The sequence below is a fragment of the Kineococcus endophyticus genome (assembly GCF_040796495.1).
Taxonomy (GTDB): Bacteria; Actinomycetota; Actinomycetes; order Actinomycetales; family Kineococcaceae; genus Kineococcus; species Kineococcus endophyticus.
In genome coordinates this window covers 229,252-286,922 of sequence record NZ_JBFNQN010000007.1, presented here as the reverse complement: position 1 = coordinate 286,922, position 57,671 = coordinate 229,252, and the positions used below count along the sequence as shown (strand labels likewise).

General features: G+C 75.0%; 50 protein-coding genes (1 of these 50 running past the window's edge). 20 read left to right on the top strand and 30 right to left on the bottom strand.

Annotated features, from left to right (window positions below; genetic code table 11):
* Positions 1–565, bottom strand: the start of a protein-coding gene (locus tag AB1207_RS12220; RefSeq protein WP_367638614.1) for a CpaE/TadZ family protein. Its footprint begins 701 nt before the window's first position; only the first 565 of its 1,266 coding nucleotides appear in the window; it begins with the start codon at positions 563–565; its stop codon lies beyond the left edge, outside the window.
* Entirely contained in the window at positions 562–1,227 is a 666-nt protein-coding gene (locus tag AB1207_RS12215) for a hypothetical protein (RefSeq protein ID WP_367638612.1), read from the bottom strand. Before AB1207_RS12215 ends, AB1207_RS12220 begins: the two co-directional genes overlap by 4 nt.
* A gap of 263 nt (positions 1,228–1,490) precedes the next feature.
* Here AB1207_RS12215 and AB1207_RS12210 point away from each other — a divergent pair, with 263 nt between their 5' ends.
* Complete coding sequence (locus AB1207_RS12210; RefSeq protein WP_367638610.1) at positions 1,491–1,712, top strand: helix-turn-helix transcriptional regulator; 222 nt, start codon at positions 1,491–1,493, stop codon at positions 1,710–1,712.
* A 15-nt stretch (positions 1,713–1,727) separates the two neighbouring features.
* Here the strand turns inward: AB1207_RS12210 and AB1207_RS12205 are convergent, their stop codons facing one another.
* Positions 1,728–2,279, bottom strand: coding sequence for a hypothetical protein (locus AB1207_RS12205; RefSeq protein WP_367638609.1), 552 nt, complete (start codon positions 2,277–2,279; stop codon positions 1,728–1,730).
* 203 nt (positions 2,280–2,482) lie between these two features.
* Between AB1207_RS12205 and AB1207_RS12200 the strand changes: the two genes are divergently transcribed.
* Positions 2,483–3,055, top strand: coding sequence for a LysM peptidoglycan-binding domain-containing protein (locus tag AB1207_RS12200; RefSeq protein WP_367638607.1), 573 nt, complete (start codon positions 2,483–2,485; stop codon positions 3,053–3,055).
* A 46-nt stretch (positions 3,056–3,101) separates the two neighbouring features.
* Positions 3,102–3,614, top strand: a complete 513-nt coding sequence (locus AB1207_RS12195) for an Rv3235 family protein (RefSeq protein ID WP_367638605.1) — start codon at positions 3,102–3,104, stop codon at positions 3,612–3,614.
* A gap of 19 nt (positions 3,615–3,633) precedes the next feature.
* On the opposite strand, the gene secA is transcribed toward AB1207_RS12195, so the two are convergent.
* The 9 genes from secA to mtrA form a co-directional block, all read right to left on the bottom strand.
* Positions 3,634–6,321, bottom strand: coding sequence for a preprotein translocase subunit SecA (gene secA, locus AB1207_RS12190; protein WP_367638604.1), 2,688 nt, complete (start codon positions 6,319–6,321; stop codon positions 3,634–3,636).
* 69 nt (positions 6,322–6,390) lie between these two features.
* Positions 6,391–8,967 carry a putative bifunctional diguanylate cyclase/phosphodiesterase gene (locus tag AB1207_RS12185; RefSeq protein ID WP_367638603.1) on the bottom strand — a complete coding sequence of 859 codons (2,577 nt, stop codon included), beginning with the start codon at positions 8,965–8,967 and terminating at the stop codon, positions 6,391–6,393.
* A 52-nt stretch (positions 8,968–9,019) separates the two neighbouring features.
* Positions 9,020–10,279 (bottom strand): winged helix-turn-helix domain-containing protein, encoded by a 1,260-nt coding sequence (locus tag AB1207_RS12180; RefSeq protein ID WP_367638602.1) that lies wholly within the window; start codon positions 10,277–10,279, stop codon positions 9,020–9,022.
* The gene (locus tag AB1207_RS12175; protein WP_437178921.1) at positions 10,276–11,016 is read right to left on the bottom strand and encodes a response regulator; all 741 of its coding nucleotides are present in this window, start codon (positions 11,014–11,016) and stop codon (positions 10,276–10,278) included. Before AB1207_RS12175 ends, AB1207_RS12180 begins: the two co-directional genes overlap by 4 nt.
* A gap of 62 nt (positions 11,017–11,078) precedes the next feature.
* Positions 11,079–11,855 (bottom strand): ribosome hibernation-promoting factor, HPF/YfiA family, encoded by a 777-nt coding sequence (gene hpf, locus AB1207_RS12170; protein ID WP_367638601.1) that lies wholly within the window; start codon positions 11,853–11,855, stop codon positions 11,079–11,081.
* 285 nt (positions 11,856–12,140) lie between these two features.
* A complete protein-coding gene (locus AB1207_RS12165) occupies positions 12,141–12,818 on the bottom strand; it encodes a ComF family protein (RefSeq protein ID WP_367638600.1) in 678 nt (225 codons plus the stop codon).
* A 63-nt stretch (positions 12,819–12,881) separates the two neighbouring features.
* On the bottom strand, positions 12,882–14,612 hold the full coding sequence (locus tag AB1207_RS12160) for an LpqB family beta-propeller domain-containing protein (protein WP_367638599.1): 1,731 nt from the start codon (positions 14,610–14,612) through the stop codon (positions 12,882–12,884).
* On the bottom strand, positions 14,609–16,210 hold the full coding sequence (gene mtrB, locus AB1207_RS12155) for an MtrAB system histidine kinase MtrB (protein WP_367638597.1): 1,602 nt from the start codon (positions 16,208–16,210) through the stop codon (positions 14,609–14,611). The genes AB1207_RS12160 and mtrB overlap by 4 nt, the downstream gene beginning before the upstream one ends.
* 31 nt (positions 16,211–16,241) lie before the next feature.
* Entirely contained in the window at positions 16,242–16,919 is a 678-nt protein-coding gene (mtrA, locus tag AB1207_RS12150) for an MtrAB system response regulator MtrA (protein ID WP_367638596.1), read from the bottom strand.
* A gap of 328 nt (positions 16,920–17,247) precedes the next feature.
* Here mtrA and AB1207_RS12145 point away from each other — a divergent pair, with 328 nt between their 5' ends.
* The 7 genes from AB1207_RS12145 (at position 17,248) to AB1207_RS12115 (ending at position 26,452) form a co-directional block, all read left to right on the top strand.
* Entirely contained in the window at positions 17,248–18,183 is a 936-nt protein-coding gene (locus AB1207_RS12145) for a hypothetical protein (protein ID WP_367638595.1), read from the top strand.
* A complete protein-coding gene (locus AB1207_RS12140) occupies positions 18,180–18,848 on the top strand; it encodes a DUF4129 domain-containing protein (protein ID WP_367638594.1) in 669 nt (222 codons plus the stop codon). The genes AB1207_RS12145 and AB1207_RS12140 overlap by 4 nt, the downstream gene beginning before the upstream one ends.
* A complete protein-coding gene (locus tag AB1207_RS12135; protein ID WP_367638593.1) occupies positions 18,845–20,131 on the top strand; it encodes a DUF4350 domain-containing protein in 1,287 nt (428 codons plus the stop codon). The genes AB1207_RS12140 and AB1207_RS12135 overlap by 4 nt, the downstream gene beginning before the upstream one ends.
* Entirely contained in the window at positions 20,128–21,105 is a 978-nt protein-coding gene (locus AB1207_RS12130; protein ID WP_367638592.1) for an AAA family ATPase, read from the top strand. The genes AB1207_RS12135 and AB1207_RS12130 overlap by 4 nt, the downstream gene beginning before the upstream one ends.
* A 1-nt stretch (position 21,106) precedes the next feature.
* Positions 21,107–22,408: a DUF58 domain-containing protein gene (locus AB1207_RS12125; protein WP_367638591.1), complete on the top strand. Its 1,302-nt coding sequence runs from the start codon at positions 21,107–21,109 to the stop codon at positions 22,406–22,408.
* A 505-nt stretch (positions 22,409–22,913) separates the two neighbouring features.
* Positions 22,914–24,638, top strand: coding sequence for an ABC transporter ATP-binding protein (locus tag AB1207_RS12120; protein WP_367638590.1), 1,725 nt, complete (start codon positions 22,914–22,916; stop codon positions 24,636–24,638).
* Between the two features lie 17 nt (positions 24,639–24,655).
* A complete protein-coding gene (locus AB1207_RS12115) occupies positions 24,656–26,452 on the top strand; it encodes an ABC transporter ATP-binding protein (RefSeq protein ID WP_367638637.1) in 1,797 nt (598 codons plus the stop codon).
* Between the two features lie 12 nt (positions 26,453–26,464).
* Here the strand turns inward: AB1207_RS12115 and AB1207_RS12110 are convergent, their stop codons facing one another.
* Positions 26,465–26,833 carry a hypothetical protein gene (locus AB1207_RS12110; protein ID WP_367638589.1) on the bottom strand — a complete coding sequence of 123 codons (369 nt, stop codon included), beginning with the start codon at positions 26,831–26,833 and terminating at the stop codon, positions 26,465–26,467.
* A 223-nt stretch (positions 26,834–27,056) separates the two neighbouring features.
* Here AB1207_RS12110 and AB1207_RS12105 point away from each other — a divergent pair, with 223 nt between their 5' ends.
* The 6 genes from AB1207_RS12105 (at position 27,057) to AB1207_RS12080 (ending at position 37,907) form a co-directional block, all read left to right on the top strand.
* On the top strand, positions 27,057–28,583 hold the full coding sequence (locus AB1207_RS12105; protein WP_367638587.1) for an ABC transporter transmembrane domain-containing protein: 1,527 nt from the start codon (positions 27,057–27,059) through the stop codon (positions 28,581–28,583).
* Entirely contained in the window at positions 28,580–30,397 is a 1,818-nt protein-coding gene (locus tag AB1207_RS12100) for an ABC transporter ATP-binding protein (protein WP_367638586.1), read from the top strand. The genes AB1207_RS12105 and AB1207_RS12100 overlap by 4 nt, the downstream gene beginning before the upstream one ends.
* 3 nt (positions 30,398–30,400) lie before the next feature.
* Positions 30,401–33,883 (top strand): bifunctional diguanylate cyclase/phosphodiesterase, encoded by a 3,483-nt coding sequence (locus AB1207_RS12095; protein WP_367638585.1) that lies wholly within the window; start codon positions 30,401–30,403, stop codon positions 33,881–33,883.
* 228 nt (positions 33,884–34,111) lie between these two features.
* Positions 34,112–35,542, top strand: a complete 1,431-nt coding sequence (locus AB1207_RS12090; protein ID WP_367638584.1) for an HNH endonuclease signature motif containing protein — start codon at positions 34,112–34,114, stop codon at positions 35,540–35,542.
* Between the two features lie 9 nt (positions 35,543–35,551).
* A complete protein-coding gene (locus tag AB1207_RS12085; protein ID WP_367638583.1) occupies positions 35,552–36,496 on the top strand; it encodes a serine hydrolase domain-containing protein in 945 nt (314 codons plus the stop codon).
* Between the two features lie 7 nt (positions 36,497–36,503).
* Positions 36,504–37,907 (top strand): AAA family ATPase, encoded by a 1,404-nt coding sequence (locus AB1207_RS12080; RefSeq protein WP_367638582.1) that lies wholly within the window; start codon positions 36,504–36,506, stop codon positions 37,905–37,907.
* On the opposite strand, the gene AB1207_RS12075 is transcribed toward AB1207_RS12080, so the two are convergent.
* Positions 37,874–38,872: a stage II sporulation protein M gene (locus AB1207_RS12075; protein WP_367638581.1), complete on the bottom strand. Its 999-nt coding sequence runs from the start codon at positions 38,870–38,872 to the stop codon at positions 37,874–37,876. The two genes, AB1207_RS12080 and AB1207_RS12075, sit on opposite strands and share 34 nt — an antisense overlap.
* Positions 38,873–38,894: 22 nt before the next feature.
* On the opposite strand from AB1207_RS12075, the gene AB1207_RS12070 reads away from it, so the two are divergent.
* Both AB1207_RS12070 and gap read left to right on the top strand, forming a co-directional pair.
* Positions 38,895–39,857 (top strand): GlxA family transcriptional regulator, encoded by a 963-nt coding sequence (locus AB1207_RS12070; protein WP_367638580.1) that lies wholly within the window; start codon positions 38,895–38,897, stop codon positions 39,855–39,857.
* Between the two features lie 100 nt (positions 39,858–39,957).
* A complete protein-coding gene (gene gap / locus AB1207_RS12065; protein ID WP_367638578.1) occupies positions 39,958–40,968 on the top strand; it encodes a type I glyceraldehyde-3-phosphate dehydrogenase in 1,011 nt (336 codons plus the stop codon).
* Here gap and AB1207_RS12060 read toward each other — a convergent pair.
* On the bottom strand, positions 40,955–42,916 hold the full coding sequence (locus AB1207_RS12060; RefSeq protein ID WP_367638577.1) for a S9 family peptidase: 1,962 nt from the start codon (positions 42,914–42,916) through the stop codon (positions 40,955–40,957). The genes gap and AB1207_RS12060 overlap by 14 nt on opposite strands.
* Before the next feature lie 62 nt (positions 42,917–42,978).
* Between AB1207_RS12060 and AB1207_RS12055 the strand changes: the two genes are divergently transcribed.
* Positions 42,979–43,875, top strand: coding sequence for an RDD family protein (locus tag AB1207_RS12055; RefSeq protein ID WP_367638576.1), 897 nt, complete (start codon positions 42,979–42,981; stop codon positions 43,873–43,875).
* A gap of 21 nt (positions 43,876–43,896) precedes the next feature.
* On the opposite strand, the gene AB1207_RS12050 is transcribed toward AB1207_RS12055, so the two are convergent.
* The 10 genes from AB1207_RS12050 to AB1207_RS12005 form a co-directional block, all read right to left on the bottom strand.
* Positions 43,897–44,382 carry a hypothetical protein gene (locus tag AB1207_RS12050; RefSeq protein WP_367638574.1) on the bottom strand — a complete coding sequence of 162 codons (486 nt, stop codon included), beginning with the start codon at positions 44,380–44,382 and terminating at the stop codon, positions 43,897–43,899.
* 31 nt (positions 44,383–44,413) lie between these two features.
* Positions 44,414–46,423 (bottom strand): glycogen debranching protein GlgX, encoded by a 2,010-nt coding sequence (gene glgX, locus AB1207_RS12045; RefSeq protein ID WP_367638573.1) that lies wholly within the window; start codon positions 46,421–46,423, stop codon positions 44,414–44,416.
* Between the two features lie 43 nt (positions 46,424–46,466).
* Positions 46,467–46,709, bottom strand: a complete 243-nt coding sequence (locus AB1207_RS12040) for a hypothetical protein (RefSeq protein WP_367638572.1) — start codon at positions 46,707–46,709, stop codon at positions 46,467–46,469.
* A 25-nt stretch (positions 46,710–46,734) separates the two neighbouring features.
* On the bottom strand, positions 46,735–47,346 hold the full coding sequence (locus tag AB1207_RS12035) for an SGNH/GDSL hydrolase family protein (protein ID WP_367638571.1): 612 nt from the start codon (positions 47,344–47,346) through the stop codon (positions 46,735–46,737).
* Positions 47,347–47,425: 79 nt separating this feature from the next.
* Entirely contained in the window at positions 47,426–48,892 is a 1,467-nt protein-coding gene (gene ahcY, locus AB1207_RS12030) for an adenosylhomocysteinase (protein ID WP_367638570.1), read from the bottom strand.
* 183 nt (positions 48,893–49,075) lie between these two features.
* A complete protein-coding gene (locus AB1207_RS12025; RefSeq protein WP_367638568.1) occupies positions 49,076–50,236 on the bottom strand; it encodes an SIS domain-containing protein in 1,161 nt (386 codons plus the stop codon).
* A complete protein-coding gene (locus AB1207_RS12020) occupies positions 50,233–50,457 on the bottom strand; it encodes a Trm112 family protein (RefSeq protein ID WP_367638567.1) in 225 nt (74 codons plus the stop codon). The genes AB1207_RS12025 and AB1207_RS12020 overlap by 4 nt, the downstream gene beginning before the upstream one ends.
* A complete protein-coding gene (locus AB1207_RS12015) occupies positions 50,454–51,923 on the bottom strand; it encodes a phosphomannomutase/phosphoglucomutase (RefSeq protein WP_367638566.1) in 1,470 nt (489 codons plus the stop codon). The genes AB1207_RS12020 and AB1207_RS12015 overlap by 4 nt, the downstream gene beginning before the upstream one ends.
* 82 nt (positions 51,924–52,005) lie before the next feature.
* On the bottom strand, positions 52,006–52,275 hold the full coding sequence (locus tag AB1207_RS12010; RefSeq protein ID WP_367638564.1) for a hypothetical protein: 270 nt from the start codon (positions 52,273–52,275) through the stop codon (positions 52,006–52,008).
* Between the two features lie 86 nt (positions 52,276–52,361).
* Complete coding sequence (locus AB1207_RS12005) at positions 52,362–52,778, bottom strand: DUF3499 domain-containing protein (RefSeq protein WP_367638563.1); 417 nt, start codon at positions 52,776–52,778, stop codon at positions 52,362–52,364.
* Positions 52,779–52,866: 88 nt separating this feature from the next.
* Here AB1207_RS12005 and AB1207_RS12000 point away from each other — a divergent pair, with 88 nt between their 5' ends.
* A complete protein-coding gene (locus tag AB1207_RS12000) occupies positions 52,867–53,301 on the top strand; it encodes a metallopeptidase family protein (protein ID WP_367638561.1) in 435 nt (144 codons plus the stop codon).
* A gap of 20 nt (positions 53,302–53,321) precedes the next feature.
* Here AB1207_RS12000 and AB1207_RS11995 read toward each other — a convergent pair whose 3' ends face one another.
* The 5 genes from AB1207_RS11995 to AB1207_RS11975 form a co-directional block, all read right to left on the bottom strand.
* Positions 53,322–53,921 carry a GTP-binding protein gene (locus tag AB1207_RS11995; protein WP_367638560.1) on the bottom strand — a complete coding sequence of 200 codons (600 nt, stop codon included), beginning with the start codon at positions 53,919–53,921 and terminating at the stop codon, positions 53,322–53,324.
* Complete coding sequence (locus AB1207_RS11990; protein WP_367638558.1) at positions 53,905–54,384, bottom strand: DUF742 domain-containing protein; 480 nt, start codon at positions 54,382–54,384, stop codon at positions 53,905–53,907. The genes AB1207_RS11995 and AB1207_RS11990 overlap by 17 nt, the downstream gene beginning before the upstream one ends.
* Positions 54,381–54,818, bottom strand: a complete 438-nt coding sequence (locus AB1207_RS11985; RefSeq protein WP_367638556.1) for a roadblock/LC7 domain-containing protein — start codon at positions 54,816–54,818, stop codon at positions 54,381–54,383. Before AB1207_RS11985 ends, AB1207_RS11990 begins: the two co-directional genes overlap by 4 nt.
* Before the next feature lie 2 nt (positions 54,819–54,820).
* Complete coding sequence (locus AB1207_RS11980; protein WP_367638554.1) at positions 54,821–56,980, bottom strand: HAMP domain-containing protein; 2,160 nt, start codon at positions 56,978–56,980, stop codon at positions 54,821–54,823.
* A gap of 179 nt (positions 56,981–57,159) precedes the next feature.
* The gene (locus AB1207_RS11975) at positions 57,160–57,534 is read right to left on the bottom strand and encodes a hypothetical protein (RefSeq protein ID WP_367638552.1); all 375 of its coding nucleotides are present in this window, start codon (positions 57,532–57,534) and stop codon (positions 57,160–57,162) included.
* Between the last annotated feature and the right edge of the window lie 137 nt (positions 57,535–57,671).

Below are 57,671 nucleotides of genomic sequence, written 5' to 3'. Positions count from 1 at the left end.
ACTGCCCCACGGACGCACCGCGGGCGTCCGCGTCCACCAGCAGCACGCTGCGTCCCGCCTCGCCCAGTTCGGCGGCCACGTTGACCGCGACGGTCGTCCGACCGCAGGACCCGTGGGGTCCCCACACCGCGACCGTTCGTCCGGGAGCGCCGAACGCCTCCTCGACACCGGTCTCCGCCGGCGACGTCGGGGGCGTCTGCTCCGCTGCGGCCGCGAGCGCGACCTCGCGGGCGACGTCGGCGGGAGGTCGGTCCTCGACGGAGAACCGCGTCGCACCGAGCCCGCGCCACCGCCGTTCGGCGTCCTCCCCGGCCGCCCCGGCGGGCAGCAGGACGACGGTCCCGACGCCCCGTCGTCGCAGGTCCGCGAGCACCTCCGTGTCGACCCCCGGCAGGTCGGCACCCAGGACGACGGCGCGCGCCAGACCCGCACCCACCGCAGCCAGGACGTCGGCGACGTCGGCGCACCGGCGGACGACGACGACCTCGCGCCGCAGCGGCTCCCAGCCGGCGAGCAACCGGGACTCCGCCGGACCGGGGACGGCGACGAGGACGGGCAGGCTCACGCGCCACCGCCGGGAGCGCTGCCGGGCACGGGCACGAGGACGAGGTCGTCGTCGGCCGTGACCGCCTGCAGCACGGCGGGCAGGGCGTCCTGCGGGACGACGACCTGGACGTCCGCGCCGGAGCGGGTCGCGAGCGCCCCGCCGCCGGTGACCACAGACGCCACCTCGGCCGAGGCGACGAGCTGCTCCGGGGCCGGCGCCGCCTGCGCGCCGTCCGTCGACCCGGCGAGGGTGCCGGCGTCGCGCGCCGGGACGACCCAGACGTCGACGAGGGACCCGACCACGAGCCCGGGCGGGACGGCGCCCTCGACCGGCACGGTGACGGGCCGGGCGGACAGGTCGTCCGCACGCCCCACGGAGGCGCGGGGCAGCAGTTCGCCGGCCCCCAGACCGCGCAGCGCAACGGCCCGCTCGCCCAGGGCGGCGTCCGCCGGGGTGTCCGTCGGCACGTACCGCGCGGCCGTCGTGGCGTCGAGGCGCACCTCGACCACCGTCAGGTCGGCGGAGGTGAGGCGCTGACCGGCGCCGACGGCGTGCGCCAGGCCCCACACCGTGGTGGTGTCCCGCGCCTGCCCGACGACGACGCTGCCGAGGACCACGCTGCCCGTCACGAGGAGGACTCCGACGAGCAGCCGCGGGTCGCGCCACGAGGGCGCCACCACCCTGCGGGTCGTCGTTCCGGTCGTGCCCCCCGCGCCGACGTCCCGCCCTCGCACCGGTCGCACCGCTGTCCGCACCCGTCCACCCGTCCCTCGCCCGTCCGTCCTGGTCGACAGTCATGGTGGGGCTCCGCGACCTCGGCCCCCCGCGGTTGTCCACAGGCCACCCGATCGGGCCAGAGGCGACCGGGTGACGTCGTGGCAGGATGCGGACACCGCCGGGTCCCGTGCCCGACAGTGCCCCTCGAGTGCTCAGGAGAGCCAGCGTGCCTGCTCGATTCCTCCCGCTCGCGGACGTCGCCGAGACGCTCGCGATCTCCTCGGCCCAGGCCTACGCGCTGGTCCGGACGGGTGAGCTGCGCGCCATCAAGGTCGGTGGCCGGGGCCAGTGGCGCGTCGAGGACACCGAGCTCGAGGACTACATCCAGCGCATGTACGCGCAGACCCGGGAGATCGTCCTCGCCGGCGGCGAGGACCACACCGTCTGAGTGCGCCCGGGGCCCTCACGGGGCCTCGTGCACCGCCAGCACCGCCGCGAACGGCAGCGTCAGGACCTCGTCCCGGTCCGCCCCCTCCCCCGGCAGCAGGTCGACGTGGTCGGCCCCCACCCGGCCCAGGCGTGCGACGTGCGAGCCCGTGGCCGTGCGCACCCGCACCCGCACCCCCGCCTCGCCGAGCGCCCGCAAGGCCATGAGGAACGTGCGTCGCGCCGCGACCGGGCTCAGCGGCGGGGCGCTCCAGTCCGGCACACCGCGCACCCCGACGACGGCGTCGGCGGGCAGCAGCACCTGACGCCCCTGGGGGCCGTCGGCCTCCGGACCGGCGCCGGCCGTCAGCAGGTACCACCCCGGCCCCGCCGAGAGCACCCGACCCACGAGCGTCGACCCGTCAAGCAGCGACCACGTCAGCGCACCCCGGGCTGCGCGCACGCGGTCGGCGAGGACCACCGTCGCCTGCTCGCGCCGCGTGCGGTCGGCCACCTCCGCCGCGAGGTCCTGCCGGCGCGCGTGCTCGGCCTGACCCTCGAGGTCGTCGAACAGGTCGTCCCAGCGCACGCGTCCCACGGTACGAGCGCACGCGTCAGCACCGCGCGTGACGGCGCCGGTGACCTCGCCTGACGGTGCGTCAGCCGGTGCCCTCCGATCGGGCGCACCCCGGACCGTTCCCTGGTCCGCCGCACAGGGTCTCGGTAGACATGCCGCAGCAAACAGCAGCAAACGACATCCAACCGCCGCCCGAACCCCTCAGGAGCCCCATCGTGCGCCCACCGTTCCTCGGCAGCCAGGACCCCGCCGAGGTCGTCGTCGGTGTGTGCGTCGTGGTCGGCCTCGCGGTGGCGCTGTGGCTCGCCCTCAGCGTCGTGGTCGCGGTCGTTGACGAGGTGCGGGTCCGCCGCTCCCCCCGGCGCGCCGTCCGCCTCACACCGGGGGTGCCGGCCGTCGTGCGACGACTCGTCGCGCTCGTCGTCGGGCTGCTCCTGGGGTCCGCCGCGCTGTCCGCCCAGGCTGCGTCGCCGGCGGTTCCCGAGGTCGGGTGGGCCGCCACGGCGACGCTCGACCCGGGGTGGCCGACGGCGGCGAGCCGTGCGGCGCCCGTGGAGGTCGGGTGGGACGCGCCAGCTCCGCGGACCGCCCCCACCCGGGACGTCGCCGGCGAGGTCGTGGTGCTGCGCGGCGACAGCCTCTGGTCGCTCGCCGAGCGCCGGCTCGGCCCGGACGCCACCCGCGGCCAGGTCCTGGCGGAGCAGGAGCGCCTCTACGCCGCGAACGCCCACGTCATCGGGGACGACCCCGACCGGCTGCTGCCGGGCCAGGTCCTGCGCCTGCCCTGAGAACTCCCCCGACCCGACCGACCCGATCCCGCCGAGGAGAACCCCCGTGCCCAGCACCGCCACCCGCACCGGACGGCTGCCCCGCTACGTCGACGACGAGGACGCCTTCGGCGCCGAGGGGCCGGTCCTCACGCACCTCAGCCCGGACCAGGGCGTCCTCGAGCTGGAGCTGCAGGACCTGCGGCTGCTGCCGCCCGCAGAGCTGCCGGAGGTCACGGGCTGGACGAAGCGGTACCTCGTGACGCTGCTGGAGGTCCTGTCCGGGCAGCGGCCGACGCAGCAGCTGCTGCGCTGGTCCAGCGCCGACATCTACAGCGGTGTCCAGCGCAAGGCGGCCGTGCAGGCCCGGCTGCGCTCACGTGTGCGGCCGGCGGCGCGCGGCGCCGTCCGGGCCGCGCACGTGTCCTCGCTGCGCGTCTCGTTCCCGTTCGACGGGATCGCGGAGGTGAGCGCGGTGCTGCGCGACGGCGACCGCGTCAAGGCGGCGGCGCTGCGCGTCGAGCGGTGCACCGACCGCTCCGGCGACCGGTGGCGGGTCACCGCGCTCGAGACGCGGTGACCCGGCCGGCGCCAGGGGGTCAGACCTCGCGCTGGGCGCGCTCGGCCGCGCGGCGCTGGGCGCGGTTGCCCGTGGCGGCCTCCGTCGCCTGCGCGTCACCGGCGTGCACCTCGACGTCGCCCTCCGCCGTGGGGGCGGAGTACTGCAGCTGCTGACGGACCGGCGGAGCACCGAAACCGGGCGGCGTGGCGGCGACACCGGCCTGGGCGGCCGGCTGGACCTGCAGCGAGAACAGGTACCCGACCGACTCCTCCTTGATGGCGTCGGTCATCGCGCCGAAGAGCTGGTAGCCCTCGCGCTGGTACTCCACGAGCGGGTCCCGCTGGGCCATCGCCCGCAGGCCGATGCCCTCCTGCAGGTAGTCCATCTCGTAGAGGTGTTCACGCCACTTGCGGTCCAGGACCGACAGGACGACGCGGCGCTCGAGGTCGCGCAGGGCCTCGGCCCCCAGCTCCTCCTCGCGGGCGTCGTAGCAGGCCTGCGCGTCACCGCGCATCTCCTCGACCAGTCGCTCGACGGTGAGGTTCCCGCGGCCACCGGCGGCCTCGACGACCTCCTCGGGCGTGATCGAGACGGGGTACAGGCTGCGCAGTGCCGTGAACAGCTCCTCGAGGTCCCAGTCCTCGCCGAAGCCCCGGGCGGTGGCCTCCGAGACGTACGCGGTGACGACGTCGTCGATGAAGTGGCGGATCTGGACGTGCAGGTCCTCGCCCTCGAGCACCTTGAGGCGCTCGGTGTAGATGACCTCGCGCTGGCGGTTGAGGACGTCGTCGTACTTCAGGACGTTCTTGCGGATCTCGAAGTTGCGGCCCTCGACCTGGCCCTGGGCGCTCTGGATGGCGCGCGAGACCATCTTGGACTCGATCGGGACGTCCTCCGGGATGCCCGTGCGGGTCAGGAAGCTCTCGACGAGCGCGGCGTTGAACAGGCGCATGAGGTCGTCGGTGAGCGAGAGGTAGAACCGGGACTCCCCCGGGTCGCCCTGGCGGCCCGACCGTCCGCGCAGCTGGTTGTCGATGCGGCGCGACTCGTGGCGCTCGGTGCCCAGCACGTAGAGACCGCCGAGGTCGCGGACCTCGTCGTGCTCGGCCTGGACCGAGGCGTTGGCCTGCTCGAGGACCTCCGGCCAGGCCGCCTCGTAGGCGTCGGGCGCCTCGTCGGGGTCCAGGCCCTTGTCCTTCATGGCGGCGACCGCGAGGAACTCGGCGTTGCCGCCGAGCATGATGTCCGTCCCGCGGCCGGCCATGTTCGTGGCGACCGTGACGGCGCCCTTGCGGCCGGCCTGCGCGACGATCGAGGCCTCGCGCTCGTGCTGCTTGGCGTTCAGGACGGTGTGCTCGACACCGGCCTTGGTCAGCAGGTTGGAGAGGTACTCGCTCTTCTCCACGCTCGTCGTCCCGACGAGGACCGGCTGCCCCGCGGCGTGGTGCTCGGCGATGTCCTCCACGACGGCCGCGAACTTGGCCTGCTCGTTCTTGTAGACGAGGTCGGGCTGGTCGATGCGGACGGCGGGCCGGTTCGTGGGGATCGGCACCACGCCCAGCTTGTACGTCTGGTGGAACTCGGCGGCCTCGGTCATGGCCGTCCCGGTCATGCCCGAGAGCTTGTCGTACATGCGGAAGAAGTTCTGGAGCGTGATCGTCGCGAGCGTCTGGTTCTCGTTCTGGATCGGCACCCCCTCCTTGGCCTCGATGGCCTGGTGCATGCCCTCGTTGTAGCGGCGGCCCGCCAGGATGCGGCCCGTGTGCTCGTCGACGATGAGGACCTCGTCGTTCGGGGACACGACGTAGTCCTTGTCCCGCTTGAAGAGCTCCTTGGCCTTGACGGCGTTGTTGAGGAACCCGATGAGCGGGGTGTTGACGCTCTCGTAGAGGTTCTCGATGCCGAGGAGGTCCTCGACCTTCTCGATGCCGGCCTCGAGGATGCCGATGGTGCGCTTCTTCTCGTCGACCTCGTAGTCGACGTCGATCGTCAGGCGCCGGACGATCTTGGCGAACTCCGTGTACCACTTCGTCGGGGCGTCGGAGGGGCCCGAGATGATCAGCGGGGTGCGGGCCTCGTCGATGAGGATCGAGTCGACCTCGTCGATGACGGCGAAGTGGTGGCCGCGCTGGACCATCTCGGAGACGTTCCACGCCATGTTGTCGCGCAGGTAGTCGAAGCCGAACTCGTTGTTCGTCCCGTACGTGATGTCGGCCGCGTAGGCCTCGCGCCGCTCGTCGGGGCGCATCCGGGACAGGATGCAGGAGCTCGTCAGGCCCAGGAACCGGAAGACGCGTCCCATGAGGTCGGACTGGTACTCGGCGAGGAAGTCGTTGACCGTGATGACGTGGACGCCCTTGCCGGTCAGCGCGTTGAGGTACGCCGGCAGCGTGGCGACGAGCGTCTTGCCCTCACCGGTGCGCATCTCGGCGATGTTGCCCTGGTGCAGCGCCGCACCACCCATGAGCTGCACGTCGAAGTGCCGCTGGCCCAGCGTGCGGCGAGCCGCCTCGCGGACGACCGCGAAGGCCTCCGGGAGCAGGTCGTCGAGCGTCTCGCCACCGGCGAGGCGCTCCTTGAAGCGGTCGGTCTCGCCCCGCAGCTCCGCGTCGCTCATCCCCTCGAAGTCGGGTTCGAGGGCGTTGACCTGCTCCGCGATGCGGTGCAGACGCTTGACGACGCGGCCCTCGCCGGCGCGGAGGACCTTTTCGACGATCGCTGGCACCCCATCACTCTAGCGGCGCAACGCGGGGTGACGGGGACCTCACGGTGACCCTGGGACAGCAGAGGTGGCTCAGCGCGACTGGTCCAGCATCCTCCGCACGTCGGTGGGCCGCACGCCGCTGATCGGGACGGGCACGGGCGCGGGTCCCCGGCCCGCCGGGGGCGAGGGGGCGAGCGGGATCGCCAGCGCGCCGTCGCGGGGCACGGGGGCCGGGCCGAACTCCCGGGCGAAGAGGGCGGCCGCGTCCAGCGGGCCCTCGTCCGTGCCCTCCTCCCGGGCCTCCCCCGCCGCCTCGTCGGTGAACTCGACGAGGTCGGCCAGGGCCGGGACGGCGGCCGTCGGCTCGACCGGGCCGAGCTCGTCGGCCGTCAGCTCCGACCCGAGCTCGACGACCGAGCGGGGCGCCCCGAGCAGGATGCCCTGGGCGACCGAGCAGCCGGCCTCGGTGAGCAGCACCGCCTGCTCGGTGCGCTCCACGCCCTCGGCGACGACACCGAGGTCGAGGGCGGCGCCGAGTTCGCACAGCGTCCGCACGGCGGCGAGCGCGTCGACGCCGTCGGGACCGTCGATCTCGGCGATGAGCGTGCGGTCGAGCTTCACGCCGTCGACGGGCAGCTGGCGCAGCGGCGCGAGTGAGTGACCCGCCAGGACGCCCCCCTGACCGGGGTCGAGGGTGGCGAAGTCGTCGAGCAGGATCCGCGCCCCCGTCGCCCGCAGCTTCTTCAGCCGTGCGTTGAGCATGTCGGGGTCCTCCGCGAGGAGGCCCGCGGGCACGTCGAGGACGAGCGCGGTGGGGTCCAGGCCGGCGGCCGTGAGCGCGGCGCGGACGTCGTCGGCCGCACCGCGCGTCATGACGTGCGCGGCGGACAGGTTGACGGTGACGGACAGGTCCGGCACCTGCTCCCGCCACGCGGCGGCCTGCGTGCAGGCCGTGCGCAGCACCCAGCGCCAGAGCTCCTCGACGGCCGGCGAGCGCTCCGCCCCGGCGAGGAAGGCGCCCGGTTCGAGGACACCGCGGGTCCGGTGCCGCCAGCGCAGGAGGGCCTCGGCGCCGACGACGGCACCGTCGGCGAGCCGGACGATGGGCTGGTAGGCGAGCTCGAACTCGTCCTCCTGCACCGCGCGCAGCAGGTCGTGCTCGAGCTGGCGGCGCAGGCGGTCGGCGTCGTGCATGTCGGCCTCGAAGACGACCACGCCCCCGGGGACCGTGCCGGCCGCGACGGCCGGACCGGCCGCGTGCGACTCGGCCTTGGCCATGTACATGGCGCTGTCGGCGCGGCGCAGGAGCTCGGCGGCGCCGACGCCGTCCTCGGCGATGGCGATGCCGATGCTGGCCCCGACGCGCACCGTCGTGCCGTGCGTCTCCAGCGGCATCGCCACGTCGGTCTGCACGCGGGTCGCGATGCGCTGGGCGGCGCGGCCGGGGTCGACGTCGCGCACGAGGAGCGCGAACTCGTCCCCGCCGAGGCGGGCGGCGACGTCGTCCCCCCGCAGGCAGCGCCGCAGGCGCCGGGCCACGCGGGACAACACCTCGTCGCCGGCGGCGTGCCCGAGGGAGTCGTTGACCTGCTTGAAGCCGTTGAGGTCCACGAACAGCACGGCCGTCCCGAGACCGTCGGAGTCGGTGACGCGCAGCGCGACCTCGAGCTGGCGCAGCAGCGTCGCCCGGTTCGGCAGGCTCGTCAGGGAGTCCGAGGACGCGGCCTCGACGGCGCGCACGGTGTCGGCGTGGCTGAGGGCCATGCTCGCGTGCTCGGCGAAGGCCCGGAGCACGGTCGCGCCGACGGGGTCCAGCGGACCGCTGTCGCGGGTGTCCAGGACGAGGGCGCCGACGCTGCGGCCGTTGATGTGGACGGCGGCGGCCGCGGGCACCTCCTCGTCGCCGACGGCGACGCCGAAGCCGCCGAGGGCGTTCGCGGCGGCGAGCGCCAGCGCGGGGTCCAGGACGGGGTCGCCGACGGCGGCGACGACGCGCATCTGCATCTGCGAGCGCGGGTCGGCCAGGACGAGGGTGACGGCACGGCCGTCCATGAGCTCGGAGGAGCTGGCGGCGATCTGGACGAGCAGCTCCGGCAGGGGCCGGCGGCTGGAGACGGCGCGCTGGAAGCGGACGGACGTCGTGAGCACCTGCTCGCGCTGGCGCAGGGCCTGCTGCAGCTTCGTGCGCTCGGCGGCGCCCTGGGCACCCTGCTGGCGGTGCCAGCGCTCGCGCTCGCGGCCGTGCCGGCCCAGGACGACGAGACCGAGGACGCGCCCGACGAGCCGGACGGCGGCGAGACCCTCGTCGGGGTCGCGCTGCTCGTCCGAGCGCCCGACGACGAGGTGGACGCCGGACAGGCCGGGGACCTCCACGACGCTCGTGCGCACGCGGCCGAGGCCGGGGACGGCGAAGGCGCCGCCGCCGTCGCGCACGACGCGGGCGAGCCCGCGCTCGGGCAGGAACCGCTGCCCCAGCCCCACCCCGCCGTGGACGTGGGGGCCCTCGCAGACGGCGACGACGTCGGCGTCGACGAGGTCGGCCACCAGACCGGCCGCCCGGCTCAGGACGTCGCGCTCGCTGGTCCCGGCCGACAGCTCCGCGAGCACGTGCTCGAGCAGCCCGGCGGCGTGCTCGACCTGGTCGGCGGGGAGAGCAGCGAGGTCCACCTCCCGTGTGTCGGCGGGACGCGCGGTGATGTTGAGGTTCCCGGGGCCGCACTCACCCGTTCGTGGACCGCCCGCCACCCAGCGCCCGGCTCAGGGTCCCGGCCAGGTCCCCGCGCCCGGCGACGACCACGTCGTCCAGCCCCTGCCAGCGGGCCAGGTCGCGCAGCTCGTCGGCCAGCTCGTCGGCGGTCCGCGGTGGGGCCGTCGGCTCGGCGTGGGCGCCCTCGACGCGCAGGACGCCCGCGCGGCGGTCGGCCTTGAGGTCGACCCGGGCGACCAGGTCCTCCCCCAGCAGGAAGGGCAGGACGTAGTAGCCGTGGACCCGCTGCTCGCGCGGGACGTAGAACTCCAGCCGCACGCTGACGCCGAAGACCTCCTCGGTGCGCGGCCGGTGCCAGACGAGGGGGTCGAAGGGCGTGAGCAGGGCGCGGGCGTCGACCCGGGGGGCGACGGCGCCGACCCAGCGGTAGGCGGGGCGGTGCGCGGCCCAGCCGCGCACGCGGACGGGTTCGAGCCGGCCCTCCTCGACGAGTTCGGCGACGGCCTGCCGGGACGGGCCGGGTGCGAGGCGGAAGTGGTCGCGCAGGGTGGGCTCGGTCGCGACGCCGTTCGCGCGGGCGGCGATCGCCACGAGCTCGCGGACGGCGTCGGCCGGGGCGGGGTCGGGCGCGTCGCGCACCGCCGGCGGCAGGACGCGCCCGGCGAGGTCGTAGCGGCGCTCGAACTGCGGGGTGCGACCCGCGGCGGAGAGCCGGCCCGCGAAGAAGAGGTGCTCGCAGGCCCGTTTGACGTCCGACCAGTTCCAGCCCCAGTGGTCGGTGGGGCGGGCCGCGCCCGAGCTGAGCGCCGCCTCCAGCTGCCGGGCCGTCGACGGACCGTGGGTGGCGAGGTGCTCCTCGACGGCCTCGAGCAGGTCCGGGCGCTCGTGGGCGATGCTGCGCACGCTGCCCCAGGCGTCGGAGGCGGCGCGGTCCATCCGCCAGCGCAGCAACCGGTGGGTCGCGGGGGCCACGTAGGACGCCTCGTGCGCCCAGTACTCCACGAGCCGGCGCGGGGCCCGGTGGGCGGCGCGGTCGACGAGCTCGGTCGGGTACGGGCCCAACCGGCTGAAGAAGGGGAGGTAGTGGCTGCGGCACAGCACGTTGACGCTGTCGATCTGCACGACGCCGAGGCGGTCGACGACCCGGCCGACGTGGGCGGCCGTCACGGTCGCGGGCCGGCGCCGGCTGAACCCGGAGGCCGCGAGCACCGCGCGGCGGGCCTGCCGGGCCGAGATCTCCTCGACGGCGCGCGGTCCGGCCGCCCCCGTCACGACAGTTCGACGATCTTCTCGCGCACGGCGTAGACGACGGCCTCCATGCGCGAGTGCAGCTGCAGCTTCTCGAGGAGGTTGCGGACGTGGTTCTTCACCGTGTTCTCGCTGATGCCGAGCTGCCCGGCGATCTCGCGGTTGGGCAGACCGCGGGCCAGCAGCCGCAGGACCTCCAGCTCGCGCGGGGACAGCCGCGGCGCGCCGGGCAGACCGAGGTTGCGCTCCTCGTCGCGGCGACGCATGGCGTTGAACTCCCCGAGCAGGAGGCCGGCCATCTTGGGCGTGATGAGCGACTGGCCCGTCATGACCGAGCGCACGGCGTCGGCGACCTCCTCGGCCGGCACGTCCTTGAGCAGGTAGCCGTTGGCCCCGGCCCGGACGGCGCCGAAGAGGTCGTCCTCCTCCTCCGAGGAGGTCAGCATGAGGATCTTCGTCGACGGTGCGACCGCCTTGATCTGGGCGCAGGCGTCGATCCCGGAGCGGCGCGGCATCCACACGTCCATGAGGACGACGTCGGGCAGCAGCTCCTCGACCCGCTCGACCGCCTCGGCCCCGTCGGAGGCCTCGCCGACGACGTCGAGGTCGTCCTCGACGGACAGGACCATCTGCAGTCCCCGGCGGAACAGCGAGTGGTCGTCCACGACGACGATCCGGATCGCCTCGCTCACGGCGCCCCCTCCCCTGTTCGCGCTGGACCGGACGCGGGCGGTCCGCTCCCGGGACGACGATCTTGGCACGGACGGCACCGGGCGCCACCCCCCGGTACAGGGAGTGGCGCCCGGTCACGGAATCCCGTGGGTCAGCGCATGGCCGCCGCGACGACGGCCGTCAGCGCCGCGTCGGACGCGGCCCTCCCGTTCGCTGCCCCTTCCGCGGAGCCGTCCTGCGGCGCCTGCTGGACGTCGAGGTGGATGACGCCGTAGTCCCAGCCGCGGCGCCGGTACACCACGCTCGGCGACCCGCTGGCGGCGTCGACGAACAGGTAGAAGTCGTGCCCGACGAGCTCCATCTCGTAGAGGGCCTGGTCCAGCGTCATCGGGACCGCGTCGTGCCGCTTCTCGCGGATGACGACGGGTGAGGCGTCCTGCAGGGCGGCCTCCGGCGCGTCGGCCGTGGGCGGGGTCGAACCGGCCATGACCGCGGGGGTGGGTGCCGCGTCGCCGCCGACCTGCTCGGCCAGCGGGCGGCCGGGGTCGAAGGACCCCGTCAGCACCTCGTCGGACAGGCCGGCCGTGGCCTCGTGGACGGAGGTGGGCCGGTGCCGGCCGTGGTGCACCTTGCGGCGGTCGCGGGCGCGCCGCAACCGTTCGAGGAGCTTGGTGGTGGCGAGGTCGAGCGCCGCGTACGGATCGTCGGCGCAGGCCTCGGCGCGCACGACCGGTCCCTTGTCGCGGACGGTGATCTCCACCCGTTCGCAGTTGCTCGCCTGCCGACGGTTGTTCTCGTGGGAAACCTCGACGTCGATGCGCTGGGCGCGGGGCGCGAACTGGCTGACCTTCGCCTCCAGCTTGTCCTCGACGTGCCGCCGGAACCTCTCCTTGACGTCGGTGTGCCGTCCGGTGACCACAACTTCCACGGGATGCCTCCCTCGTTCGAGCTGGCGGCACCGGCACGTGGGGCCGGCCCGCCTCGGACCGTCACCTCGTGCCGCGGACCACCCCCGGGGGGAGGGCGCGGTGAGCAGGCGGGCAGGGACGGGACCGGGGGTCTGCACCCGTGACGTCCACGGGGGCGACACCCCCTGGGACACCGTCGCTGGCCGCCATGCGCCAACGCTAGACCCCCGACGCCCCGCCTGCCCAGGCGGGACGCGCCGGCCACCCGTCCGGCACCCGTCACGCGCCGTCCTCCCGCCGTCCACTCACGCGACCGTCACCGTCAGCACGCCGTCCACCCGGGCGCCGCCCGCGCGGAGCGCCCGGACGGCCTCGCCGGCGGTCGCCGTCGTCGTGACGACGTCGTCGAGGACGACGCACGGGCCGGTGGGCGGTCCCCCGCGCAGGGCGAACGCGCCGTGGACGTTGGCGCGCCGTCCGGCGGCGTCGAGGTCTGTCTGGTCGCGCACCGCCCGCACCAGGTGCAGGCACCGGTCGACCCCGGCGTCGCGGCCGCCGGCCCGGAGGCGACGGGCCGTGCGCGCGGCGAGGTCGGCGACCAGGTCACCCCCGCGGGAACGGCGGCTGGCCCGCCGGGTGGGCACCGGCACGAGCCGGACCGGACCGGTGGGCACGAGCTCGCGCAGCTGGGCGGCGAGGGCGTCGGCCAGGACCGGTCGGGCCTGCGCCCGGTGGCGTTCCTTGACGGCCAGCAGCAGCTGGCGGGCCGGGCCGTCGTGCCGTGCGCACCCGCGCACGGGGGTGCCGTCGGGCAGCTCGGTGAGGACTCCCGTGCGCACGGCCCGGGCGCAGGGACCGCAGCAGACCGGGCCGGGGCGAGCACAACCGGCGCAGTGGGCGGGCCACACGAGGTCCGCGAGGTCCTCGAGGTCCGCGAGAGCGGTGACGTGGGCGAGGACGGCGCGCTGGGCGGGACGGGGCACGGGGACAGCGTGCGCGCGGACGGACGGGGGCGGTGGGCGCCGTCCACAGGCGGCGCCCGGTCCTCACCCCGGGTAGGCCGGGTCCCGACCGTCCGCGACCGCGATCCAGTCGGCACCGCTGCGGGACAGCAGCTTCCCGTCGGCCGTCCCGACGACGACGTCGCGGTCGGACCAGCCGCCGGCCAGCGAGACGGCCCCGGGGACGTCGGGCAGGCGCGTGCTCGGTCCCGACACCCGGGCGACGACGGGCGCCGTCCGGCCCGTCCCGTCGCGCACGAGCACCGCGACGCCGTCGTCGGCGAGCCACCCGGCGTCCAGGACGTCGCCGGCGCCGGGGGCCAGGTCCGCCGATCCGGCGCCCAGGCGCAGCGGCTTCCCCTCGCCGTCGCGCACGACGCCGTGGACGCGGACGTGCGTCACGCCGGCCGTGTCGCGGACGACGACGAGCAGGCGGGCTCCGTCCCGGGCCACCCGCAACCGCACCAGGGCTCCGCCGAGGCCGTCGGCGGGCGTCTGCACGGTCTGCGCGGGCGTGCCGGGGGCGGCGGTGGGCACGGCGAGGGGGGCCTGGCCGGCCGCGGTCGGCGCGGTCCACACCCACCCGAAGCGGTCGACGGAGGGCGGCACGAGCTGTCCGCGGCCGGTCACCGCGGCCTGCAGCGGGCCGCCGACCGTCTGCACCCGCGCGACGCGGCTGTCGTCGGTGAGCACGGCGTACGTCGACCCGTCCGGTCCGGCCGCGGGGTGCCCGGCCCCGCCGGCGGCCTCGAGCCCGGGCCCCGTCCCGGCCACGGGGACCAGCCCGGAGCGGTCCCAGCGGGACAGCCCCTGCGGCCCGAGCAGGACCAGGCGGGCGTCGACGGGGACGGCCGAGCGCGGCAGGTCCGCACCCGCCGCCCCGCTGCGCGTCAGCTCGGCCCCGTCCACGGTCACGCGGACGTCGGAGACCTCGGGCAGTCCCGTCAGGCTGGCCCGCAGCTGCGCCAGCAGGACCGCCCGCTGCGCGGGGCCTGCGTCCAGCGCCCGGTCGGACAGGTCGACGGTCGCCGTCCCCGCCGCCACCGGGACGGTGCCCACGCGCAGGGACGTTCCGCGCGGCGCGCCCGAGACGACCGCCGGGGCCAGCCACTCCGAGGGACCGTCGAGCAGGGCGCGCACGATGCGGGTCGCGACCGAGGAGTCGTACCCGAACCACCGCACGTCGGCCAGCAGCTGCGGTGTCGGGCCGGCCGTCACGAAGAACACCGGGAACGAGCGCAGCGTGCGCGAGGCGTCCAGCGCCGTCAGCACGATCCCGTCTCCCGGCTCGGCCAGGCGCCACTCACCCTCGGACCCGGACCCGCTCCCACCGCGCACGAGCCGCACCGGCCGCGTCGAGGTCGCTCCCGGGGGCTGCTCGACGTAGTGCCCCGCGGCGTCGACGACCGCGGTCGCCGTCGACGTGATCGAGACGACCGCCTCGTCCGGGTCCTGGGAGACGAGGGACAGGTCCGGGCCGCTCGCGACGACCGTCGTCGCGGCGTCGGCGCGCCAGGACTGCGCGGCCGAGGCCGTGAGGAACTCGCGCGCGACGGCGTGGTCGTCGTCGGCGGCGACCGCGGCCCGCAGGAAACCCCGGACGACGTCGACGGGCCCGGCCCCGGGGGTCGGGCCGTCCGGGATGACCTGCAGCAGACCGACCCGGGGGTCGGCCTCGATGCGGGACCCGCTGACGACGGCGCTGGACCGCGGCACCCCGCCGCACCCCGCGAGCGCCAGCAGCCCCGCGAGCCCCAGCGCGGTGCGGCGCTTCACGGCGTCTCTCGCCGGGGACCGGCGGGCAGGGCCGCGACGGGTTCGCGCCAGCCCAGGGGCACGACGGGCAGCGGGGAGGAACGCAGCGAGCGGCCCGCGACGCGCGGGACGGTCAGGACGAAGTGGCACCCCTGGCCGGGCCGGCCCCACACCTCCAGCCAGCCGCCGTGCAACCGCGTGTCCTCCAGCGCGATCGCCAGGCCCAGGCCGCTGCCGCCCGTCGTGCGCGCGCGGGCGGGGTCGGCGCGCCAGAACCGGTCGAAGACGCGGGGCAGCTGCTGGGGCTGCAACCCGACCCCGTGGTCGCGCACCCCGACGGCGACGGCGTGCTCGTCGGCTGCGACGGTGATCTCGATGGGCCGCGCCTCGCCGTGCTCGATGGCGTTGCCGACGAGGTTGCGCAGGACGCGTTCGATGCGGCGGGCGTCGACCTCGGCCGTGCAGGGACCGGAGGGTTCGGCGACGGAGACGTGCGAACCCCGGCGGTCGGCGAGCGTGGCGGTGAACTCCACGACGCGGTGCACCACGACCCGGACGTCCTGCGGATCCGGTTCCAGCGCAGCGGCTCCGGCGTCGAACCGGGAGATCTCCAACAGGTCCGACAGCAGGGTGTCGAACCGTTCGAGCTGGGTCAGCAGGAGTTCGGCCGACCGCGCCGAGGCGGGGTCGAAACCCTCGCGCGCGTCGTGCAGGACCTCCCCCGCCATCCGGATCGTCGTGAGCGGGGTCCGCAGTTCGTGGCTGACGTCGGAGACGAAGCGCCGTTGCAGGCGCGAGAGTTCCTCGAGCTGCTCGATGTGCTGCTGCATGCCGGCGGCCATCTCGTTGAACGCCCGGGCCAGCCGGGCGAGGTCGTCGGTGCCGCGCACGCGCATCCGCTCGTCGAGGTGCCCACCGGTGAGGCGTTCGGCGGTCCCGGCCGCCTCCCGGACGGGTTCGACGACCGTGCGCGTGACGACCCAGGCGACCGCCCCCACGAGCAGGACCAGCGCGATGCCGCCGCCGACGAACGTGGTGCGCACGAGGGAGACCGTCTGCTCCTCGCTCGCCAGGGAGTAGACGAAGTACAGCTCGTACTCCCCGGCCCGCGGCAGCGTGACGGTGGAGCCCACGACGAGGCTGGGGGCGCCGGAGGCGTCGGGGAGGTCGACGATCTGCAGCTGCTGCACGTCCGAGGCGACGACGGCGCGGCGCAGCGCCATCGGGATGTCGGAGGCGTTCAGCCCCTCGGAGGCGACGTCGCGGACGACGACCTGACCGCTCGCGGCGGTGTCGGGCGCACCCGTCGCCCGCAGCAGGACGACCCCGCGGACGCGGTCCGGGCCGGCGCCCTCCAGGGCCGAGACGACGTCCCCGGCGAGCTGCTCGACCTCGGCCGAACTCGTCGTGGTGGCCGCGTCGAACTGCTGCTGCGCCGTCTGCGCGCTCCGCGCGGCGTCCGCGAGCGCCACCTTCTGCCGTTCCGCGACGAGGCCGTCGGCGATCCCGTCGAGGAGGAACGACCCGACACCGACGACGACCGCGAGCCCGAGCATCGTCGTGAGGACGACGACGCGCAGCTGCAGCGAGGCCCGCCAGCGGGCCAGCAACCGTCCCACCGTCACGTCCCCTGCCGCGTCGGCCGCGTCGTCACAGCGGTCCGGCGCGGTACCCCACCCCGCGCACGGTCACGACGATCTCGGGGTGCTCGGGATCGCGTTCGATCTTCGAGCGCAATCGCTGGACGTGGACGTTGACGAGGCGGGTGTCGGCCGCGTGGCGGTAGCCCCAGACCTGCTCCAGCAGCAGTTCGCGGGTGAAGGCCTGCCAGGGTTTGCGCGCGAGGGTCACGAGGAGCTCGAACTCCAGCGGCGTGAGCGGCAGCGACCGGCCGTCGCGGCGCACCGAGTGGCCGGCGACGTCGATGGTGAGGTCGCCGATGCGCAGCGTCTCGGGCGGGCGTTCCCCGGCCGACCGCAGCCGGGCCCGGACGCGGGCCACGAGTTCCTTGGGCTTGAAGGGTTTGACGACGTAGTCGTCGGCGCCCGCCTCCAGGCCCAGCACGACGTCGACCGTGTCGCTCTTGGCCGTCAGCATGACGATCGGCACCCCGGACTCGGCGCGGATCTGCCGGCAGACCTCCATGCCGTCGGTGCCGGGCAGCATCAGGTCCAGCAGCACGACGTCCGGCCGCGCCGCGCGGAACGCCGCCAGCGCCTCGTCGCCGTCGGCGCAGAAACGCGTCTCGAGGCCCTCGCCCTGCAGCACGATCCCGAGCATCTCGGCGAGCGCGGTGTCGTCGTCCACCACGAGCACGCGTCCCCTCATGGGCTCATCCTGCCTCGCGCAGCGCGTCCGCGGGGTGATCACCACGCCGGGCGACCTCCACGCCCGGGTGCCCCGGCGGCGCGGTACCCCTCTGGCACGATGTCGAGGCATGGGGGACGAGCAGTGGCAGCGGCCTGACGACGGCGGCGGCGCAGCGGGTGAGCAGCGTCCGGGCGGCCGTCAGGAGGGTGCGGTCCCGCCCGCCCCCGTGAGCGGGTGGGGTGCGGCCCCAGGTCCCCAGGCACCAGGGGGTCCGGCCGGCTGGGGAGGTCCCGTCGGAACGCCGGGCCCGTTCCGCCCGCCCGCCCCGCGGCCCGGGATCGTCCCGTTGCGACCGCTGGGCCTCGGGGAGATCTGGGACGGCGCGTTCCGGGCGTTCCGGCAGAACCCCAAGGTCATGGTGGGGCTGTCGGCCATCGTCGTCGTCGCGACGTCGCTGGTGAACCTCGCGGCCTCCGTCGTCACCACCCGGGACACCCTCGGCCTCATCGAACGGCTGCAGGCGGCGCCCGCCGACGTCGGCGTCGACGAGGTGGTCTCGGTGATGCAGCAGTCGCTGCCGCTCATCGGCCTCAGCGTGGTGCTCCAGCTCGTCGCGGTGCAGGTGCTCAACGGGATGCTCATCACGAGCGTGAGCCGCGCCGTCCTGGGCGACACCATCGGCTTCGGCGAGCTGTGGCGGCTGTGCCGGCCGCGGCTCCTGCCGCTCGTCGGGTTGTCGGTCGTGGTGTCGCTGGCCTCGTTCGTCATCGGCGTGGTCGCGCTGGCGCCGGGGATCCTGCTGCTGGTCTTCTCCGACTCCGGGTCGGGCATCGGCCTCGGCGTCGCGGCCGTCGTGCTCGGGGCGCTGGTCTGGGCCGTGGGCGCGGCGTTCCTGTGGATCAAGTGGTCGATGGCGACCCCCGCGATGCTGCTGGAGGGCCTGGGGATCGGGCCGTCGCTGAGCCGGTCCTTCCGGCTGACCCGCCGCTCGTTCTGGCGCCTGTTCGGCATCCAGCTCCTCACCGCGGCCGTCGTGTACGCCGTCGTCGCCGCGGTGGGCTTCCCCTTCAGCATCGTCGGCGGGGTGGTCTCGGCCGCGGCCGGGAACCCGTCGGACACCGGTGCCGTCGTGGTGCAGCAGTCGGTCACGACGCTGGGGTCGATGGTCGGCAGCATCGTGGCCTACCCGTTCCTGGCGTCGGTGACCGCGCTGCTCTACGTGGACCTGCGGATGCGCCGCGAGGGGCTGGACGTCGAGCTGCACCGGGCCGCGCAGCGGTGACGCTCGCGGGGTCCACCCCGGCCGTCGTCGCGGCCGTGCCCGTGCAGCCGGACCGCACCACCGCGCGCGGCTGGCTGGCGCAGGAGCTCGCCGGTCCGGAGTACCGGCAGTCCCAGGGGTCGTGGCTCGCGCGCGCCTGGTCGTGGCTGTGGGACCGGCTGCAGCAGGTGTCGGTGCCCGGGCTGGGCACGGGCTGGACGTCCGTCGTGGTCGTCGTCGTGCTGCTCCTCGCCCTGGTCTCCGTCGTCCTGCTGGTCGGAGGACCGTTGCGCCGCAGCGCGAGGCAGTCCCCGCAGGGCCCCGTCTTCGACACCGCCCCGGAACCGGCGTCGGCCCACTTCGCGCGCGCCGACGCCGCGGCCGCCGCCGGGGACCACGCCCTCGCCGTGGCCGAACGGTTCCGCGGGCTCGTCCGCGCACTCGAGGAACGGGCGCTGCTCGACGTCCGACCCGGCCGCACTGCCGCCGAGATCGCCGCCGAGGCGGGCGCCTGGCTGCCCGACTGCGCGGACGCGCTGCACCGGGCCGCCCGCACCTTCGAGGACGTCCGCTACGGCGGCCGGCCCGCCACGGCGGGGACCGACGACGACCTGCGCGAGGTCGTGCGGCAGGTGGGCGCGGCCCGTCCCGTCGTGCTCGACGCCGCCACCGGACAGCCCGCGTGAGCGCTGCCCCCGCCCGCACGGGCGGCCTGTCGGGCCTGGCGCGCCGGTACCGGGGCGGAGCGCTCCTCGTCCTCGTGCTGCTCGCCACCGCGGTCCTCGTCACGCTGCTGACCCCCCGCACGGAGGAGGCCGCGTTCACCCCCGAGTCGGCCAACCCGGCCGGGGGGCGGGCCCTGGCGCGCGTCCTGGCCGACCAGGGCGTGAGGGTGGAGCAGGCGCGCAGTTTAGACGCGGCCACCCGCGGCGTGGAAGGGGCTGCGGCGCAAGACGTCACGCTGCTCGTCACGCAGCCGGACCTGCTCTCGGCGCAGCGCTGGAGCCGCCTGGCGGCCACGGGCGCCGACCTCGTCCTGCTGCGCCCGGACGAACGGACCCTGGAGGCGCTGACCGGCGCCGTCACCCCCGCGGGCGAGGCGTCGACCGCCGTGCGCGACCCCGGCTGCGACGTGCCCGCCGCGCGCGCCGCCGGCCCGGCCCGCGCCGGGGGCCGCACCTACGCCGCCTCCGACGGCGCGACGTCCTGCTACGGCGGGTCCTACGTGCGCGGCTCGCTGCGCGACGGCCCGGGGACGCTGACGGTCGTCGGGCAGCCGTCGCTGCTGACGAACCGCTGGGCCGCGCAGGACGGCAACGCGGCGCTCGGGCTGTGGACGCTCGGCGCGCACCGCGACCTCGTCTGGTACCTGCCGGACCCGGGCGACACCGACTCCCCCACCGTCCCGCTGTCGGCGCTCGTGCCGCCGTGGCTGTGGCCGTCGGTCGGGGTCGTCGGGCTCGCCGGGGTCGTGCTGCTGCTGTGGCGGGGCCGCCGCCTGGGCCGTCTCGTCAGCGAACCGCTGCCGGTCCTGGTCCGCGCCGCCGAGACCGTCGAGGGCCACGGCCGCCTCTACGCCAGTGCCCGGGCCGCCGACCGCGCCGCGCAGGCGCTGCGGGAGGCGACGCTGCGCCGCCTGCGCGCCTGGACGGGGCTGGACCCGCAGGCCGGGGTCCCCGACGTCGCCGAGCAGGTGGCGTGGGTGACGGGCCGCCCGGCGCCCGCCGTCCGCGAACTGCTCGCCGGGGCCGACCCCCACGACGACCCCGCCCTCGTCCGGCTCGCCCTCGACCTCGACGCCCTCGAACGGGACGTCCGGGCCGGGGCCACGACGCCCGCCACGACGCCCGCCACGACGCCCGCCTCGAACCCCACGGCGAACCCCACGGCGAACCCCGCCACGACCGGGCCGGCCCAGGCCCGCCCGACGCACCCGTCCCGCACCCCCCGACCGGAGGACACCCCGTGAGCGAAACCCCCTCGAGCGAGGCCGTCGAGGACGCGCGGCAGGCCCTGCGCGCCGTCCGGCAGGAGGTGGCCAAGGCCGTCGTCGGCCAGGACGCCGCCGTCACCGGCCTCGTCATCGCCGTCCTGTGCCGCGGGCACGTGCTCCTGGAAGGCGTTCCGGGCGTGGCGAAGACGTTGCTCGTGCGCAGCCTGTCGGCCTCCCTCGCGCTCGACACCAAGCGCGTGCAGTTCACCCCCGACCTCATGCCGGGCGACGTGACGGGCTCGCTCGTCTACGACGCCCAGAGCTCCCGGTTCTCCTTCCGCGAGGGCCCGGTGTTCACGAACATCCTGCTCGCCGACGAGATCAACCGGACCCCGCCGAAGACGCAGGCCTCGCTGCTGGAGGCCATGGAGGAGAAGCAGGTCTCCGTCGAGGGCGAACCGCGCCGGCTGCCGGACCCGTTCATCGTCGCCGCCACCCAGAACCCCGTCGAGTACGAGGGCACCTACCCGTTGCCGGAGGCGCAGCTCGACCGGTTCCTGCTCAAGCTGACGCTGCCGCTGCCGCCGCGCGAGGACGAGGTCGAGGTGCTGGCCCGCCACGCCACGGGGTTCGACCCGCGCGACCTCGCGGCGGCCGGGGTGCGGGCCGTCGCGACCCCGGAGCAGCTGGCCATCGCCGCCGACGCCGTGCGCCGCGTGCAGTGCTCGCGGGAGGTCCTCGGCTACGTCGTCGACGTGTGCCGGGCCACGCGGAACTCCCCCTCGCTGGCCCTGGGCGTGTCCCCCCGCGGCGCGACGTCGCTGCTGGCGACCGCGCGGGCGTGGGCGTGGCTGTCGGGGCGCGACTACGTCTCCCCCGACGACGTGAAGTCGCTGGCGCGGCCGACGCTGCGCCACCGCGTGCAGCTGCGGCCCGAGGCCGAGCTCGACGGGGTCAGCGTCGACGCGGTGCTGGACTCCGTCCTCGGCTCCGTCCCGGTCCCGCGCTGACGTGGCGCTCACCGGACGCGCCGTCTGGCTGGCCCTGGCCGGCCTGGTCCTCGTCGTCGCCTGGCCCGGGTGGGCCGCGGTCGGCGTGTGGACGGCCGTCTGCGTCGTGCTCGTCGGTCTCGACGTCGTCCTGGCCCCGTCGCCGGCCCGGCTGCGGGTCGTGCGGGCCCCGTTGCCGGCCGTGCGGCTCGGGGAACCCCGCACGACGGAGCTGACCGTCCAGAACACCGGCACCCAGCGGCTGCGCGGGGTCCTGCGCGACGCGTGGGTCCCCTCGGCCGGTGCGCGGGGCACCCGGCACGCCCTCGACCTGCCGCCGGGCGAGCGCACGCGCGTCACCGTCGAGCTCGTCCCCACCCGCCGCGGCGACCGCCTCGCCGACCGGGTGACCGTGCGCTCGCGCGGGCCCCTCGGGCTGGGGGCCCGGCAGCGGTCGGCGCCCGTGCCCGGCCGGTTGCGCGTCCTGCCGCCCTTCACGTCCCGCCGGCACCTGCCGTCGCGGCTGGCGCGCCTGCGCGAGCTCGACGGACGCAGCGCCGTGCAGCACCGCGGTCAGGGCACCGAGTTCGACTCCCTGCGCGACTACGTCGACGGCGACGACGTCCGCTCGATCGACTGGCGGGCCAGCGCCCGCCGGCAGGCCGTCGTCGTGCGGACCTGGCGGCCCGAGCGCGACCGTCGCGTCCTGCTCGTCGTCGACACCTCCCGCACGTCCGCGGCACGCCTGGACGGCGAGCACCCCACCGCCCGCCTCGACGCGCAGATCGAGGCGGCCCTGCTGACGGCCGCCCTCGCCGCCCGCGCCGGCGACCGCGTGGACCTCGTCGCCCACGACCGGCGGGTGCGGGCGCGCGTGCGGGGCGGCTCCCGCGGTGACCTGCTGCCCTCGCTGGTGGAGGCGCTCGCGCCGCTCGAACCCTCGCTCGTGGAGGCCGACTGGGACGCGGTCGCGACGGAGGTCCGCACCACCGTCCGGCAGCGCTCGCTCGTGGTGCTGCTCACCGCGCTGGACTCCTCCGTCCTGGACTCCGGCCTGCTCGGCGTGCTGGAGCAGCTTGCGACCCGGCACACCGTCGTGCTCGCCGCCGTCGACGACCCCGCCCTGCGCGCCCTCGCGCACGGCCGGTCCGACGCCGAGGCCGTCTACACCGCCGCGGCCGCCGAGACCGCCACGGCCACGCGCGACCGGACGGCGCGGCTGCTGACGCGGCTCGGGGTCGAGGTCGTGCACGCCGGGCCGGACGAGCTCGCGCCCGCGCTGGCGGACCGGTACCTGGCGCTGAAGGCGGCCGGGCGGCTCTGAGGCGCGGCCGGGCCTGAGGGCCGGCCGGGCCTGAGGGCCGGGGCCGGGCCTGAGGGCCGGGCCGGTCCCACGGGTGCACCCACGTCGGACTGGGCGTGGGAACACCCGTGGGTGTCCCCCCGACGTCGCCAGGACGACCGGATCGGGACACCCATGTCTCACTCCACGTCGGTGCACCCGTGGGTGCACCGCGAGCGTGGGGACGGGCGTCGGACCGGGCGTGGGAACGGCCCCGGCGTCGTCCCCACGACCGCCGAGCCGGTCCCACGGGTGCACCCACGTCGGACCGGGCGTGGGAACACCCGTGGGTGTCCCCCCGATGTCGTCGGGGCCTCCGGATCGGGGCACCCACGCCTCGCTCCACGTCGGTGCACCGATGGTGTCCCCGTGGGTGCACCACGGGCGCGGACGCGACGCGGGACCAGGCGTGGCACAGGCCCCCCGGTTCGCCCGGGACACGAAAGTCTGATGTCCCCCACGGCGGCGGGTGCTAGACCTGCTGACCGTGCTGTTCACCCTCCTGCGAGAACACCTGCGGCCCCACCGCAGGCTGCTGGTCGCGGTCGTCGTGCTGCAGGTGCTGCAGACGACGGCCTCGTTGTACCTGCCCCGGCTGAACGCCGACATCATCGACCGGGGCGTGGCCACGGGCGACACCGCCTACATCTGGCGCACGGGCGGTCTCATGCTCGCCGTCACGGCCCTGCAGGTCGTCGCGACGATCACCGCCGTCTGGTGCGGGGCGCGCGCGGCGATGAGCCTGGGGCGGGACCTGCGCGGTGCGGTCTTCGACCACGTGCTGTCGCTGTCGAAGGCGGAGGTCGGGCGGTTCGGCGCCCCCTCCCTCATCACCCGCGGGACCAACGACGTCCAGCAGGTGCAGATGCTCGTCCTCATGACGTGCACCATGATCATCTCGGCCCCGCTGCTGTGCATCGGCGGCGTGGTCATGGCGTTGCGCGAGGACGTCTGGCTGAGCTGGCTGGTCGTCGTCGCCGTGCCCGTGCTGGTGGCCGTCATGGCCGTGGTCATGGTCCGCCTCGGGCCGCTGTTCGGTCAGCTCCAGCAGCGGCTCGACGCCGTGAACCGGGTGCTGCGCGAGCAGCTGACGGGGTTGCGCGTGATCCGCGGGTTCGTGCGCGAGGACGCCGAGGTCGGGCGGTTCGAACGCGCCAACGCCGACCTGACGGACGTCGCGGTCCGCGCGGGCCGGTTGTTCTCCCTGGTGTTCCCGTTCGTCATGCTCGTCATGAACCTGGCCAGCGCCGCCGTCGTGTGGTTCGGCGCCGGACGGGTTGAGGCCGGGGAACTGCAGATCGGGTCCCTCATCGCCTTCCTGTCCTACCTCGTGCAGATCCTCATGGGCGTCATGATGACGACGTTCCTGGCCGTCATGGGGCCGCGCGCCGCGGTGTCCGCGGGCCGCATCGGCGAGGTCCTGCAGACCGCGCCCAGCGTCCACGACCCGCAGGCGCCGACGGTTCCGGCCGGGTCGTCGCGGGTGGAGTTCCACGAGGTGTCCTTCAGCTACCCCGGTGCCGACCGGCCCGTCCTGGACCGCGTGAGCTTCGACGTCGAGCCGGGCCGCACGACGGCCGTCATCGGTTCCACCGGCTCGGGCAAGACGACGCTCGTGAACCTCGCGACGCGGCTGGCCGACGTCAGCGCCGGGAGCGTCACCGTCGGCGGGGTCGACGTGCGGGAGGTGCCCGACGCCGAACTGCGCCGCCGGGTCGGCCTGGTCCCGCAGCGTCCGTACCTGTTCGCCGGGACCGTGGCGAGCAACCTGCGGTTCGGCCGGCCCGAGGCGACCGACGAGGACCTGTGGGCCGCGTTGCGCACGGCGCAGGCCGAGGACTTCGTCGCCGAGCGGCCCGAGGGACTCGACGCGCCGATCTCCCAGGGCGGGACGAACGTCTCCGGTGGGCAGCGGCAGCGGCTGTCGATCGCCCGCCTGCTCGTCCAGCGGCCCGACGTCGTCGTCTTCGACGACGCGTTCTCCGCCCTCGACACGGCGACGGACGCGCGGTTGCGCGAGGCCCTGGCGCGCGACCTGCCGGGGGCCGCGGTCCTCGTGGTGGCGCAACGGGTCTCGACGATCGTGAGCGCCGACGAGATCGTCGTCCTCGACGGCGGGAAGGTGGTGGGCCGCGGCACGCACGCCGAACTGCTCGAGACCTGCCCGACCTACGAGGAGATCGTCGCGAGCCAGCTCGAGGTGGCGGCGTGAGCGGCCGCGGGGGCCCGATGCGGATGGCGGGCGCGCCGGGGCAGAAGGCCGCGACGTTCGGGCCGTCGGCGAAGCGCCTGCTGCTGCGGATGGGCCCGGACGCGGCGCGGCTGGCCGTCGTGCTCGTGCTGGCGGTGGCGAGCGTCGTGCTCACCGTCCTCGTGCCCCGGCTGCTGGGGAACGCGACCGACGTCGTCGTGGCGGCCGCGTTCGGCGGGCAGGCGCTGGACCGGGCGGAACTGACCCGGACCATCGGCTGGGTCGTCCTCGTGTGCGTCCTGTCGGCGATCGGGTCGTTCCTGCAGGGTCTCCTGCTCAACCGGATCGTGCAGCGCACGGTGTTCCGGCTGCGGGCCGACGTCGAGGCGAAGCTGCACCGGCTGCCGCTCTCGCACGTCGACTCCACCCCGCGCGGGGAACTCCTCTCGCGCGTCACGAACGACATCGACAACATCTCCCAGAGCCTGCAGCAGACGGTGTCGCAGGCCCTCGTCTCGGCGCTGACGGTGGTCGGCGTCGTCGTCATGATGTTCACGATCAACGCGCGACTGGCGCTGCTCGCGCTCGTCGCGGTGCCGCTGACGCTGGTCGTGGTCGTGCTCATCGCCAAGCGCTCGCAGCCGTTGTTCGCCCGGCAGTGGATGCAGACCGGGCAGCTGAACGCGCAGATCGAGGAGGCGTTCACGGGCCACGACATCGTGACGGCGTTCGGCCGGCGCGAGGAGGTGCGCACCCGGTTCGCGCAGAAGAACGCGGAACTGTACGCGGCGAGCTCGGGGGCGCAGTTCCTGTCCGGGACCATCATGCCGTCGACGACCCTCATCGGGAACCTCGTCTACGTCGCGATCGCCGTCGTCGGCGCGACGATGGTGACGAGCGGTTCCATCACCATCGGCGGCGTGCAGGCGTTCGTGCAGTACTCCCGGCAGTTCACCCAGCCGCTCGCCCAGCTGGGGTCGATGGCGAACCTCCTGCAGTCCGGCGTCGCGTCCGCCGAACGCGTCTTCGACGTGCTGGACGCCCCGGAGATGACGCCGGACCCCGTGGACGGCCCGAAACCCTCGGGTCCGGGACGCATCGAGTTCCAGCACGTCTCGTTCAGCTACTCCCCCGACGCCCCGCTCATCGAGGACCTGTCGTTCACGGCCGAACCCGGCCACACGGTCGCGATCGTCGGCCCGACCGGGGCCGGCAAGACGACGCTGGTGAACCTCCTCCTGCGGTTCTACGAGGTCGGCTCCGGGCGCATCCTGCTCGACGGCGTGGACGTGGCCACGATGTCGCGCCGCGACCTGCGGGCCCGGGCGGCGATCGTCCTGCAGGACACGTGGCTGTTCGCCGGGACCATCGCGGAGAACATCGCCTACGCCCGTCCCGAGGCGAGCGAGGCGGAGGTCCACGAGGCGGCCGCCGCGGCGTCGGTGGACACCGTGGTCGCCGCCCTGCCCGAGGGCTACGACACGGTCGTGGACGACGACGCGGGCCGGATCAGCGCCGGGGAGAAGCAGCTCGTGACGATAGCGCGGGCCCACCTGGCCCGGCCGCAGGTCCTCGTGCTGGACGAGGCGACGAGTTCGGTCGACACCCGCACCGAGCGCGTCGTGCAGCAGGCGATGGCCGCGCTGCGCCAGGACCGGACGAGCCTGGTCATCGCCCACCGGCTGTCCACGATCCGCGACGCCGACCTCATCCTCGTGATGGAGGCCGGGCGGGTCGTCGAGCAGGGCCGGCACGCCGACCTCGTCGCGGCCGGCGGGGCGTACGCACGCCTGCACGACGCGCAGTTCGCCGGGGCCGCCGCCGAGGTCGAGTGAGCCGCGCCCGGCTCAGAGCTCGATGCCGCGCTCCAGGACGGTGAGCAGCCGTCGGGCCATGGCCAGGTTCGCGCGGCCGCGGTCCAGGACGAGGTAGAGGAACAGCCCCTGCCCGTTCCGGCTCTGCAGCAGGCGGATCAGGTGGAACTGGGTGCCCAGGGTGGCGAGGATGTCCTCCGGGACGTCGTCCAGACCGAGGCGCTGCAGGGTGCGCAGCTCGGCGCGCACGACGTCGGTGTTCCCGGCGGCGGCGACCTCGAGGTCGAGGGTGCCGCCGCCGGCGGAACCGAGGCACATGCCCGACTCGTAGTCGACGAGGGCGGCCGCGATGGCGCCTTCGATCTCGAGCGCGCCCTTGAGGGTTTCGTCGACGGTGGCCACGGGGGTCCTCCTGGAGAGATGCGGTGTGTGGGGCCGGGGTCCTCCCCCGACACCTCCACCGTCGGCTCCGCGACGCTGCGTGAGCAAGCGACCACTGTGCGGTTACTGCCCCCGGACGAGTGGGGCGCCGCCCGCCGGGTGAGGCCGGGAGGGGCCGATCGGGTGAGAAGGTCGTCCTCACCCCCACGACACCGCTCGCACCGCTCAGTTAGGCTCACCTCACATGTCCTCCCGCCCCGTCCTCGACGTGCTGCGCCGGCACCGTCGAGCGGCCGCCGTCGGCTGCGGGTCCTCGATGGTCCACCAGACCTGCGAGGCCCTCGTGCCCGTCGCGATCGGCCTCGCCGTCGACCGCGCGATCGCCACCGGCGACGTCGGCGCCATCGCGCTGTCCGTGGCCGGGGTGCTCCTGCTGTTCGCCGTGCTCAGCTCCGCCGGCACCTTCGCGTTCTGGGTGGTCGACCGCGCCCAGTTCGACGAGGCCCACCACCTGCGGACGGCCGTCGCCCGGGCCGTCCTGAGCGACCCCGCCGTCCTGCGGGACCGGCAGGTCGGGGACGCCCTGTCGGTCGCGACGTCGGACACCCGGCACACCGCCGAGGCCCTCGGCCTCGTGAGCTTCCTCGCCTCGGGCTGCTTCGGCCTGCTCGTCGCGGCCGTCGTCCTGCTGCGCATCGACGTGGCCCTCGGCCTGGGGCTGCTCGTCGCCGTCCCCGTGCTCGTCCTGGGGTTGCAGGCGCTGACCCCCCGCCTGGAGGCGCGCGTGCACGACCGGCAGCGCACCGCCGGCCTCGCCGCGGCCGTCGCCGCCGACCTGCTCGCCGGGCTGCGGCCGCTGCGCGGGTTCGGCGGCGTGCCCGAGGCCGTGCGCCGCTACCACCACGCCAGCTCCCTCTCGCGGCGCGCGGCGGTGGGGGCGGCCGGTGCGACGTCCGTCGTCGTCGGCGTCAGCACCCTCGCCACGGGCGCCGTCCTCGTCGCCACGGCCGCCGTCGCGGGGACGTTCGTCGCCCGCGGCCGCCTCGACGTCGGCGAGTTCGTCACGGTCGTCGGGATGGCCAGCTTCCTCGCCGACCCGGTGCGCAACATCAGCTCCTGCGTCCAGCAGCTCGCGGTCTCCCGGGCCAGCGCCCGCCGCGTCGCCGAGCTCCTGCACCCGGCGCCGCTCCCGCCCGCCGCGCGGGCGACCCTGGACGTGCCGACGGTGCCCGGCGAGGTCCTCGGCGTCGTGACCACGGACACCGCGACCGCCGACGCCGTCACGGCCGCCTTCGCCGCCGTCCCCGGGGCGCTCGTCGAACCCGCGCACACCGTCCTGCTCGGCGAGAACGTCGCCGACGCCCTCGCCTCCGGCCCCGTGCCGGCCGGTCGCGGCGTCCCCCTGGCCGCGGCGCTGGAGGCCGCGGCCGCCCCGACCGATCTCGACCTGCCGCTGCACGACGGCGGGACCAACGTCTCCGGCGGGCAGCGCCAGCGCATCGGGCTGGCCCGGGCCCTGGCCGCCGACCGGGAGCTGCTCGTCCTGCGCGACCCCACGACGGCCCTGGACGCCGTCACCGAGGACCGCGTCGCCGCCGGGGTGCGCGCGCTGCGGGCCGGATCCGGGACCACCGTCGTCGTGACGTCCTCGCCCCTGCTGCTCTCGCGGTGCGACCGCGTCGTCCTGCTGGCCGCCGACGGCCGGCACGCGAGCGGCACCCACGCCGGCCTGCTCGGCGACCCCGACTACGCCGCGGCGGTGGCCCGGTGAGCCACGACCCGGGACCCACCGCGCTGCCCGTCGCCCCCGGCCGCCGCTCGGCGACCGTCCTGTGGCGCACGGCCGCCGCGCACCCCGCCGACCTGGCCCGCGCCCTCGCGACGACCCTGCTCTCCAGCGCGGGCACCGTCGCGCTCCCCCTGCTGCTCGGACGCGCCGTCGACGTCGTGCGGGACGGCGAGCCGCTGACCCCGCTCGTCGTGCAGCTGTCCGTCGTCGCGCTGCTGACCGCGGTCACGACGGCCCTGGCCCGCCGCGACGCCGAACGGCTCGGCGCCGCGGTCGCCGCCGACCTGCGCGAACGCGTCGTCGACCGCTCCCTGCGGATGAGCCCGCGCGTCCTGGAACGGGCCGGCTCCGGCGACGTCGCCTCGCGCGTCACCGAGGACGTCGAACTGTTCACCGCCTCGGTGCAGCTCATGGCCAACGTCCTGACGGCCCTCGTGACGGTGGTGCTGTCCGCGGTCGGGTTCCTGTCCCTGGACTGGCGCCTGGCGCTGGCGTTCTGCGTCGTCTTCCCCGTCTACGCGGGCAGCCTGCGCTGGTACCTGCCGAAGGCCGGGCCGCTCTACGCGACCGAGCGCTCGGTCGCGGCCGCCCGCTCCCAGGTCGTCCTGCAGTCCCTGCACGGCGCCTCGACCGTGCACGCCTACGGCATGGCCGACCTGCAGGGCGACCGGGTCGAGGTCGCCTCGGAGCGGACCGTCGGCGCCTCCCGCGCGGCGCTGCGGACCTTCGCGCGGTTCTCGATGTCGATGAACGGCGCCGAGGCCGCCGGGCTGTCCGCGCTGCTGCTCACCGGGTTCTGGCTCGTGCGCGGCGACGTCGTCACCGTCGGCGCCGTCACCGCCGCGGCGCTGCTGTTCCACCGGCTGTTCGGTCCGCTGGGCACGCTGCTGCTGTCCTTCGACGAGGTCTCCCGGGCGGCCGCGGCGCTCAACCGCCTCGTCGGCGTCGTCGACCTGCCCGCCGACCCGCCCGCCGACCCGGCGGCCCTCGCCCGCGCCCCCCGTGAACGCGTCGGGCTCGTCGTGCGGGGCCTGACCCACGCCTACGACGAACGCCCCGGCGCCGTGCCCGTCCTGCGCGACGTCGACCTCGACGTGCGGGCCGGGACCTCGCTGGCCGTCGTCGGCGAGAGCGGGGCGGGCAAGACGACGCTGGCCGCACTCGTCGCCGGGGTGTTCCCCGCGAGCGCGGGGACCGTCACGCTCACGGGACCGGAGGGCACCGTCGACCTGGCGGCGCTGGACGCCGAGGCCGTCCGCGAGCGCATCGGCGTCATCGCCCAGGAGTCGCACGTCTTCACCGGCACCCTGCGCGAGGACCTCACGCTGGCCCGTCCCGGGGCGAGCGACGAGAAGGTGCACGCGGCGCTGGCCGTCGTGGGCGCCGAGGACTGGGTGGCCGCCCTGCCCGCCGGGCTCGAGACCCGCGTGGGGCCCGGGGAGCTGCCGCTGTCCCCCGCCCGCGCCCAGCAGCTCGCGCTGGCCCGGCTCGTGCTGCGCGACCCGCCCGTCGTGGTCCTGGACGAGGCGACCGCCGAGGCCGGCAGCGCCGGGGCCCGCGACCTGGAGGAGGCCGCGCTGGCCGTCGTGCGCGGGCGCACGGCCCTCGTCGTGGCGCACCGGCTGAGCCAGGCCGCCGTCTGCGACCGGATCGCCGTCATGGCCGCCGGTCGAGTGGAGGAGATCGGCACGCACGACGAGCTCCTCGCGCTCGGCGGCCGGTACGCCCGTTTGTGGGAGACCTGGGCGCGGTCGGGGCAGCCAGCTCAAGCACCGGCGACGGCGGCCGACACCTAGCAGGTGGGGACGGGACGGTGGCGGGCGAGCGCGAGCGCGCAGCTGGCGGCCTTCCTCCTCCTGCACTCGCTCGCCGTCGTCGCGGGCCGGGCCTCGCGCACCGGCGGCAGCGAGACGACGACGTTCTGGCCGGCCGCCGCGGTCGCCTTCGTCTGGCTCGGCACCGTCTGGCACCAGCGGGGCCGTCGTCGCACGGCGGCGGCGGGGATCGCCGTCTCGGCCGGTGCGGGCCTGGCGCTGACCGGGTTGGCGGTGCCGGTCGCGCTCGCCTGCTCGGCCGCCGTGCTGGCGCAGGCCTGGGTCGCGGCGTGGCTGTTCGCCCGCCGGCGCCCGTCGCTGCGGCTGGTCGCCCCGGCGGACGCGTGGGGTCTGACGGGGGCGGCGCTGGCGGGGTCGGTCGTCGGCGCCCTGGTCGCGACGGTGTCGGTCGGCCTGCTGCTGGGGGACGTCCACGCCGCGGCGGTGCTGTCCTGGGTCGTGCGGATGAGCACCGCGGTCGTGGCGGCGGGGTTGTGGCTGCTCCTGGCCGACAGCTCCACCGACCGGGCGCCGGTGCAGGCGCGCTGGGGCGAGCTCGTGCTCGTCAACCTCGGGGCGCTGGGCGCGTTCGTGTGGCTCTTCGACGTCGAGCAGGTGTACTCGCTCGCGTTCCTCACGGTGCCGGTCACGGTCTGGATCGGCGTCCGCTTCCCGCTGCGGGTGGCCGCGGCCAACACCCTCGTGGTCACGGTCTTGGACGCCGTGATCTCCCTGCACGGGCTGGGGGCCTTCGCGGCGGCACCGCCGGCGGAGCGGGTGCTCGCGGTGCAGCTGATGGTCGCCCTCATGACACTGCTGACCCTCATGCTCGGCCTGCAGCGCGACGACCGGGGACGGCTCGTGGAGAACCTCCGCGCCGCCCGCCAGGACGCCGAGGGCCAGGCGGACCTGCTCCGGACCGTGTTCCAGACGACGAGCGACGGGATGAGCGTCTACGCCGCCGACGGCACCCTGCTCATGGCCAACGCCGCCGCCGGCCGGCTCTACCCGCGCCTGCCCGCGGGCGTGCCCACCGAGCGCTTCGCCGACTACGTCGAGGTCCTCGACGCGGCCGGCGCGCCCGTCCCGGGCGCGCGGATGCCGCTGCTGCGCGCCCTGTCCGGTGAGCGCATCGACTCCGACGACATGACCTTCCGCAACCTGCTCGACGGGTCCGTCACCACCGTCAACGTCGCCGCGCACGGGCTGCCGCGCAGCGCGGGGGCGTCCTGGTCCGGCGGGGCGATCATCGCCTTCCGCGACGTCACCGCCCAGCGCGAGGCGGCCGCGGAGGTCGCCCGCGCGCACGACGTCTACGCCGGGATCCTGTCGGGGGCGACCGAGCAGCTCATCGTCGCCGCGGACCTGCGCGGGACGGTGACCGTCGTCAACGAGGGCGCGCGCCGGCTGCTCGGGGTCCGGGCCGACGCCGCCGTCGGCGGGGACGTCTGCGACCTGCTGGACCCGGCCGAGCTGGCGGACCGTGCCCTCGACCTGGACGTCGACCTGGACGTCGACCTGGACGTGCGCGCCGGGGCCGAGGTGCTCGTCGAGGACCTGCGCCGCGCGGGCGGCGCGCTCACCCGGCACTGGACGCTGCGCCGGCACGACGGCGCCGCCCGGCGGGTGGCGCTCACGACGAGCTGGTTGCTGGACCCCGACGGCCGGCCCTCGGGGATCCTGGCCATCGGCACCGACGTCACCGAGCAGGTCGCCGTCCAGGACCGCCTGGCCGACTCCGAGTCGCGGTTCCGCACGGCCTTCGACACCGCGCCCGTGGGGATGCTGCTCGTCGGCGTGGGGTCGGCCGCCGGCCGCATCCTGCAGGTGAACGCGACGATGACCGAGTTCACCGGGCTGGTCCCCGAGGAGCTCGGGGTCCTGGACGTCCACGCGATCGTCCCGTGGGCCGACCGCGACGAGTTCGCCCGGCACCTCGACCCGTTGCTGGACGGCGCGGTCACCGACGCGCAGTTCGAGCACCGCTACCTGCGGGCCGACGGCGGGTCCGGCTGGGGACGCACGACGGCCACCCGCGTCGTCCCCGAGGGGTCGTCCGGGGGTCCTTCCGAGGGCGGGGCCGAGCCGTACCTGCTGTGTCTGGTCGAGGACGTCACCGCGCGCAAGGCGGCCGAGAGCGCCCTGGTGCACCAGGCGCAGCACGACGCCCTGACCGGCCTGCCGAACCGCGTCCTGCTGCGCGAACGGCTCGAGGCCGCCCTGCACGACGCCGCCACCGGCGGCGGGCCCGTCGGCGTGCTCGTCATCGACCTCGACGGGTTCAAGGCCGTGAACGACAGCGCCGGGCACGCGGCCGGGGACGCCCTCCTGCGCGAGGTGGCCTCGCGGTTGGCGACCCTGACGCGCGCGGAGGACACCGTCGCCCGGCTGGGTGGGGACGAGTTCGCGGTCGTGTGCCCGGGCACCGACGCCGCCGACCTCGAACGCCTGGGCCGCCGCGTGCTCGACGCCGTGCGCGAACCCGTCGACCTGCCCGGCGGGACGGTCACGGTCGGGGTCAGCGTCGGCAGCGCCGTCCACGACCCGTGTCCCGGCAGCGCAGAACCCCGGGACGGCGGGACCCCGGACCGGTTGCTGCAGAACGCCGACCTCGCGATGTACGCGGCCAAGCGCGCCGGGAAGAACCGGTCGTTCGCCTACGACCACCGCGACCGCGAACGCCTCGACCGGGCCGAGCGGCTGCTGCCGGAACTGGCCGCGGCCGTCGGCGCGGGCGAGTTCGAGATGTTCGGCCAGCCCATCGTCGACCTCGGCAGCGGTCGCGTCGACGCGGTCGAGACCCTGCTGCGCTGGCGCCGCGCCGACGGGACCGTGCTGGCCCCCGGCGCCTTCCTCGACGTCCTCGAGGCCTCCCCGCTCATGCCCGCCGTCGGGGAGTTCGTCCTGCGCACCTCGTGCGACCTCGCGGCGCAGTGGGAGCGCGCGCTCGGACCGGACGCCCCGGCCGTGCACGTCAACGTCTCGGCCGAGCAGCTCGGCGGGTCGCTCGCCGAGCAGGTCGACCGGGTGCTCGCCCAGACCGGCCTGTCCGCGCACCTGCTCGTGCTGGAACTCACCGAGACGCACACGACGCGCATCACGGACGCGCTGCTCGGGGACCTCGAGACCGTGCGCGCCCGCGGGGTGCGCATCGCCATCGACGACCTCGGCACGGGGTACTCCGGGCTTGCCCGGCTGACCGAACTGCCGGTCGACCTGCTGAAGATCGACCTGCAGTTCGTCGCCGGGCTGGGCCGGGACCGGCGCTGCGACGCCGTCGTGCGCGCCGTGCTCGGCATCGGCCGGGCCCTCGGGATGCAGGTCGTCGCCGAGGGCGTCGAGACCGCTGCGCAGGCCGACCTGTTGCGGGCGTACGGGGCGACGACGGCGCAGGGCTACCGCTTCGCCCGCCCGGTCCCGGCCGCCGACCTGCCGGCTCTGCTCTCCCGGGTCCCGCTGGCGGTGTGAGGGCCTGTCCAGCGCGCGCCGAGGCTTCGCGCCGGGGTTGCTTCGCGGGGGTTCGCCCGGCACTGGAACTCGACGACGGGTCGCGAAACGTTCCTCGGTGGGACCGGGGAACGACCACCTGTGGACAACTCCTCAGCAGCAGTGAACTGCGTGCGAAGCGTTGCACCGCAGAAAGTTACGATCGCCTCTACCTGTCGCCACAGGGCTTGTTCGACTATCCTGGAACACGTGACCCCCACCGTCCAGGACCGCGCAGCCGACGCCCTCACGCGTCTCGCCGCCGCGCTGGACGACGTCCTCACCCTGCCCACCGGAACCCTCGACCGCGACGACGTCGACCACCTCGCCCGGTCGCTCTACGCCCTCGGCAACCGCCTCGACGCCGCCAAACTCCACCTCCTGCGACGCGCCCTGGAGCACGTCCCCGAGAGTTCCGTGGTGGACCTGCTCGCGACCTCCCCGGTGAACCTGTCCCGCACCCTGGCGCGCAAGGACGTCGCCGCGGCCCGGCACACCGACCCCGACGTCCCCTGGGACGGACGCATCGGCGGACTCGACGTGGACCGCGGATCCCTCGCCCTCATGGGTGGGGAACTGGCGTGCGGGAACACCACCCTGGCGCACGTGCACGGCGCCGTCACCGCGTTGCAGTCCATTCCCACGCACCTGCGCCGCGGCACCATCGCGGTGCAAGTGCGCCAGGACGACGGACGGCGCGTGTGGACCACCCAGCACCGCGGTGAGGTGCTCGACGGGTTCTTCACGACCTCCATCGCTCCCCAACCCCTGGGCACCGCCACGGCCCTGGTCGAGGACGTCCTGACCCTTGTCGATCCCGACCGCAGCGACCGGCACGTCCGCGACCTCGAACCGGACTCCGCCAGCCGCCGCACCCTCACCTTCACCCGCCACCACGGCATGCTGCGCATGACCCTCGACCTCGACGAAGCCGCCGCCGTCGTCGTCCGCTCCGCCCTCGAAGCCGCCGCCAAACCCCTGCCCACGGCATCAGGTGACGACACCCGCTCGCTCGGGCAACGCCGCCACGACGGCCTCGTCGACCTCGTCACCACCGGCGCCCACCACCCCGCCAGCAGCACCGACCCCGCCGTCGCGCACAAGGCCACCGTCGTCCTGCGCGCCACCCTCGACGACACCGGGCAGCTCCAGAACGGCACCGCCACCGCCGACACCCACGGCCCCATCACCGACGCCACCCTGCGCGCCGCCTCCTGCGACGGCGACGTCACCGTCGCCGTCATGGACCGCCTCGGCCGGCCCCGCCCCCTGCACACCCTGGAACGGCACGCCACCGACAACCAGCGCCTCATCGTCGCCGAACGCGACCGCGGCTGCATCGCCCCCGGCTGCGGGGCCCCGGCCTGGGCCTGCCACCTGCACCACGTCGTCCACTGGTCCGACGGCGGACCCACCAGCATCGACAACCTCGTCCTCCTCTGCGGCAGGGACCACCGAGCCCTCCACGCCGGCCGCCTCGAAGCCCGGTTCGGCGAGGACGGGCTACCCGAGGCCAGACGCCTCCAACGGGACCTGGGGAAGCTCATGACCCCCGGACCGTGGACGCGCAACGACCACCCCGCCCTGCTGCAGAGGACGCGGGAACTCGCCCGCGCCCTCGAACAGGACGACGCGGCGTAGCGTGCGGACGTGACCGCAACCGCGACGCCCGCGCCGTCCCCGGACGACGTCCTGCGCGACGCGCTCGCGGACGGACTGCGGCGCAGCCTGTTCACGGGCGCGACCGCGGCGTTCTCGGACGCCACCGGGCGGGTGCACCGGGCGGCCGCGGGAACCCTGGGGCTCGACGACGCGACGCCGGTGGACTCCGCCACCCGGGCGGACCTCGCGTCGCTGACGAAGGTGCCCGTCGCCGCGGTCGCCCACGCGCTCGCCGACGTCGGGGCGGTCGACCTCGACCGGCCCACCGAGCGGGGTTTCACCCCGCGCCAGCTCGTCGCGCACACCTCGGGACTGCCCGCGGAGTCGGACGTCTGGCGGCGCGGCGACCTGCGTCCGGCCCAGCGGTTGCAGCGCGCGCTGGACTCACCGCTGGTCACCCCGCCGGGGGCGGTCTTCCGGTACTCCTGCGTCGGTTTCGTCACCCTCGGGCACCTGCTGGAGGAGGCCACCGGGCAGGGGCTGGACTCCCTCGTGGAGGAGTTCGTCAGCGGGCCGCTGGGGATCCCGGGCCTGGACTGGGGCCTGGTGGACCGACCCGCCACGGGGCCCGTGCTCGCGACGGAGAGCGGGACCCCGCGCGGGGTGGTGCACGACGAGTTCGCGCAGTCGCTGGCCCGGCCGGCGGGGAACGCGGGGTTGTTCGGCACCGCCGACGACGTGCTGGCCGTCGGCCGCGCGCTGCTGGCCGGGACGCTCGAGGTCGGCGAGGGGCTGCGCACGGGCGACGCGACGTGGATGACCGGCCCCCACCAGCGCGGGCACACGGGGTTCACGGGGACGTCGCTCCTCCTGGACCCGGACGCGGGGACGTGCCTGGTCCTCCTGACGAACCGCGTCCACCCTGACCGCGCGCTGGTCGACCTCGCGCCGTTCCGGAAGTCCCTGGCGCAGCGGCTGATGCCGCCGTCATGATCGGGGCGTGGACGACGAGACGATCGACCTGGCCCGGCTGGTCCGCCGCTACCTCGAAGAGGCGGTCCACTCCCCGCTGACCGAACCGGGGCAGGGTGGGCCGCAGATCGGGGACGTCGTCGGGGACCACCTCGGCGTCGCCGTCCAGGACCTGCCGGTCGTGCGCGAAGAGGTCCCCGAGCACCAGTTCGTCGACCTCGACATCGCGCTCGCACTGCTGGCCGAACGCGGCGGCGGGGAGCGCGTCGTCGGCGTGGGCGGTGGCGACCAGCGCGCGCACCACTCCTTCTCGGACATGCTCGGGAGCCGGTGGGCTCGGTTCGGCCTGGGTGCCGTCGACCGCGTGAACCTGCCGACAGGACCGGACGCGAGCCGGCGCGCCGTGGGCTTCGGGGTGCGGATGCTGCGGTACTCCGGGACGCCCGTCGCGCTGCTGCAGCGCGCGGCGCAGCGGCAGTTCGGGCAACCCAGCTGCTTCGAGGTCGTCTGCCCCGACGAGGCCGTCGTCGCCGAGTTCATCACCGAGGTCCGCCGGCTCATGGTGGAGCACAGCGTGCTGCGGGGGCAGGTCCTGTCGTTCTCGGGGTCGCCGTTCGAACCCCAGAACGCGGGGATCACGTTCCTGCACCGGCCGCAGGTCGCGGCCGAGGACGTCGTGCTGCCGCCGGGGTCCCTGGACCGCATCGCCCGGCACGTCGTCGGGGTCGGTGCGCACGCGGCGCGACTGTCGGGCGCCGGTCAGCACCTCAAGCGCGGGGTGCTGCTCTACGGGCCGCCCGGGACCGGCAAGACGCTCACGGTCCGCCACCTCGTCGCCCGCGCGGAGGGCACCACCGTCGTCCTGCTCGCCGGGGAGTCCCTCGCGCACGTCACGACGGCGGCGCACCTGGCCCGCGCCATGCAACCCGCCGTCGTCGTGCTGGAGGACTGCGACCTCGTCGCCGAGGACCGCGGGTTCGACCCCGGTCAGCGGCCGCTGCTGTTCCAGCTGCTCGACGCCATGGAAGGGCTCGACGGGGACGCCGACGTCGCGTTCCTGCTGACCACGAACCGCGTCGACCTGCTCGAACGCGCCCTGGCGCAACGGCCCGGCCGCGTCGACCTCGCGGTGCAGGTGCCGCTGCCGGACCGGGCGGCCCGCAGCGCGCTGTTCCGCCTCTACGCGCGGGACCTGCCGCTGTCGGAGGCGGTGCTGGAGGAGGCCGCGGACCGCACCGAGGGCGTGACGGCGAGCTTCGCCCGCGAACTCCTGCGCCGGGCCGTGCTCGTCGGGGCCGAGGCCGGGCACGACGTCACCGACGACGACGTCCGTTCCGCGCTCGACGAACTGCTGTCCGACGCCGAGGAACTCACCCGCAGTCTCCTGGGCAGTGCGGGTCAGCCGGCCGTGGGCAGGGAGTCGCCCGCGTAGCGCTCCTCGAGGTCGCCCGTCTCCCCCGCGCGGGCGGCGGGCCGGCCCAGGACGAGGCAGTACGTCCAGAACACGAGTTCGGCCAGGACACCGATGCCGATGCGCGCCCACGTCGGCAACCCCGAGGGCGTCACGAAACCCTCGATGATCCCGGAGACGAACAGCACGACGACGAGACCGAGGGCCACGCCGAACATCGCGCGGCCCTCGGTCGCCAGCGAACTCGACCGGCTCCGGGGTCCTGGTGCGACCCACGCCCAGAACAGCTTCAGACCGGCTCCGGCGGCGACGAAGACCGCCGTCAGTTCGAGGATCCCGTGCGGGAGGATGAGGCCGAAGAACACCTCCCCGCGCCCGTTCTCGATGAGCAGACCGCCCTGCAGGCCCACGTTGACGGCGTTGCTGGCCAGCGCGGCGAGGACGGGCAGACCGGTGATGCCCAGGGCGATGCACGTCGCGGCGACCCAGGCGTTGTTCGTCCAGACCCGGCCGGAGAACGCGGCGCTGCTGTACTCGCTGTAGTAGTTCTCGAAGTCGGAGTACACGAGCTGACGGATGTTCTCGTCGGACCCGAACAGGCTCGCCTGCGCCGCCGGGTTCCCGGCGATCCACACCCCCGCGGCGACGGCGATGACCGTGGTGAAGACGAAGGCGCCGGTCGTCCACCACCGCAGCCGCCACAACGCCGCGGGCAGCCCGCGCGTCGCGTAGTGCACCAGCTGGCGCCAGGCCGTGTACCGGGACCCGGTGAGGCGGGCCCGCGCGCGGACGAGCAGCGTGGACAGCTCGTCGAGCAGCACGGGTTCGGACTGCGCCGACCGGAGGGCCGACAGGTGGGTCGCGGTGCGCTGGTAGAGCACGACGAGCTCGTCGGCCTCGGCCCCGTCGAGGCGCCGGCGCGCGACGAGGCGGCGCAACCGCGACCACTCGTGCTCGTGCACCGCTCGGAAGGCGTCGACGTCCACCCCGGCAGGCTAACGTCCGGGCATGGGTCCGGAGGCGTCGCCCGCACCGCTGCACCGGGTCGCGGTCCTCGTCCTCGACGGCGCCAAACCGCTCGACGTGGGCATCCCGGCCCAGGTCTTCTCCCGGCGGCCCTCGATGCCGTACGAGCTGCGCGTGTGCGGCGCCGCGCCCGGGCTCGTCCGCGGCGGCGAGGGACTGGCGTACTCGGTGGAGTCCGGGCTCGAGACGCTGGCGTGGGCGCAGACGGTGTTCGTCCCCGGCTACCGCGAACCCGCCACGACGGAACCGCCCGCCGCCGTCGTCCAGGCGCTGCGCGCGGCGCACGACCGCGGCACCCGGCTCGCCGCCATCTCGACGGGCGCCTTCGCCCTCGCCGCGGCGGGGGTGCTCGACGGCCGCCGCGCCACGACGCACTGGCACTACACCCGGGCCCTCGCCCAGCGCTTCCCCTCGGTCCAGGTCGACGAGAACGTCCTCTTCGTCGACGCCGGGGACGTGCTGACGTCCGCGGGGGCCGCCTCGGGCCTCGACCTGTGCCTGCACCTGCTGCGCCGCGACCAGGGCGTCGCTCACGCCAACCACGTCGCCCGCCGCCTCGTCGCCGCGCCCTACCGCAGCGGCGGGCAGGCGCAGTACGTGCCCCGCAGCGTGCCCGAGGGTGTCGGGGAGGTGTTCGCGGGCACCCGCGAGTGGGCGCTGGCGCGCCTCGGGGAACCGCTGACCCTGGCCGACCTCGCCCGGCACGCGCGGGTGTCGACGCGGACGTTCTCGCGCCGCTTCGTGGAGAACACCGGCTACACGCCGATGCAGTGGGTGCTGCGGGCCCGCGTCGACGCGGCCCGCGAGCTGCTGGAGCGCACCGACCTCGGCGTCGAGCAGGTCGCCTCCCGCGTCGGCCTCGGGACGGGCGCGAACCTGCGCCTGCACTTCTCCCGGATCCTCGGGACCTCGCCCAGCGACTACCGCCACACCTTCGCCCCCTGACCCTCCGGAGGCCCTCCGGGGGGCTCAGGTGGCGAGAAGCTTGCGGACGACGGCTGTCTCGCCACTGGTCGGGCGCCTCCGCGCCGCCGATCGTGGAGCCATGACCCGCATCGCCATCAACGGCTTCGGCCGCATCGGCCGCTCCTCGCTCCGCGCGCTCCTGGCCCGCGACGCCGTGACCCCGACCGGCCTGGAGGTCGTCGCGGTCAACGACCTCACCGCTCCCGAGGCCCTCGCCCACCTGCTGCGCTGGGACTCCACGCTCGGCCGCTTCGCTGGCACCGTCGAGGTCGACGGGGACCACCTCGTCGTCGACGGGCACCGCATCCGCGTGCTCGCCGAACGCGACCCGGCGAACCTGCCGTGGGCCGAGCTGGACGTCGACCTCGTCCTGGAGTCCACCGGGCGGTTCACGTCGGCCGACGCGGCCAAGGCCCACGTCGCGGCGGGGGCGCGCAAGGTCCTCGTCTCGGCCCCGGCCGACGGCGCGGACGTCACGCTGGCCTTCGGCGTGAACACCGACGCGTACGACCCGGAGCGGCACGTCGTCGTCTCGAACGCCTCGTGCACGACGAACGCCCTCGCCCCGCTCTCGAAGGTCCTCGACGACCTCGCCGGCATCGAGCACGGGTTCATGACGACGGTCCACGCGTACACCCAGGAGCAGAACCTCCAGGACGGCCCGCACCGCGACCTGCGCCGGGCGCGCGCCGCCGGCGTGAACATCGTCCCGACGAGCACGGGCGCCGCCAAGGCCATCGGGCTCGTGCTGCCGCAGCTGGACGGGAAGCTGTCGGGCGACTCGATCCGCGTCCCGGTGCCGGTCGGCTCGATCGTCGAGCTGAACACCGTCGTCGCCCGCGACGTCACCCGCGAGGACGTCCTGGCCGCCTACCGCGCGGCGGCCGACGGTCCGCTGCGCGGCGTCCTGGAGTTCTCCGCCGAACCCCTGGTCTCCAGCGACATCACGGGCAACCCGCACTCCTCGGTGTTCGACTCGGCCCTGACCCGCGTCGACGGCCGCCACGTCAAGGTCGTCGCCTGGTACGACAACGAGTGGGGGTTCTCGAACCGCGTCGTCGACACCCTGCGGCTGCTCAGCGCAGGCTGAGCCGCGGGATCCCCGGCGGGTCGAAACCCCAGACCTGCCCGTAGAACGACAGTTCGGCCTCCAGGCTGGCGATGACGTTCTCGGCCCGCCGGAACCCGTGCTGCTCGCCGGGGAACACGACGAGCGCGTGCGGCAACCCCTTGCGGTGCAGCGCGTCGGCGAAGACCTCGGCCTGCTGCCGGGGGACGACCGGGTCGTCGGCCCCCTGCAGCAGCAGGACGGGGCACATCAGCCCGTCGACGTGGTGCAGCGGTGCGCGCTGCGCGTAAACGTCGGCGGCCTCCGGCAGCGGCCCGACGAGGGAGTCCAGGTAGCGGGACTCGAAGTCGTGGGTGTCCTCGGCCAGCGCCCGCAGGTCGGCGACGCCGTAGTACGACGTCCCCGCGGAGAACGCGTCCGTGCCGGTGAGGGCGGCCAGGACGGTGAAACCCCCGGCGCTGCCGCCGCGGATCCCGACCTTCCCCGGCGCGGCCAGGCCCTCGGCGACGAGGTACCGGGCGACCGCCGCGCAGTCCCCGACGTCGACGATGCCCCAGTTCCCGTCCAGCGCCTCGCGGTAGGCGCGGCCGTACCCCGTCGACCCGCCGTACTGGACGTCGACCACGCCGATGCCGCGGGAGGTGAAGAACGCGACCTCCGGCGAGTACGCCGCGAGCGACTGGGCCGTGGGCCCGCCGTGCACGAACAGCACGTGCGGGGCGGGACCCGCCTCGGCGTGGTCGGGGTGCGTGGGCGGGTACCGGTACGCGTGCACCGACCGGCCGCCCTCGCTGGGGACGGTGAGGAACTGCGGCACCGGCAGGTAGGCCGGGTCCGGCGACGGCCCGGCCGTCCGGACGGTGAGGACCGCCCCGTCGTCCACCCCGGTGCGGACGACCCGCGCCGACAGTTCCGGGGACGCGGCGACCGCCCCGATCCAGCCCCCGGCGGCGGACACCGCGGGCAGGTACGCCGTGAACGGCAGGTCCAGCACGTCGAGGCGGCCGCTGCGACGGTGCAGGACGTCGAGCCGGTACCCGACACCTTCCCCGGTCGCGGCGTGTAGCAGGGCGACCCGGTCGTCGTCCGGTCCGTCGCCCAGGGCGGCCCACGACGTGGTCCCGAACGTCCACGGCGGGAAACCCTGCTCGGCGTCCTCGGGCAGCAGGGCCCGCAGGTCCCCGCCCTCCCCGACCTCGCACAGGTTCCAGAACCCACTGCGGTCGCTCACCACGAGCACGGTGCCGTCGGGGGCGAAGCCCGGGTGGACGAGGGACTCTCGACCTCCCTCGCCGGTCAGGACGCGGGCGTCCCGCAGCCGCGGGCCGTCGGGGCCGGACGACAGCTCCGCCGTCCACAACTGCGTCCGCTGCCACGGCATGTCCGGGTGGTCCCAGCTGGTCCACACGAGCCGGCGGCCGTCCGGCGAGACGCGCGGGGCGGCGAGGAAGCCCGGCCCGGTGAAGAGCTCGGAGGGACCGGCGGTGACCGCGGACCCGTCCAGGGGGACGTGGACGAGGCTGCGCCGCAGCGCACCGCCGCGGCCGGTCGCGTCCTGCTCCTCGGCGACGAGGAGGACGCCGTCGCCCCAGGGCACGGCATCGGCGTAGCGGACGCCGTCGGCCGGCACGAGGGCGCGGGGTGCGGCGCCGGGAGCCGCGACGTGGAACCACCGCTGGTCGGTGGCGGAGGCCAGCACGAGTCCGCCCCCGGGCACGGGCGACCAGGAACCCCCGCCGTACTCGTGGACGCGGGTGCGGGCGTCGAGGTCGGGGGCGAACTCCTCGATCGAGTCCGCGTCCACGTCCGGGGCACGGCGCAGGACGGCGACGCGGCCGCCCTCGGCCGGGCGGCCCTCGGCCCACCAGACGGTGCCGTCCGCCTCGACGGCGACGCCGGAGAACCGCAGGCCGGCCGCGGCGACGTCGGCGGCCTGCACCGGTGAGGTCCACGCTCCGTGGGAGTCCACCGACCCACCGTAGCCCCGGCCGCACCACGCTCCCCGCGGGCCTGCGTCGGTACCGTGGACGCGTGAGCACCCCCGCCCCGCCGCCCGTCGACGACCAGGCCGCCCCGGCCGTCGCGCCGCCGGCCGGGGAACCCGTCGGGTTGCCCGTCGCTGGGATCGTCGGTGAGCCCGTCGGGGAGATCGTCACGGGGGAAGCGGTCGTCCTCGGGCTGCGCGCGGCCTCGTTCGCCTCCCGCATCCTGGCCGCCGTCCTCGACGCCGTCCTCGTCGGGATCGTCCTCCTGGCGGCCGTCGTCGGGTCGACCTCCTTGCTGAGCGACAGCAGCGAGGCCACGACGGCGGCGCTGGGGCTGAGCGTCACGGTGCTGTGCCTGGTGGGCATCCCGACGGCCGTCGAGACCGCGACGCGCGGGCGGTCCGTCGGCAAGCTCGTGCTCGGGGTGCGGGCCGTCCGGGACGACGGGGGGCCGGTGCGCTTCCGGCACTGCCTCGTCCGCGCCGTCACGGGGTTCTTCGAGCTGTGGGCCCTGGCGGGCAGCCCCGCGATCATCTGCTCGCTCGTCAACGCGCGCGGCAAGCGCCTCGGGGACCTCCTCGCGGGGACCTACGTCGTCCGCGAGCGGACCGCGGCCCGCCACCGGCCGCTGCCGCCCATGCCCCCGGAGCTCGCCGGCTGGGCCCGGTCCGCCGACATCGGGCGGCTGCCGCTGGCGACGACCACGGCGGCCCGGCAGTTCCTCGCCCGCACCGGGACGCTGAACCCCGCGTCCCGAGAAGCCCTGCGCGTGCAGCTCGCCGACGCCCTGCTGCCGCACGTCTCCCCCGCGCCGCCGCCCGGCACCGACCCCGAGCGGTTCCTCGTCGCCGTGCTGGTGGAGCGCCGGGACCGCGAGCACGCCCGGATGGAACGCCGCGAGAACCGGACCCGCGAGCTGGAACGGACGATCGGGCGGCTCTGACGCCACCCGGTGGCCTCCGACTCAGAGCAGCCGCAGGACCTCCTCGGGGGTCCACGGCCGCAGCGTCAGCACCGTCGTCGTCTCGGGCAACCCGGCCTGCGGCCAGGACACCGTGAGCTCCAGGCGGTTCCCGGACAGCTCGTCCGGCAGGACGTCGATCCAGAAGTTCGCGTCGAGGTCGTAGGCGTCGTCCCCGGCCGAGCCCCGGGCCTGGGCGGGGTCGGCGAACCCCTCGTGCTTGCCCACGCGCACGACCACCACCGGTTCGGACCACCCCTGCGGTCCGTCCTCGTCGACCGCACCCCACTGGCTCTGCCGCGACGCCGCCTCGGCCTGGACCCCCTCGGCGCGCAGGACGAAGGGCAGTGACAACCCTTCGGAGTGGGCGAAGACGCAGCGCAGGGCCGCGACGATGCCGGGAGCGCGAGCGAGGACCACGGGGCCGTGGACGACGGCCCCGAGGTCCTCGGGTTCGGCGGCGGGCGGCCAGCGGTGGGGTCTCAGCACCCCACGATCGTGCCAGCCCGCACGAGACGCGTCAGGCGGACCGCAGCACCGTCGTGGACCACTCCCCCACGAGCAGTTCGGCGACCTCGCGGCCCACCTCCTGCTGCGGGTCCGAGGACACGACGAGCTTCCAGGGCCCGCCGGGCGCCGGCGGGACGGTGAACTCGACGGGGTTCGTGGCCCCGTTCACGAGCAGCAGCACCGTCGCCGACCCCTCGGCCTGGAACTGCACCGCGTAGGCGCGGGCGTTGGTGTCGTCCCACTCCGCCTGCCCCATCGGTTCCCCGTCCGCGCGCAGCGAGACGGTGTTCGGGCCGGCGGTGCCGGAGTACCACTCCGGCCGCAGGGCCGGCGTCTCGCGGCGCAACGTGAGGAGGTCGCGCGTGAAGGCGAGCAGGTCGGCGTCGACGGCCGACCAGTCGAACCACGACAGCTCGTCGTCGTGGCAGTAGGCGTTGTTGTTGCCCTGCTGGGTGCGGCCGAACTCGTCGCCGCCGAGGATCATCGGGACCCCGGAACTCAGCAGCAGCGTCGTCAGCAGGTTCCGCCGCTGCCGGGCGCGCAGGGCGTTGACCCCCTCGTCGTCCGTGGGCCCCTCGGCTCCGCAGTTCCACGACCGGTTGTCGCTCTCGCCGTCGGCACCGCCCTCGCCGTTGGCGTCGTTGTGCTTCTCGTCGTAGGCGGTCAGGTCGGCGAGGGTGAAACCGTCGTGGGCGGTGAGGAAGTTCACGCTGCACAGCGGTGAACGGCGGTCGGCCTCGTAGACGTCGGGGCTGCCCGTGAGGCGCTGCGTCAGTTCGCCCAGCGACCCCTGACCGCGCCAGAAGTCGCGGACCTCGTCGCGGTACTTCCCGTTCCACTCCGACCACCGGGCCGGGAACCCGCCCACCTGGTAGCCCTGGGTGTCCCACGGCTCGGCGATGAGCTTGACGGGGGCCAGGACCGGGTCCTGGTGCACGATGTCGAGGAACGCGGAGTGCACGTGGGCGTCGCCCCACTGGCGCGTCAGCGTCGTGGCCAGGTCGAAGCGGAACCCGTCGACGTGCATCTCGCTCACCCAGTACCGCAGCGAGTCCAGGACGAGCTGCAGCGCCGCGGGGTGGGAGACGTTGAGGGAGTTGCCGGTCCCGGTGGTGTCGAAGTAGCTCTCCGGCTCCTCCTCCACGACGCGGTAGTAGGAGCCGTTGTCGATGCCCTTGAGGGACAGCGTCGGGCCCAGGTGGTTCCCCTCGGCGGTGTGGTTGTAGACCACGTCGAGGACGACCTCGAGACCGGCTGCGTGCAGGGCCTTGACGAGCTCCTTGAACTCCGCGACCTGCCCGCCACCGTCGCCGGCTGCGCTGTACTCGTTGTGCGGGGCGAAGAAGCCGATCGAGTTGTAGCCCCAGTAGTTCCGCAGGCCCTTCTCGGCGAGGTGGGAGTCCTGGACGAACTGGTGGACCGGCAGCAGTTCCACCGTCGTGACCCCGAGGTCGACGAGGTGCTGGATCGCGGCCGGGTGCGCGAGCCCCGCGTACGTGCCACGGATCTCCTCGGGCACGTCGGGGTGCTGCTGGGTGAAGCCCTTGACGTGCACCTCGTAGACGACCGTGTCCGCGTACGGCACGCGCGGCGGGGCGTCGTCGCCCCAGTCGAAGGACGGGTCGACGACGACGGCCTTGGCCACGGACGCGGCCGAGTCGGCGTCGTTGCGCTGCTCGGGGTCGTCGAAGGTGTGCCCGAAGGTCTCCTCACCGGCGCCCCAGGACCCCTCGACGGCCTTGGCCCACGGGTCCAGGAGGAGCTTGGCGGCGTTGTGGCGCAGCCCCTCCCCCGGTTCCCACTCGCCGTGCACGCGGAACCCGTAGCGGGTGCCGACGCCTCCCGGCACGAGGCCGTGGAACACGTGCCCCGTCCGCTGGTCCAGCCGGTGGCGCGTCTCGGCGCCGTCGGAGTCGAAGACCGCCACGTCGACGGCCTCGGCCGTCTCGGAGTACACGGCCACGTTCAACCCGTTCTCGCGCAGGGTGACGCCGAGGGGGTAGGGGGTGCTGTCGCTCACCGTCCGATCCTGCGGGCAGTTCGAGCCGTCCGCGCGCCGGAGGTCAGCCGCGTTCCTCCCGGCGGGTGCGCAACCGCCCCGTGGCCCACAGCAGACGCCACCGGGCCCGCACCCACGTGAACCACCGCAACCGGCCCGAGTCGAGCCCCTGCTCGGTCCGTTCCCAGCGGCGCTGTTCGCGGTGGTGGTACTTCATCGCGACGAGGACGCAGCCGCGCAGGAACGCGGCGAGCACCGCGACACCACCGGCGATCGTGGCCCACGACGCGGCGTCCTCCAAGCTCATCGGGCCATGGTCCCAGACGGGGCCCTCACCGCGGTCCGTGGACAGCGCGCGCCGCGGCCCGCACGAGCGGTGCCACGTCGGCGGCGATGCGCCGGTACCCGGCGGAGGAGGGGTGGAAGCGGTCGGCCGAGAACATCGAGGGGTCGCGGGCGAACTCCACCGACGCGCCGGAGGTGTCCGCCACCGCCACACCCAGCTCGACCGCCGCGCGGGTCTGCGCCGCGCGGAGGTCCGCGCTGGCGGTGCGGGCGAACTCCCGCAGCGCCGGCGGGACGTGGGCGACGACGGCGAGGTCCGGGGCCGGCACGAGGACGACCTCGACCCCGGCCCCGCGCAGGCTCCGCAGCGCGGCGGTGAGTTCCGCGACCGCCTGGCCCGCCGGGACGGCGTGGGTGAGGTCGTTGGCACCGACGACGACGACGGCCACCTGGGGCCACGCCCCCGCCGCCGCGACCTGTCCCGCGAGCGCCGAACTGCGCGCCCCGGACACCGCGAAGACCCGGTGCTCGGCCGCGACACCGGCGGCGGCGAGGTCGGCGATCAGCAAGGGCCCCAGGGTGTCCGCCGTCGAGCTCGCCCCCACGCCTGCTGCGAGGGAGTCGCCGAAGAGGGACAACCGGAGGGTTTCGGACGACACCTGACCAGTCGACCAGGGACGACGACGCCCGGCACCCCGAGTGGGGTGCCGGGCGTCGTCAGGCGTGGGGCGGGAGCGCTCAGTAGCGGTAGTGCTCCGGCTTGTACGGACCCTCGACGTTGATGCCGATGTACTCGGCCTGCGACTTCGTGAGCTCGGTGAGCCGGACCCCGAGCGCGTCGAGGTGCAGGCGCGCGACCTTCTCGTCGAGCTTCTTGGAGAGGCGGTGCACGCCGACCGGGTACTCGTCCGGCTTGGTGAACACCTCGATCTGCGCCACGACCTGGTTGGCGAACGAGTTCGACATGACGAAGCTCGGGTGCCCCGTCGCGTTGCCCAGGTTCAGCAGGCGGCCCTCGGACAGCACGATGACGCTGTGCGCCTCGACGCCGTCCGCCCCGGCGGGGATGCGCCACTCGTGCACCTGCGGCTTGATCTCGACCTTCTCGACGCCCGGGATGCGGGACAGGCCGAGCATGTCGATCTCGTTGTCGAAGTGGCCGATGTTCCCCACGAGCGCCTGGTGCTTCATCTTCGCGATGTCGGCCGCCATGATGACGTCCTTGTTGCCCGTCGCGGTGATGAAGATGTCGGCGGTGCGCACGACGTCCTCGAGGCGGACGACCTGGTAGCCGTCCATCGCGGCCTGCAGGGCGTTGATGGGGTCGACCTCGGTGACGACGACGCGGGCGCCCTGGCCGCGCAGCGACTCCGCGCAGCCCTTGCCGACGTCGCCGTAGCCGAACACGACGGCCGTCTTGCCGCCGATGAGGATGTCGGTGCCGCGGTTGATCCCGTCGATGAGGGAGTGCCGCGTGCCGTACTTGTTGTCGAACTTCGACTTCGTCACCGAGTCGTTGACGTTGATGGCCGGGAAGGGCAGCACGCCGTTGCGGTGGTACTCGGCGAGGCGGTGCACCCCCGTCGTCGTCTCCTCGGTGACGCCGCGGATGCCGTCGGCGACGCGCGTCCAGCGCTGCGGGTCCTCGGTGAGGCTCTTCCGCAGCAGTTCGAGGACGACGGCGTACTCCTCGGAGTCGTCCGGGGTCGTCGCCGGGACGGCGCCCGCGGCCTCGAAGCGCTTGCCCTCCAGGACGAGCATGGTGGCGTCGCCGCCGTCGTCGAGGATCATGTTCGGGCCGACGCGGTGGCCCTCGGCGTCGGTGCCCCAGTCGAAGATGCGCTCGGCCAGCGCCCAGTACTCCTCGAGCGTCTCGCCCTTCCAGGCGAAGACGGGGACGCCCGCGGGCGCCTCGGGGGTGCCGGAACCGACGACGACGGCCGCGGCGGCCTGGTCCTGGGTGGAGAAGATGTTGCAGCTGGCCCAGCGGACTTGCGCGCCCAGGGCGACGAGGGTCTCGATGAGGACGGCGGTCTGCACCGTCATGTGCAGGGAGCCGGCGATGCGGGCGCCGGCCAGCGGCTGGGACTCGCCGAACTCGGCGCGCAGCGCCATGAGCCCGGGCATCTCGTGCTCGGCCAGACGCAGCTCGTGACGTCCGGCCTCGGCCAGGGAGAGGTCCCGGACCTGGTACTCGAAAGACATTCTCGTCCTCTCGTGACGGTTCGTGACGTTCCCCCGGCACGGCCCCTCTGGGCCTCGTGCGGCATCCCCGCGCGCCGGAGCGTCCTCCAGACTACGCGGCGTGGACGTCCCCGACCTGCCCGGTCCGGTGTGCTGTGGGCCACCCGGAACGCTGCGCAGGCCGGACCTGGCGGGGCCGCGCTGTCAGCCCAGCCGGTCCTTGAGGTCGGCGACCTGCGGCGAGACGGCCGGGTCCGTCCCCGACGCGAGCGCCAGGTAGGCCGCGGCGAAGTCGGTGCGGGCGATGAGCTGGGCGAGCCGCTGGGGCGGGGTCCCGTCGTCGGCGACGACCTCCGAGGTCCGCACTCCCGCGTCGGAGGCGGTCTGGGTGACGGCGTCGGCGAGGCGGCGGTCCTCGTCGCGCACGGCACCGGGGGCGTCGCGCAGGACGACGAGCCGCTGCCGCGGGCCGCTCGGCCCGTCGAGGAACGGGTCGGCGAAGACGTCGTCGACGCCGCCCGTGGCGAAGGGGCCGCCGAACGTCGCGACGACCTCGCTGGCGTCGTCCGGCAGCGCCCCGCTGACGGCGGGCACGCGGGCGGTGCGGGCCAGCATCGACGCGGCGCGCCGGGCCGCGGCGGCCGTGAGGTCGCCGTCGGCCAGGACGACCGGGACGGCGCCGGACAGCTCCAGCGCGAGGTTCTTGGCCGGGTTGACGAAGGTCTCGGTCCACGGACGGGACGCCTCGGCCTCGGCGTCGAGGCGGTCGGCCACCCCGGCGAGGTCGGCCGGGGAGGCCTTCAGCAGCGTCATGGCGTCGCAGGCGAGGAGGACGGGGGTCAGGAGCGACCACAGCGCCACGCGCGAGGACCGCGGGTCGCCGCCGTCGGCGCGGACGCCGCGGGCGGGCCGGACCTGCACGTTGCCGTTCCGCGCGCCGACCTCGGCCAGCGGGGAGCCCTCCCCCGCGACCGTGACGACGCGGGCCCCGCGGCGCGAGGCCTCCACCGCGAGCGCCACCGGGCCGGGCGCGCGCCCGGACAGCGAGACGGCGATGACGAGGTCCAGTGGTCCGACCCAGCTGGGCAGCGGGCCGCCGTGCCGGACGACGACCGGGACGGGGCAGTTCCGGCCGGCGAGGGCCAGGAGCACGTCGGCGACGGCGGAGCTGCCCGCGAGCGCGGCGACGACGACGGCGCGGGGCCGGTCGTCGTCGGCCAGGCGCGCGACCCCGGCCTCGGCAGAGAGGTCGAGCGCCTCGCGGACCTGGGCCCCGGCGCTGGCCAGGGCCCGCAGGACACCGCCGACGTCGGCCGCGGCGAGGGCGTCGCCGTCGGCCAGCAGCGTCTCGTCCAGGGCGGTCACGACGCCTCCCCGGCAGTCCCGGGGACGTCGAGGGCGGCGTCGGCCAGCAGCACGGGGACGCCGTCCACGACGGGGTAGCGGATGCCGTCAGCGGTGGCGAGGAACGGCGCGCCGTCGACGGTCACGGGGTGCAGCGGCTGACCCGTCAGCGGGCAGCGCAGGAGCTCCAGGACCCAGTCGGTCGCCTTCGAAACCTCGGCGGACTCCTGCGGGGCGCTCACGCCGACTCCCCGCGGACGATCGCGAGCACCCGGTCGCGGATCACGGCCATGGTGGCCTCGTCGGCGCCCTCGGCGTTCAGCCGCAGCAGGGGTTCGGTGTTGGAGGCCCGCAGGTTGAACCACCACATCGGTTGCGCCTGCGACGCCGGGTGGAACACCGTCACCCCGTCGAGCCGGTCGACCTCGAGCGTCTCCCCCTCGGCCGCGGCGGTCGCCGTGACCGCCTCGACGACGGCCTCGGTGACGGCGGCCGCGTCGTCGACGGTGGAGTTGATCTCCCCGCTGGCGGCGTACAGCTCGTACTCCGCGGCGAGCTCGGACAGCGGCCGGTCCTGCTCGGCGAGCGCGGCCAGGACGTGCATCGCCGCGAGCATGCCGGTGTCGGCCGACCAGAACTCGCGGAAGTAGTAGTGCGCGGAGTGCTCGCCGCCGAAGACGGCCCCCTCCTCGGCCATGCGCTGCTTGATGAAGGAGTGCCCGACACGCGTGCGGACGGGGGTTCCGCCGTCGGCGGTGATGATCTCCGGCACGGCCCGGGAGGTGATGAGGTTGTGGATCACGACGGGCTGGCGGCCGGCGCGCAGTTCCTTGGCGATCTCGCGCCGGGCGACCATCGCGGTGACGGCGCTGGGGCTGACGGGGTCGCCCTTCTCGTCGATCACGAAGCAGCGGTCGGCGTCGCCGTCGAAGGCCAGGCCGATGTCGGCGCCCTCGGCGGGGACGGCCCGCTGGAGGTCGACGAGGTTCGCCGGGTCCAGGGGGTTCGCCTCGTGGTTGGGGAACGTCCCGTCGAGCTCGAAGTACATCGGGACGACGTCCAGCGGCAGGGCGGGCAGCCCGGCGTCGTCGCCGAGGACGGCGGGAGCGGTGAACCCGCCCATCCCGTTGCCGGCGTCGACGACGACCTTGAGGCGGCGGCCCCCGGTGAGGTCGACGAGGGAGCGCAGGTGCGCGGCGTAGGCCTTCAGCAGGTCCTGCTCGTCGACGGTCCCGACGGCGCCGGTGCCGTCGGGGACCTCGCCGGAGTCGAGCCAGCTCTGGGCCAGCTCGCGCACGGCGGACAGGCCGGTGTCCTGGCCGACGGGCTTGGCGCCCGCGCGGCAGAGCTTGATGCCGTTGTACTGGGCGGGGTTGTGGCTGGCCGTGAACATGGCGCCGGGGACCTGCAGGAACCCGCTGGCGAAGTACAGGCCGTCGGTGGAGCAGAGGCCGATGACGGTGACGTCGACCCCGCGGGAGGCGACCCCGTCGGCGAACGCGGCGGACAGCTCCGGGGAGGAGGGCCGCATGTCGTACCCGACGACGGCCTTGGCGCCCTGGCCCGCGGGCGTCTCGGGCAGGACGACGACCTCGGCGAAGGCGGCGCCGATGGCGCGCACGACGCGGGCGTCGAGCTGGTCGGGGACGGTGCCCCGGACGTCGTAGGCCTTGATGACGGACGACAGGTTCACGGTCGGGGCGGTCACGCTCGGGAGCCTACAAGCGACACCCCGCAGCGCCCCTGTCGTGGAGCCCCGCGCTGCCCCGGCCGGGTGGTCCCGGGTGCTCTCAGCGCTTGCGCGACCGTTCCAGGACGCCGTCGACGGTGATGGGGCCGGCGGCGGACATCCAGCTGCGCTCCTCGCAGACGTGGCAGGACACGAACTGCACGGGGGTGCCGTCGGTGAGGGACATCGACAGCTGGGTGACGCGCTCGCTGCCGCAGTGCGCGCACACGGCGGTCTCGCGGTGGGCCGCCTGGGTCAGCGAGCCCAGCGGCGGGGCGGTGCGGGCGGCACGGGGACGGCGGGAGGCGCGGGGCGCGTTGGCGGCGGGCACGGGACTCCATCGGCAGGGTGCCCGCCGGGTTGAGTCCTCCGACCGGGTGACGCGAGGGAACCGGCCCCGGCGGCGCCGGGAGGGTCTCAGACCTGGTCGCGGTCCCCGATGACCCGCAGGTGCCCGCGGCGGACCGCGGGGGCGTCGGGGTCGATGGCCCGGGCGCCGCGGCCGGCGAGGGGACGGTCGCGGACGGCGTCCACGAGCGCGTCGAGGTCGTCGTGGTGCTTGGCCGCCTCGAGCAGCTCCGGGGCGAGGCGGACGACCTCCCAGCCGCGGGGGGCCGTCAGGCGCTCGGCGTGGACGGCGCACAGGTCGTAGGTGTGCGGTTCGGCGAACGTGGCGAGCGGACCCAGGACGGCGGTGGAGTCGCTGTAGACGTAGGTCAGGGTCGCCACGGCGGTGCCCCCGCAGGCGGTCCGCGAGCAGCGCCGGGCGCTGGGTGCGGTGGATCGGCCGGCTCCCGGGCGGGAGGCGTTCGTTCCTGGGGTGCGGGTGGTCACGCGCGGCACGCTACCCCGCACCCGGGGCGGTTGCTGTGCACCGTCGGGAGGGCGCGTCGCGGGGGACGGTCGCGGGTACTCTCGCCCGGTGGTCCTCCGACGCCGGGCGCAGACGCGCCCCCGCCGACGCCGTGACCGCCACGGTCGCGGCCTGCGCGGGCCGCTGCTGCCTGCGTCCCTGCCCGCCGCGCGGACGCGGGCCGAGCGCTTCGACGACCTCGTCCTGGACGCCGTGGAGCTGCTGGAGCGGCGCTGGGCCGAGCAGCTGGCGGGCGTGGAGTTCGCCGTGGAGGACGTGCCCCCGTCGGACCCGGCCCCCTGGGAGGACGACGTCGTGCCCCTGGGCCGGTTGTTCCCGGCCCAGGGGCAGCGTCCCGCCCGTGTCGTGCTCTACCGCCGGCCGCTGGAGACGCGGGCCGACGGCGACGACCTCGACGACCTCGTCGCCGACGTCGTGGTCGAGCAGGTGGCGCACCTGCTGGACCTGCCGCCCGAGGACGTGGACCCCCGCTACGGCGAGTGAGCCCTCGGGTGTCGAGCCGGTCAGGCCGCCTTGGCCCGCGACAGGATGAGCTGCAGCAGGGTGAGGACGGCGCGCTTGACGTCCTCGCGGCTGCGGGCGTCGAGGGCGACGACCGGGACCGCGGGGTCGACGTTGGCGGCGGCGCGGACCTGGTCCAGCGTCAGCTGGTCGCGGCCCGCGAAGGAGTTGACGGCCAGCACGAACGGCAGGCCGATCTTCTCGAAGTAGTCCAGCGCCACGAAGCAGTCGTCGATGCGGCTGGGGTCGACCAGGACGATGCCGCCGAGGGCCCCGTCCGCGAGGTCGTTCCACATGAAGCCGAACCGGTCCTGCCCGGGGGTGCCGAACATGTACAGGATGATGCTGTCGTCGATGGTGACGCGGCCGAAGTCCATGGCCACCGTCGTCGTCGTCTTCTGGCTGCCCTCCCCGGCGTAGTCGACGCCGAGCGAGGCCGAGGTCATGGCGGCCTCGGTGCTCAGCGGCTCGATCTCCGACAGCGCGCCGACGGTCGTGGTCTTGCCGACCCCGAACCCGCCGGAGACCAGGATCTTCACCGGGATGGGCGGTCGTTTCACGGCGACGGGAGCGGACGGCCGGACGTCAGAGGGCAGCGACACCGTTGATCAACCTCTCGATGAACGAGACGTCGAACGCGAGGGACTTCGCGGTGGACGTCGTGATGAGCAGTTCACGGCCGACGAGGTCGCCGACCAGGACCTGGGCGACGCCCAGGGGGATGCCGACGAGGGCGGCCACCTCGGCGACCGACCGCGCCTGCGCGCAGACCTGCAGGACCTGGCCGGGTTCGAAGGCGAGGGCACCGGAGGCCACCGCCTGCTCCCCCTGCGGGGTCAGGACGGCGGTGGTCTCCATGGCGATCCCGGCCGTGCCGCCGCCCGTGCGACCGCCCGTCAGGAGGTAGGCGCGGACCTCATCGTGCGCCTCCCCCGGCTCCTCGGCCGGCCCGGCCTCCGGGTGCCCGGCGGCCGGAGCGGTGGTGGGGGCGGGTGCCCCGGCACCGAGGAACGGGCGGTCGAACTCGTCGAAGTCGTCGAACTCCGCGAACTCGTCGGGGTTCACAGCTGCAGGGACGTCTTCAGCTCGGTGACGAGCTCGGGCGTGAGCAGCGAGCCGACGCGCTCGACGAGCATCGTCGTCTCGTAGCCGACGAGCCCGAGGTCGCAGTCGGCGGAGGTGACGACACCGAGGCAGGCGCGCCCGGCGATCGAGGACACCAGCAGGTACCCCGAGCCGAACTCGGTGATGACCTGGCTCAGCGGGCCCTTGGACAGCAGGCGGGAGGCCGAGACGGCCAGCGTCGTCAGGCCCGACACCGTGGCGGCGAGCTTGTCGGCGTCGGCGCGGACCAGGTCGGCCCGCATCGTCATGAGCAGCCCGTCCGAGGACACCCCGATGGCCTGTTCCACGCCGGGGGTCTGGGCGACGAAGCGCTCGAGCAGGAAGTTGACGTCCTGCGCGTTCTGGCTGACGGTGCTGACGGTGCTGACGGACATGGTCACTCGCTCTCGGGGGACGCGTCGGAGGACTGCTCGGCGCTCTCGCGACGGGCGCGGGAGACACCGCTCTGCAGGCCGGACAGGCCGCGGCGGACCTGCTCGGCGGAACGGGACGTGGTCGCCGTCGCGGCGGCGTCCTCCCCGGTGTCCGGCAGCTGGGCGCCGCGGACGCGGGTCGGCACGACCGGCGCGGCCGGGGCCGGCACCTCGACGGGCAGGGAGGCCACGACGGGGCCCGACCCGGTGTCGGCGGTGCGGCCGAGGTCACGGCCGAGCTCGCCGAGCTGGGCACCGCGGACGCGGGCCGAGGGGACGGCCGGGGCCGACTCCTGGACCGGAGCCGGCGCGGGGGCCGGGACCGGGGCGGGCGCCGCGACGGGAGCGGCCGGGGCGACGGGAGCGGCCGGGGCGACGGGCGCCACGTGGGCGACCGGAGCGGCGACCGGAGCGGCGACCGGAGCAGCCGGGGCCACGGGGGCCTCGACGACCGGGGCGGCCTGGACCGCCGCGACGGCGGCGACGAGCGCGGGCTCGGCGACCGGGACGACCGGCGCGGTCACCGGGGCGACCGCGGCAGCGGCCTCGACGGGGGCCTCGACCGGGGCACCAGCCGGGGCCTCGACGAGGAGCGACGGCGGCAGGGTGACGGTCGCGACGATGCCGGCGCTCGCACCGGCGGACAGGACGACGCCCATCGACCAGCGGTCGGCCAGCAGACCGACGACGTGGTGACCGAGGAGGCGGGAGTCCGGACGGGTCAGCGCCGCGTAGGCGATGCGGCTGTTGGCCTCCTCGAGCTCCTCGGCGCTCATGCCGATGCCGGCGTCGGCGATGGCGATGCGGTAGCCGCCCTCGAGGGTGGCGGTGCCGGTGACGACGACGCGGGTGCTGCCGGCGGAGAAGGCGGTGGCGTTCTCCAGCAGCTCGGCCAGGAGGTGCGTGGTGTCGGCGGCGGCGCTGCCGTGCAGCGTGACGTCGTCGAGGGTGGACAGGTCGACGCGGGAGTAGTCCTCGATCTCGGCCAGCGAGGCGCGGACGACGCTGGCGACCTTGACCGGACGGGTCTTCGCGCGGGTCTGCTCCGCACCGGCCAGGACGAGCATCGACTCGGCGTTGCGGCGGACGCGGGTGGAGAGGTGGTCGAGCTTGAACAGCTTGTCGAGGACCTGCGGGTCCCGCTCGTTGCGCTCCAGGTCGGCCAGGAAGGCCAGGGTGCGGCTCAGGAGGTTCTGGTTGCGGCGGCCGAGGTTGACGAGCATCTCGGCGGCGGCGCGGTCGGCGCGGTGCTGCTCGACGGCGAGGTCGAGGGCGCTGTCCTGCACGTGGTTGAACGCGACGGCCAGGTCGGCCAGCTCGTCCTTGGTGGTGACGGAGAACGCGGGCAGCGTGGGCGGCGTCGCGTCGGCCGGCAGCGCGCGGACCGCGGTGATGGCCTCGGGCAGGCGCTGGGAGGCGACCTCGTCGGCGCGGGCGGTGAGCGCGCGCAGCGGGACGACGACGGTGCGGATCAGGGCCAGCAGCATGAGGGCCACGAGCACGACGGCCAGGACGGCGAAGCCGACGATGAAGCCCTGGGCCAGGCGCGCGGTGTGCGCGGCGGAGGCCTGGGCGGCGGCGTCGCGCGCCTCGACGGACGCCTTCAGCTGGTCGGTCAGCGTGACGATCTTGGCGAAGGTGTCGAGGCCGTTCTGCAGGTAGCCCTCGGCGTCGGCGACGCGGTTGTCGCGGTAGGCGATCTGCGCGCGGTTGTTGGCGTCGATCCAGTTGTCCCACAGCAGGATGAGCTGCTTGTTCATGGCCTGCTCGGACGGGGTCATGATGCTGAGCGGGGCGGTGAGCAGGTCCAGCCGCAGGCCCGCCTTGTCCTTCTCCAGGCCGACGAGGCTCGGGGAGGCCGGGTCCAGCGCAGCCTGCGTGCCCTTGCGGTAGGTGTCGAGCGCCAAGCCGGTCTGCCAGCCGGAGACGTCGGCGCCCCAGAACTTCTGCTGGCTCGCGTACGCCACCACCTTGGCGGTGTTGCGGGTCTGCTCCACGGCCTCGGTCTGGGCCTGGTTCCCGACGTAGGCGACCACGCCGGTGAGCAGGGTCAGCGCCAGGATCACCCCGAACGCGATGGCGAAGCGTGCGCCCACCCGGACGCGACGCAACAAGAAGGTCATCCTTGCTCCTCTTCCAGCGGGCGTCCTCGGACGAGGCGCACCGGACAGTCGTCGATGACGTGCTCGCCGGGGAACCGGCGCTGGATGAGTGATCGTCGGATCTTCTAGGGGCCTTCAGCCGCCGAACGGATGATTCGTGAATCGTTTTTTCTAGAAGATCGGCGTTCGGAGCGGGCCGGTCAGCGCTGCCAGAGGAGGGCGGCCAGCTCGGAGGCGACCGCTGCCGGGGCGGGGTCCGCGCCCGCCTCGGACTCCCGCGTCGTCAGCTCGACGACCTGCACCTGCGCCAGACCGTCCGGGCCGGCGTGCACGCGGACACCGTGCCCGCCGGAGGACAGTCCGAGGAGGACGTCGAAGCCGGGGGTGTCGGCGGCGAGGTGGGCGACGGCCATCACCGCGCGCCCCAGGTGCCCGTCCGGGTCGACGTCGTGGGCGTCGAGCGAAGCCGCGGCCAGGGCCGTCTCGAACTCGTCGCGCACCTGGCGCTCCTGGCGGACGTGGCCCTCGAGGCGGGAGGCGACGGCTTGGCGTCGCTCCCAGATCGACTGGTTCATCGCTTCCCTCCCGTGCTCGGCGGACCGGCGGTCCACCCCGACCTGTCTTCTCGGCACGTCGGGGCCCCGACTTCAGCAGGGTCGCGCCACCACCGCCCGGGCGCCCGGGAAGGACACCCGGTCAGCGGTGCGCCGCG

Coding starts and splice junctions, on each gene's coding strand:
- AB1207_RS11980 (WP_367638554.1), bottom strand. CDS start 56,980: ATGACCTTCTTGTTGCGTCGCGTCCGGGTGGGCGCACGCTTCGCCATC.
- AB1207_RS12115 (WP_367638637.1), top strand. CDS start 24,656: ATGCGGATGGCGGGCGCGCCGGGGCAGAAGGCCGCGACGTTCGGGCCG.
- AB1207_RS12105 (WP_367638587.1), top strand. CDS start 27,057: ATGTCCTCCCGCCCCGTCCTCGACGTGCTGCGCCGGCACCGTCGAGCG.
- AB1207_RS12070 (WP_367638580.1), top strand. CDS start 38,895: ATGGGTCCGGAGGCGTCGCCCGCACCGCTGCACCGGGTCGCGGTCCTC.
- mtrA (WP_367638596.1), bottom strand. CDS start 16,919: ATGAGGGGACGCGTGCTCGTGGTGGACGACGACACCGCGCTCGCCGAG.
- AB1207_RS12040 (WP_367638572.1), bottom strand. CDS start 46,709: ATGAGCTTGGAGGACGCCGCGTCGTGGGCCACGATCGCCGGTGGTGTC.
- AB1207_RS11975 (WP_367638552.1), bottom strand. CDS start 57,534: ATGAACCAGTCGATCTGGGAGCGACGCCAAGCCGTCGCCTCCCGCCTC.
- gap (WP_367638578.1), top strand. CDS start 39,958: ATGACCCGCATCGCCATCAACGGCTTCGGCCGCATCGGCCGCTCCTCG.
- ahcY (WP_367638570.1), bottom strand. CDS start 48,892: ATGTCTTTCGAGTACCAGGTCCGGGACCTCTCCCTGGCCGAGGCCGGA.
- AB1207_RS11985 (WP_367638556.1), bottom strand. CDS start 54,818: ATGTCCGTCAGCACCGTCAGCACCGTCAGCCAGAACGCGCAGGACGTC.